Annotated in this window: 28 protein-coding genes and 2 pseudogenes; 17 read left to right on the plus strand and 13 right to left on the minus strand. The window is 69.7% G+C overall.

Annotated elements, in window-relative coordinates:
• The first annotated feature begins 126 nt into the window (after nt 1–126).
• Entirely contained in the window at nt 127–1,251 is a 1,125-nt protein-coding gene (locus tag ADL01_RS33850) for a lytic polysaccharide monooxygenase auxiliary activity family 9 protein (protein ID WP_234354884.1), read from the plus strand.
• A 387-nt stretch (nt 1,252–1,638) separates the two neighbouring features.
• A pseudogene (locus ADL01_RS33855) lies at nt 1,639–4,104 on the plus strand (GH92 family glycosyl hydrolase); the annotation flags it as partial.
• A gap of 62 nt (nt 4,105–4,166) precedes the next feature.
• Here ADL01_RS33855 and ADL01_RS42970 read toward each other — a convergent pair.
• Entirely contained in the window at nt 4,167–5,792 is a 1,626-nt protein-coding gene (locus tag ADL01_RS42970) for a PucR family transcriptional regulator (RefSeq protein ID WP_078960910.1), read from the minus strand.
• Between the two features lie 251 nt (nt 5,793–6,043).
• Between ADL01_RS42970 and ADL01_RS33865 the strand changes: the two genes are divergently transcribed.
• The 3 genes from ADL01_RS33865 (at nt 6,044) to ADL01_RS46855 (ending at nt 10,730) form a co-directional block, all read left to right on the plus strand.
• Nucleotides 6,044–7,312, plus strand: a complete 1,269-nt coding sequence (locus ADL01_RS33865) for an aspartate aminotransferase family protein (RefSeq protein WP_053745874.1) — start codon at nt 6,044–6,046, stop codon at nt 7,310–7,312.
• Entirely contained in the window at nt 7,309–10,224 is a 2,916-nt protein-coding gene (locus tag ADL01_RS33870) for an FAD-binding and (Fe-S)-binding domain-containing protein (protein WP_053745875.1), read from the plus strand. The genes ADL01_RS33865 and ADL01_RS33870 overlap by 4 nt, the downstream gene beginning before the upstream one ends.
• Before the next feature lie 230 nt (nt 10,225–10,454).
• Nucleotides 10,455–10,730, plus strand: coding sequence for a hypothetical protein (locus ADL01_RS46855; protein ID WP_234354885.1), 276 nt, complete (start codon nt 10,455–10,457; stop codon nt 10,728–10,730).
• A gap of 32 nt (nt 10,731–10,762) precedes the next feature.
• Here ADL01_RS46855 and ADL01_RS33875 read toward each other — a convergent pair whose 3' ends face one another.
• The 9 genes from ADL01_RS33875 to solA form a co-directional block, all read right to left on the minus strand.
• Nucleotides 10,763–11,746 carry a D-2-hydroxyacid dehydrogenase gene (locus ADL01_RS33875; protein WP_053745876.1) on the minus strand — a complete coding sequence of 328 codons (984 nt, stop codon included), beginning with the start codon at nt 11,744–11,746 and terminating at the stop codon, nt 10,763–10,765.
• Between the two features lies 1 nt (nt 11,747).
• Nucleotides 11,748–13,199, minus strand: coding sequence for an NAD-dependent succinate-semialdehyde dehydrogenase (locus ADL01_RS33880; RefSeq protein ID WP_053745877.1), 1,452 nt, complete (start codon nt 13,197–13,199; stop codon nt 11,748–11,750).
• Nucleotides 13,200–13,241: 42 nt separating this feature from the next.
• On the minus strand, nt 13,242–14,522 hold the full coding sequence (locus ADL01_RS33885) for an NAD(P)/FAD-dependent oxidoreductase (RefSeq protein WP_053745878.1): 1,281 nt from the start codon (nt 14,520–14,522) through the stop codon (nt 13,242–13,244).
• Between the two features lie 46 nt (nt 14,523–14,568).
• On the minus strand, nt 14,569–15,411 hold the full coding sequence (locus ADL01_RS33890) for an ABC transporter permease (RefSeq protein WP_053745879.1): 843 nt from the start codon (nt 15,409–15,411) through the stop codon (nt 14,569–14,571).
• Nucleotides 15,408–16,310, minus strand: a complete 903-nt coding sequence (locus tag ADL01_RS33895; protein WP_053745880.1) for an ABC transporter permease — start codon at nt 16,308–16,310, stop codon at nt 15,408–15,410. The genes ADL01_RS33890 and ADL01_RS33895 overlap by 4 nt, the downstream gene beginning before the upstream one ends.
• Nucleotides 16,311–16,313: 3 nt before the next feature.
• Nucleotides 16,314–17,480, minus strand: a complete 1,167-nt coding sequence (locus tag ADL01_RS33900; RefSeq protein WP_234354886.1) for an ABC transporter ATP-binding protein — start codon at nt 17,478–17,480, stop codon at nt 16,314–16,316.
• Nucleotides 17,473–18,567 (minus strand): ABC transporter substrate-binding protein, encoded by a 1,095-nt coding sequence (locus ADL01_RS33905; RefSeq protein ID WP_053745881.1) that lies wholly within the window; start codon nt 18,565–18,567, stop codon nt 17,473–17,475. Before ADL01_RS33905 ends, ADL01_RS33900 begins: the two co-directional genes overlap by 8 nt.
• Nucleotides 18,568–18,685: 118 nt before the next feature.
• Entirely contained in the window at nt 18,686–19,366 is a 681-nt protein-coding gene (locus tag ADL01_RS33910) for a haloacid dehalogenase type II (protein WP_053745882.1), read from the minus strand.
• Between the two features lie 118 nt (nt 19,367–19,484).
• Nucleotides 19,485–20,621, minus strand: a complete 1,137-nt coding sequence (solA, locus tag ADL01_RS33915) for an N-methyl-L-tryptophan oxidase (RefSeq protein WP_053745883.1) — start codon at nt 20,619–20,621, stop codon at nt 19,485–19,487.
• A 277-nt stretch (nt 20,622–20,898) separates the two neighbouring features.
• On the opposite strand from solA, the gene ADL01_RS33920 reads away from it, so the two are divergent.
• On the plus strand, nt 20,899–22,527 hold the full coding sequence (locus tag ADL01_RS33920) for a PucR family transcriptional regulator (protein ID WP_053745884.1): 1,629 nt from the start codon (nt 20,899–20,901) through the stop codon (nt 22,525–22,527).
• 40 nt (nt 22,528–22,567) lie between these two features.
• On the opposite strand, the pseudogene ADL01_RS46860 reads toward ADL01_RS33920, so the two are convergent.
• Nucleotides 22,568–22,806: pseudogene (locus ADL01_RS46860) on the minus strand (LysR family transcriptional regulator); the annotation flags it as partial.
• A 130-nt stretch (nt 22,807–22,936) separates the two neighbouring features.
• On the opposite strand from ADL01_RS46860, the gene trpC reads away from it, so the two are divergent.
• Nucleotides 22,937–23,722, plus strand: a complete 786-nt coding sequence (gene trpC, locus ADL01_RS33925; RefSeq protein WP_053745885.1) for an indole-3-glycerol phosphate synthase TrpC — start codon at nt 22,937–22,939, stop codon at nt 23,720–23,722.
• 61 nt (nt 23,723–23,783) lie between these two features.
• Here trpC and ADL01_RS33930 read toward each other — a convergent pair whose 3' ends face one another.
• On the minus strand, nt 23,784–27,605 hold the full coding sequence (locus tag ADL01_RS33930) for a GH92 family glycosyl hydrolase (protein ID WP_053745886.1): 3,822 nt from the start codon (nt 27,603–27,605) through the stop codon (nt 23,784–23,786).
• 474 nt (nt 27,606–28,079) lie between these two features.
• Here ADL01_RS33930 and ngcE point away from each other — a divergent pair, with 474 nt between their 5' ends.
• The 9 genes from ngcE to ADL01_RS33975 all read left to right on the plus strand — a co-directional run bounded on the left by ngcE (nt 28,080) and on the right by ADL01_RS33975 (nt 40,480).
• Nucleotides 28,080–29,570, plus strand: coding sequence for an N-acetylglucosamine/diacetylchitobiose ABC transporter substrate-binding protein (gene ngcE, locus ADL01_RS33935; RefSeq protein WP_053745887.1), 1,491 nt, complete (start codon nt 28,080–28,082; stop codon nt 29,568–29,570).
• A 60-nt stretch (nt 29,571–29,630) separates the two neighbouring features.
• Nucleotides 29,631–30,557: a carbohydrate ABC transporter permease gene (locus ADL01_RS33940; protein WP_053745888.1), complete on the plus strand. Its 927-nt coding sequence runs from the start codon at nt 29,631–29,633 to the stop codon at nt 30,555–30,557.
• A 5-nt stretch (nt 30,558–30,562) separates the two neighbouring features.
• Entirely contained in the window at nt 30,563–31,489 is a 927-nt protein-coding gene (locus ADL01_RS33945; RefSeq protein WP_053745889.1) for a carbohydrate ABC transporter permease, read from the plus strand.
• Between the two features lie 194 nt (nt 31,490–31,683).
• Nucleotides 31,684–32,883 carry an ROK family transcriptional regulator gene (locus ADL01_RS33950; protein ID WP_053745890.1) on the plus strand — a complete coding sequence of 400 codons (1,200 nt, stop codon included), beginning with the start codon at nt 31,684–31,686 and terminating at the stop codon, nt 32,881–32,883.
• A 122-nt stretch (nt 32,884–33,005) separates the two neighbouring features.
• Nucleotides 33,006–34,112, plus strand: coding sequence for a sugar ABC transporter substrate-binding protein (locus tag ADL01_RS33955; protein WP_420719767.1), 1,107 nt, complete (start codon nt 33,006–33,008; stop codon nt 34,110–34,112).
• Between the two features lie 260 nt (nt 34,113–34,372).
• On the plus strand, nt 34,373–35,164 hold the full coding sequence (locus ADL01_RS33960; protein ID WP_078960912.1) for an ATP-binding cassette domain-containing protein: 792 nt from the start codon (nt 34,373–34,375) through the stop codon (nt 35,162–35,164).
• A complete protein-coding gene (locus ADL01_RS33965) occupies nt 35,161–36,483 on the plus strand; it encodes a sugar ABC transporter permease (RefSeq protein WP_053745892.1) in 1,323 nt (440 codons plus the stop codon). The genes ADL01_RS33960 and ADL01_RS33965 overlap by 4 nt, the downstream gene beginning before the upstream one ends.
• Nucleotides 36,484–36,793: 310 nt before the next feature.
• Nucleotides 36,794–38,716 carry a 1-deoxy-D-xylulose-5-phosphate synthase gene (gene dxs / locus ADL01_RS33970; protein WP_053745893.1) on the plus strand — a complete coding sequence of 641 codons (1,923 nt, stop codon included), beginning with the start codon at nt 36,794–36,796 and terminating at the stop codon, nt 38,714–38,716.
• A 240-nt stretch (nt 38,717–38,956) separates the two neighbouring features.
• Entirely contained in the window at nt 38,957–40,480 is a 1,524-nt protein-coding gene (locus tag ADL01_RS33975) for an amino acid permease (protein WP_053745894.1), read from the plus strand.
• Between the two features lie 26 nt (nt 40,481–40,506).
• Here ADL01_RS33975 and ADL01_RS33980 read toward each other — a convergent pair whose 3' ends face one another.
• Nucleotides 40,507–40,884 carry an NTP pyrophosphohydrolase gene (locus ADL01_RS33980; protein WP_053745895.1) on the minus strand — a complete coding sequence of 126 codons (378 nt, stop codon included), beginning with the start codon at nt 40,882–40,884 and terminating at the stop codon, nt 40,507–40,509.
• 93 nt (nt 40,885–40,977) lie between these two features.
• On the opposite strand from ADL01_RS33980, the gene ADL01_RS33985 reads away from it, so the two are divergent.
• Nucleotides 40,978–42,048 (plus strand): hypothetical protein, encoded by a 1,071-nt coding sequence (locus ADL01_RS33985; protein ID WP_078960913.1) that lies wholly within the window; start codon nt 40,978–40,980, stop codon nt 42,046–42,048.
• Nucleotides 42,049–42,137 lie beyond the last annotated feature (89 nt).

Genomic DNA, 42,137 nt, shown 5'->3' on the forward strand with positions numbered 1-42,137 from the left:
CCACGCTCCACACCGCACACCTCGCACATCACGCGCACCCCCAGCCGGGTGCGCCCCTTCACCCGCGTGTTCCGTACGTACCGCACGACGTACGGCGCGGCGCGTACGACTGAAGGAGATCATGACATGGCCCTGACATCACCGTCTCCACCCTCATCCTCACCCTCGTCCCCGCCCTCCTCCCGTCCCCCACGCCGGTTACCCCTCCCCACTCGAGGCAGAGCCCTTCTCCTCGTCCTCCTGGCCCTGCTCACCGTGATCCCGGCCCTCGGCCTGGTCGTCACGGCGGGCGGTGACGCGGAGGCCCACGGCACGCCGATGAAACCCGGCAGCCGTACCTTCCTGTGCTGGCAGGACGCCCTCACCAGCAGTGGTGAGATCAAGCCGATCAACCCGGCCTGCAAGGCGGCGCAACAGGTCAGCGGAACCACGCCGTTCTACAACTGGTTCTCGGTGCTGCGCTCGGACGGCGCCGGCCGCACCCGGGGCTTCGTCCCCGACGGCCAGCTGTGCAGCGGCGGCAACCCGAACTTCACCGGGTTCAACACCCCCAGCGCCGACTGGCCGTTGACCCACCTCACCTCGGGCGCCAACATCGACTTCGCGTACAACGCGTGGGCGGCGCACCCGGGTTGGTTCTACGTCTACATCACCAAGGACGGCTTCGACCCGACCAAGACACTGACCTGGGACGCGCTCGAGTCCCAGCCGTTCCTGAGCGTCGACCACCCACCGCGCACGGGCTCCCCGGGCACGGTCGACACCAAGTACTCCTGGAACGGCAGGCTTCCGGCGAACAAGTCCGGGCGGCACCTGATCTACATGGTGTGGCAGCGTTCCGACAGCTCGGAGACGTTCTACTCCTGCTCCGACGTCGTCTTCGACGGCGGCAACGGCGAGGTGACCGGCATCAAGGACCCCGGCAACCCGCCCACCGAGCCCCCGCCCGGCGTGTGCACGGCCACCCGCAGTACGACGGGCACCTGGGCCGGCGGCTACCAGTCCGAGGTGACCGTCACCAACTCCGGGAACGTGCCGATGCTCGGCTGGATGGTCGACTGGTCGCTTCCGGCGGGCCAGGCGGTCGACAGTGTCTGGAACGGCGACGCGACCTACAACGGCCAGGCGGTGATGGTCCACAACGCCAACTGGAACGGCTCGCTCGATCCGGGCAAGAGTGCGACGTTCGGGTACGTCGTCCGGGGTTCGGGCGGTGAGACGGCGACTACCTTGCCCTGCCGGGTCGGTTAGATCGGCGGGGCCGCACGTCTCGGATGAGAGCTCTGTGAGAGCTCCTCGGATGTGAGAGCTCAGGGCGGACCCGGTGGCTTCGGCCACCGGGTCCGCGAGCCGGGCCGGACGGGGGATTGGGCCCGGGGAGGTATGACTTCGGGGTGTGACGACTGGTCAAGACAACGTTGTCCAGTGGTCTGGACATCACTCTATCGCTCCAACGGACAACATCGTCAAGCCGGTTGCGCCTCCGCAGGAGTGCACCCGGTACCCCGCACGCGTGACGCGAGGGCGCGTCTTTTCGAAGGCGCGCCCTCTGTCGTGGTACCGCTGGCGCACGTCACTGTCCCCGCGGCTTGTGCGACCTGTGGTGCGCGACCCGTCCGAAGGAGGAGGGGCCGCGTCATGCGTGTCCGCCTTACGTCCCTGCTGCTGGCCGCCGCCCTGGCGCTCGCCGCGCCCGTCCCGACGCCCGCGAGGGCAGCGCCGCCAATCCCCCTGGTCCAGGATCCGACGCCGTACGTCGATCCGCTCATCGGCACCAGAAACGGCGGCGACGTGTTCCCGGGCGCGGTCGTCCCGTTCGGCATGCTCTCCTGGAGCCCGGAGAACACCCGGGGCGACGCCACCCGAACGGCGGCCCCCGGCGGCTACCACTACGACACCACCCGTATCCGAGGCTTCAGCCTCACCCACATGTCCGGCACGGGCTGCGCGGGCGGCAGCGGCGACATCCCGTTCTTCCCGTACGCGGGTGAGGTCACGTCCTCCCCGGCGAGCGACACCCAGGACGCGGTGTACGCGGCCGACTTCAGCCACGCCGACGAAAGTGCGGAGCCGGGCCACTACCGGGTGAGCATGGCGTCCGGGGTCACCGCCGACCTCACCGCGACCACCCGCACCGGCTCCGCCCGCTTCGCCTACCCGCCCGACCGACCGGCGTCGATGCTGATCCGCACCGCCAACTCCGAGGTGGGCTCGACGGCTTCGACGGTCACGATCGACCCCGCCGCCCGCACGGTCTCCGGGTCCGTCACCTCCGGCAATTTCTGCGGCCACGTCGACCCGGAAGCCCGGCGCCCTTACTACACGCTCCACTTCACGGCCCGCTTCGACCGCGCTTTCAAGGCGTCGGGCACCTGGCAGGACGACCGGCTGACCCCGGACGCCACCTCCGCGTCCGGCGGGACCGGCGGCTTCACCGCCAACAGCGGACGTCCCGTGCCGGGCAAAGGGGCGGGCGGATATGCGGAGTTCGAGCCCGGGACCGGCCCGGTGGGCGTCAAGGTCGGTATCTCGTACGTCAGTCGGGCGGGCGCCGAGGCCAACCTCGCGGCTGAGAACCCGCCGGCCCGCTCCTTCACGTCGGTCCAGCAGGCGGCCCGACGGGCCTGGCGGGACAGGCTCGACGCCATCAAGGTCGGCGGCGACACGGAAGCCGAACGCACCACCTTCTACACCGCCCTCTACCACTCCCTCCTCCACCCGAACGTCATCAGCGACGCCGACCGCCGCTACCGGGGCGGCGACGACCGGGTCCACCTGGTCCGGGCGGGCCACGACCGCCAGTACGGCACCTTCTCGGGCTGGGACGTCTACCGCTCCCAGGTCCAGCTGCTCACCCTCCTCGACCCCGACACCGGCTCGGACATCGCCCAGTCCCTCTACGAACTCAGCTGCCAGAACGGCGGGTTGTGGGACCGCTGGCTGCACGGCGCGAGCGGCACCCACGTCATGAACGGCGACCCGTCGCCCGCCGCCCTCGCCGGCATCCGTGCCTTCGGCGGTACCCGCTTCGACCTGCGCGGGGCGCTGGACTCCCTGGTGCGGGCGGCGACGACACCGACGGAACGGGACCTGTCACCGGCGGGCAGGCCGGTCCTGTCGGTCGGGCAACGCCCTTCCCTGGACAAGTACTTGGCCCTTCACTACATGCCGTCCGTGTCCAACGCGTGGGGCGGCGCGGCGGAGACCCTGGAGATGTCGGGCGCCGACTTCGCCCTCGCCGAACTGGCCCGCGCGGCCGGACGGACGGAGATCGCGGACAGCTTCCTGAAGCGCGCCCAGTGGTGGCAGAACAACTTCGACATCGCGGCCCATGCGAGCGGCGGCTACATCACCGACCGCAAGGCGGACGGCAGTTGGGTACCCGGTTTCACCCCGGCCACCGGCAACGGCTTCGTCGAGGGTACGGCGGCCCAGTACACCTGGATGGTCCCGCACAACCCGGCGGGCCTGTTCACGGCAATGGGCGGCGCCGCCAAGGCGATTGACCGCCTGGACGCCTTCTTCCACCACACCGACGGCAGCTGGGCGCTCACCGGCAGCGGCGGCGAGAAGTCCGAGCTGGACAACGAACCGTCCGTCAACGTCCCCTACCTGTACGCCTACGCGGGCGCACCGCACAAAACCCAGCAGACGGTGCGCGCGGCGCTGACGAGGCTCTGGTCGACGCGCCCCGGCGGCATCCCCGGCAACGACGACCTGGGCGCGATGTCCTCCTGGTACGTCTTCGCCGCGCTCGGGATGTACCCACAGGTGCCGTCCCGAGCCGAACTGGTCCTGGCCTCACCCCTGTTCCCGAGGATCGAGATCAACCGCCCCTACGGCAACGACATCTCGATCCACGCGCAGGGAGCGGCGGCGGACGCCCCGTACGTCCAGTCCCTCGCGGTCAACGGTCTGGCGAGCGAACGCCCCTGGCTCCCGGCGTCCTTCGTCCGGGACGGCGGCACCCTGGACTACACCCTCGCCGCCACCCCGAACCCCACCTGGGGCACCGCTCCGTCCGACGCCCCGCCGTCCTTCCGGGCCGGCGAGCAGCCGTACCAGATCAGCGTCGGCCCGAAGAGTGCGACGCTCGCACCGGGCAGGGTGTCGGACAGGGCGGCCGTGGTCAGGCTGCCCCTGCCGAGGCCGCCGCTCCGTCCGCGTCAGTGGGCTCGAAGCGCGTCGAGTGCGGTGAGAGCCACGTGCAGTTCGGTGCGCTGTGCGCCGGACTCCAGATCGCGGTCGAGGACCCGCTCGATGGTCCGCAGGCGCTGGTACATGGTTTCGCGGGAGAGGGCGCCCCGGCGTGCGGCGGTGGTCTTGTTGCCGGCCGCTTCGAGGTAGTGACGCAGGGTCGCCAGCAGGTCCGTGCCGTGCTGGGCGTCGTGATCGATGAGTCGCCCGAGTCGCTGTTCGGTGTACTCCTGGATCCGGGTGTCCTCGCGGAGGGCGTACAGCAGGCGGGGCAGGCCGATGTCGGACAGCTCGTGGAAGGAACGGTCCGGGGGGAGGGGCTGGCCGGGTGGCGTGGCCTCGGCGACGCGGGCCGCCTCGCGGAACGAGCGGGCGGTGTCGGAGAGGTCCGTGATCTCCGAGCCGACGCTCACCACTGCCCGCGGGGCCGAACTCAGCACGGTGCCGCACAGGCGTTCAAGGATGGGGCGCCAGGGCTGGGAGGGTCGCAGCGCCAGCAGGATGCCGAGCCGGTCGGGGGCCAACTCGCCGACCAGGGCCGGGACACCTGCCGTCCGCAGCTCCTGGAACAGGCGGGTCTCGGATGCGGTGCCCCCTCCGTCGGCGCGGAACGCCACCAGGGCCGCGACGAACCGGCTTCGGTCGGTCGGCAGGCCCAGGGCCGCGCAGCGGGCGTGGGCGTCCTCGGCGGAGTGGTGGCGCTGGTCGACCAGGTCGCGAAGGGCGTTTCGGTGTGCCGTGCGTTCCCACGGGGTGGAATGGACGAGTCGGGCGACGGTCAGGGCCATCGCGGTCCTCTCCAGCACGGTGATGTCCTCCGGCCCGAAGGCGGGGCCGTCCGGGCGGGCCGGAAGCATGATCACACGGCCCCAGCGCTCGCCCTGGTACTCGACGGGTGCGGTGAGCCAGCCCGCCGGGCCGCATGTCGCCGTGGGGTCGGCGGCCCCGGTGGCTCGGGAACGCCGTTCCCAACCGGTGAGCGCCTCCGCCACCGTGCCGCCGGACGGTTCGCAGATCAGTGCCTGGTGCGTCAGGTTCTCCAGGACCACCGTGCGGCCGCACATCTCCGCCGCCGCACGCACCACGTCCTCCGGACCGGCACCACGCAGGGTCAGGGCGGTGAACGCCTCGTGGATGCGCTGGGTACGGCGCATCGCGTCCGCCTGGTTGCCGAGCAGGAGCGCGTGCACGACCTGGGTGACCTCAAGGAAGTTGACGTCCTGGGCGAGCGTGACGAGGGGAAGGCCACGCAGGCGGCAGGCGTCGACGAGTGCGTCCGGCGGGCGGTGATAGCGGCGTACGAGCTCGATGACCAGCGCCGCGGCCCCGACGTCGGCGAGTTCGTCGACGTACCGGCGCACGCCGGGCGCATCCTCCGGGAGCGGCATTCCGGTGGTCAGGACGAGTTCGCCGCCCTTGAGGAAGGACGCGGGGTCGGTCAGTTCGGTGATGTGGACCCACCCGACCGGCCGGTCCAGGTGGAGTGCGCCGGTGACGACCTGGGGCAGTCCGGCGGCCAGGACGGGGAGGGCCAGGACGTCGGCGAGGGTGACCGCGCGGGCGGGCCCGTGGCCGGCCGGGTGGTTGTCGTTCACGGTGTCTCCAGGGGATCCCCTGCTCGGGCCCGGCGCCGCGCGCGGGAGTGCCCGGCCACTGTGACAAGCGTCGCTGACCTGCGCAAGAGCCGTCCGTGAACGATCGGCGCCCGGCACCGACCCCGATGGGACTGACACATCGTCCGGATGTCGCGCCCCCGCCGGACAGATCGCACGTTGGCGCACCCCTGGTCCGCGGAGATGCTCGGGGACACCGCAGCAGAGTCGAACACCGAGGCCGGGAGACGAACATGACCGCACTGTCGCCGCACCTTCGCCAGGCCACGCCCGTGGTGGCGGCCCGGGGCGAGGGCGTCCACCTCTTCGACCAGGACGGCCGCCGCTATCTCGACTTCACCGCCGGCATCGGCGTCACCAGCACCGGGCACTGCCACCCCAAGGTCGTGGCGGCGGCGCGGGAGCAGGTGGGCACGCTGATCCACGGCCAGTACACGACGGTCATGCACCGGCCCCTGCGCCGCCTCGTCGACAAGCTCGGCGAGGTGCTGCCGGCCGGCCTGGACAGCCTGTTCTTCACCAACTCCGGCAGCGAGGCCGTCGAGTCCGCGCTGCGCCTGGCCCGCCAGGCCACCGGCCGGCCGAACGTCATCGTGTGTCACGGCGGCTTCCACGGCCGTACGGTCGCCGCCGCAGCCATGACCACCTCGGGCACCCGCTTCCGCTCCGGTTTCTCGCCGCTGATGAGCGGGGTGGTCGTCACTCCCTTCCCGTCCGCCTACCGCTACGGCTGGGACGAGGAGACCGCCACCCGCTTCGCCCTGAAGGAGCTCGACTACACGCTCCAGACGATCTCCGCGCCCGCCGACACGGCGGCGATCATCGTCGAGCCGGTCCTCGGCGAGGGCGGCTATGTGCCCGCGACCCGGGCGTTCCTGGAGGGGCTGCGGGAGCGCGCCGACCGCCATGGATTCCTGCTGATTCTCGACGAGGTACAGACGGGCGTCGGCCGCACCGGACGCTTCTGGGGCCACGACCACTTCGGTGTCATCCCGGACATCCTCGTCACCGCCAAGGGGCTGGCCAGCGGCTTCCCGCTGTCCGGCATCGCCGCCTCAGAGGAGCTGATGGCCAAGGCCTGGCCCGGCTCGCAGGGCGGTACGTACGGCGCCAACGCCGTCGCGTGCGCCGCGGCCTGCGCCACGCTCGACGTCGTACGGGACGAGAAACTCGTCGAGAACGCCGAGGCGATGGGCAAGCGGCTGCGCCACGGGCTGGAGGCGGTGGCCGACCGGACGCCGGGTATCGGCGACGTGCGGGGCCTCGGGCTGATGCTGGCCACCGAGTTCGTCACCGAGGACGGCAGCCCCGACGCCGAGACCGCCGCCCGTGTGCAGCGCGCCGCCGTCGACGAGGGCCTGCTTCTGCTGCTGTGCGGGGCCTGGAACCAGGTCGTACGGATGATTCCGGCGCTCGTCATCGACGAGACGGCGGTGGACGAGGGCCTCCGGGCGTGGGCGACCGCGGTCGAGGCCGGAACATCGGGAGCGGCAGGGCGATGACGGACCCCACCACGGCCCTGGAGCCGCTGGTCGCGCGGCTCGCCGAGACCGCTCCCGGCCTGCGGGTGGAGACCGGAGCGGGCTCCACCGGCCTCTACGCCTACGACGCTTCCAACTACCGCGTTCCGCCGCGGGCCGTGGTGTTCCCCCGTGACGCCGACGACGTGGTCGCGGTGGTGCGCGCCTGTCGCGGGACGGGCGTTCCGGTCACCGCGCGCGGTGGCGGCACCAGCCTGTCCGGCAACGCGGTCGGTCCGGGCGTCGTCCTGGACTTCTCCCGGTACATGAACCGGATCCTGGACATCGATCCGGTCACGCGCACCGCCCGCGTCGAGGCGGGAGTGATCCTCGACGCGCTGTGCGGCGCGACCGCCCCGCACGGGCTCACCTTCGGACCCGACCCCTCCTCGCACAGCCGCTGCACCCTCGGCGGCATGATCGGCAACGACGCGTGCGGCAACCGGTCGGTGCGGCACGGGCGTACCAGCTCTCACATCGAGGCGCTGGAGATCGTGACGGCCGACGGCGTGCGGGCCGTCGCCGACCGCACCGGCCTGCGCGCGGCCGACCCGGACGACACGGACGCCGTACAGCGTGTCGCCCGCCTCGAAGCGGAGGTGCGCCGCCTCGTCAACGCCAACCTGGCGCCGATCCGCACCGAGCAGGGCCGTCTTCCGCGCCAGGTCTCCGGCTACCAACTGCACCACCTGCTGCCCGAGCACGGCTTCGACATGGCACGTGCCCTGGTGGGCACCGAGGGCTCCTGCGCGGTCGTCACCGCGGCGACGGTCCGCCTGGTGGCGACCGCACAGGCTTCCGCCCTGCTGACGCTCGGCTACGACGACGTGGTCGACGCGGCCGAGGACGTGCCGGAGATCCTGCGCTGGAATCCCACCGCCGTGGAGGGCATGGACGAGGCGATCGTCGCCACCATGCGCGCCCGGCGCGGTCCCGACTCCGTGACCGGACTGCCCGACGGGCGGGCCTGGCTGTACGTCGAACTCGACGGCGACGACCAGGACGCGGTCGACGCCCGCGCCGTCGAACTGCTGGACGTGCTCAGGACCCGGGGTCGCACGACCGGCGGGCGCGTCGTGCGGAGCGCGGCCGAACGGCGTGCGCTGTGGCGGGTCCGTGAGGACGGTGCCGGGCTCGCCGCCCGCCTGGTGGACGGCGGGGAGTCATGGCCCGGCTGGGAGGACGCGGCGGTCGCGCCCGAGAACCTGGCCGCCTACCTGCGCGACTTCCGCAAGCTGCTGGTCGACCACGGACTGACCGGCGTGCTCTACGGGCACTTCGGCGCGGGCTGCGTCCATGTGCGCATCGACTTCGACTTCGCCACCGCCGACGGACGCGGGTCCGCCCGCCGCTTCCTGAGCGAGGCGGCCGCCCTGGTCGTCGGCCACGGCGGCACCCTGTCGGGTGAACACGGCGACGGGCGGGCCCGCAGCGAGCTCCTGGAGGTCATGTACAGCCACGGGCTGATCCGCGCGTTCGCCGCCTTCAAGGAGATCTTCGACCCCGAGAACCTGCTCAACCCGGGCATCATCGTGGCACCGGCCCGGCTCGACGCCGATCTGGCCCTGCACACGCCGGCCGACGTGCTGCTGCCCGTCGAGACCCTCTTCTCCTTCCCGCACGACGAGGACGGCTTCGCGGGCGCGATACGCCGCTGCGTCGGTGTCGGCCGCTGCCGCAGCGACGCGGGCGGTGTGATGTGTCCCAGCTACCGGGCCACGGGCGAGGAGAACGACTCCACGCGGGGCCGGTCCCGCCTGCTCCAGGAGATGGTGCGCGGCGAGCTGGTGGAGGACGGCTGGCGCTCGACCGAAGTGCGCGACGCCCTCGACCTGTGCCTGTCCTGCAAGGCGTGTTCCAGCGACTGCCCGGTCGGCGTGGACATGGCCACGTACAAGGCGGAGTTCCTGCACCACCACTACAAGGGAAGGCTCCGGCCCCGCTCCCACTACTCCCTCGGCTGGCTGCCCCTGACTTCCGCCCTCGCCGGATACGTCGCCCGCCCGGTCAACGCGCTGCTGCGCGGACCCGTCGGCAAGCTGCTCGCCCGCCTCGGCGGGGTGACCACGAAGCGCCGGATCCCGGCCTTCGCCTCCCGGCGCGCGCTGCGCCGGGCCCTGCGTTCGGCGAGGACCGGTGAACCGGCGAAGGCCCTGCTCTTCGTCGACAGTTTCACCCGCGCCTTCCGCCCCGAGGTGGCGGGAGCGGCGAGCCGGGTACTCGCCGACGCCGGCCTCCCCTGCACGACCCAGGACGGCCTGTGCTGCGGCCTGACCTGGGTCAGCACCGGCCAACTGTCCGTCGCCCGCCGCGTGATGGCCCGTACCGTCGCCCGGCTGGACGGCGACGACCGGCCCATCGTCGTGGCCGAACCCAGCTGCGCCGCCGCCCTCAAGCGTGACGTGCCCGAACTGCTCGGCACCGACGCCGCCCAGCGCGTCGCGGCTCGCGTCCACACCCTGACCGGTGCCCTGAGCGACCTCGCCGCGCCCGGCTGGACGCCTCCCGAACTGCCGGAACACATAGTCCTGCAGACCCACTGTCACGAGTACGCCACCTTCAAGGGCCGCCACCCACGCGACCTGCTCAGCCGCCTCGGCGTGACGAAGGTCGACGAGGCCGAGGGCTGCTGCGGACTCGCCGGCAACTTCGGCTTCGAGGCACAGCACTACGACACCTCGATGGCCGTCGCCGAACTGGCCCTGAAGCCACGCCTCGACGGCCTCGACCACGAGGCACCGGTAGTCGTCGTGGCGGACGGCTTCAGCTGCGCCACCCAGATCGACCACCTGGCCGGCGACCAGGGCATCCGCGCCCTGCACCTGGCCGAACTGCTCGACACCGCCGCCGACCGATCAGCATCTATGTCGGCCCCTCATAAACCAGCCCTATAAGGCACATCGGGATTGTGTCTTGGACGCGCTGCCCGGTCCGCTGCTGCAATCGGCCGTATGACGAACCAGGACCTCCCTGCCCAGACGCGGCCCGTCCCTGAAGCAGCAGTGCTGGAAGGGCTGCCTCCCGTCTGCGAGGTGAGGGCCGCGGAAGTGGCCGCCCGCGTATCCGGCGGCCCCGTCTCGTCGTCCTCGACGACGATCCGACCGGCACCCAGACGGTCGCCGACGTGCCCGTCCTGAGGTCCTGGACGGTGGACGACCTGCGCTGGGCCCTGCGCCAGGACAGCGCCGTCTTCTTCGCCCTCACCAACACCCGCAGCCTGTCCCCCGAGGACGCCGCCGGCCGCAACCGCGAGGTGGTCCGCGCGCGACCTCTACCACTGCCAGATCGTCGAGGGCGACCTCACCACGACCCTGCGCCGCGACCTGCCGACGGGCCGGGTCGGTCATCCGCAGATCGCGGGCGTGCACGAAAGGCGAGTGGCGCGCGCCCCGGCCGGTAACACCTACCGGCCGGGGCGCGCGCCACTCGCCTTCAGACGGGGCGCGTCTCGTCGATCACGTATCCGCGCTGCTTGTCCACCACGTTGCGCAGCGGCCGGCCCTCGATGCGTCGGGTGAGGTTGTCGAGGAACACCTCGACGAGTGCCTCCCGCTCCCTGGTGGTCTCGCCCGCCGTGTGCGGGGAGATCATCACGCCGGGCATGTCCCACAGCGCCGATTCGGCGGGCAGCGGTTCCTGGGCGAACACGTCCAGGGCCGCGCCGGCGAGCCGGCCGGCGGCGAGGTGGTCGACCAGCGCCTCCTCGTCGACGAGTCCGCCCCGGCCTACGTTGATCAGCCGCGCCCCCGGCTTCATGGCGGCGAGCACGGGGGCGTCGACCATGCCCCGGGTGTCCTGGGTGAGGGGTGCGGCCAGGACGACGTAGTCCGCTTCCGCCAGGGCGGAGCGCAGGGTCGGCGCACCGTGGACCGTGCCGAAGTCGGGGTCGTCCGTGCGGGCCTTGCGGCCCGCGCCGCACACCCGCATCCCGACGGCGCGCAGCAGCCGGGCGATGGCCCGGCCGATCGGCCCCGTCCCCCAGACCAGCACGGTGCGGCCGGTGATGCCGTCACTCGGGCGCGGACGCCACTCACGGCGCTGCTGGTGCTCCCAGGTGCCGGGGAAGTCCTTGGCCAGGGCGAGGATCAGGCCGAGGACGTACTCGGCGGTCGGCTGGTCGTAGACGCCCCGGGCGTTGGTCAGGACAACGCCCGGATCGTCCACCAGGGCGGGGAACAGGAAGGAGTCCACGCCCGCGGAAGACGCGTGCACCCAGCGCGGTGCCTTCCGCGGGTCGTCGGGCCAGGCCTCGCGGATGGCCGGGGTGGTGGTCACCCAGGCCAGGAGGGCGTCGGCGCCGGGGAGGAGGTAGGGGAGTTCCTCCTCCGTGGCGTAGACGGTGTTCGTGAGGCGTTCGATGACGCCGGTGGCCGGTGGCCGGTTGCCCCGGTAGAGGACCACGAGTCGGTCGGGCATGTCAGGCCCCGACGGGGACGGCGATGTACTTGTACTCGAGGAACTCGTCGATGCCGACGCGTCCGCCTTCGCGGCCCAGGCCGGACTGCTTGACGCCGCCGAAGGGGGCGGCCGGGTTGGAGACCAGGCCGGTGTTGAGGCCGATCATGCCGCTTTCGAGGCGTTCGGCGACGCGCAGGGCGCGGTCGAGGTTCTGGGTGAACAGGTAGGCGGCCAGGCCGAATTCGGTGTCGTTGGCGGCGGCGACGGCCTCGTCCTCGGTGTCGAAGGTACGGATCGCGGCGACCGGGCCGAAGATCTCCGTGTCGATGATCGCGGAGTCGGGGGCGATGCCCGTCAGGACGGTGGGCGGGTAGAAGCAGCCGGGGCCCTCGGGAAGTTCGCCGCCGGTGAGGACCTTGGCGCCGCGCTTGACGGCGTCCCGCACGAGGTCGTGGGCCTTGCTGCGGCCGGCGGCGTCGATGAGGGGTCCGACGTCGGTGCCGGGTTCGGTGCCGGGGCCGACCTTCAGGGCGGCCATGCGGGCGGTGAGGCGGGTGGCGAACTCGTCGGCGACGGAGGTGTGGACGTAGATGCGGTTGGCGGCGCAGCAGGACTCGCCCATGTTGCGCATCTTGGCGACCATGGTGCCTTCGACGGCCACATCGAGGTCGGCGTCGTCGAAGACGACGAGGGGGGCGTTGCCGCCGAGTTCCATGGAGGCGCGGATGACCGTGTCGGCGCACTGGGCCAGCAGGATCCGGCCGACCTGGGTGGAGCCGGTGAAGGAGAGCTTGCGGATCTTCCCGCCGCGCAGGAGAGGTTCGACGACGGCGGCCGCGTCGGTGGTGGTGACGATGTTCAGCACACCGGCCGGCAGCCCCGCTTCGGTGAGGATGCCGGCCAGAGCGAGGCTGGCCAGGGGGGTCTGGGGGGCGGGTTTGAGAACGATGGTGCAGCCGGCGGCGAGGGCGGGGCCGATCTTGCGGGTGCCCATCGCCAGGGGGAAGTTCCAGGGGGTGATGAGCAGGCAGGGGCCGACGGGTTGACGGGTGACCAGCAGGCGGTTTTTGCCGTCGGGGGCGGTGGTCATGCCGCCGTCGATACGGACGGCTTCCTCGGAGAACCAGCGGAAGAACTCCGCCGCGTAGGCGACTTCGGCACGCGCCTCGGCCAGGGGCTTGCCCATCTCCAGGGTCATCAGCAGCGCGAGGTCCTCGGTGCGCGCGATGATGATGTCGTAGGCGCGGCGCAGGATCTCGCTGCGCACCCGGGGCGCGGTGGCGGCCCAGGAAGCCTGCGCGGCGACCGCGGCCTCGACGGCACGCCGGCCGTCGGCGGGTGAGGCGTCGGCGACCTGGCACAGTTCCTCGCCGGTGGCCGGGTTGTCGACGGGCAGGGTCCGGCCGGACTGGGCGTCCTGCCAGGTGCCGCCGATGAACAGCTGCTTGGGAACATCACGGACGACAGTCATCGTAAGTATCTCCTTGGACGTGTGGTGAGGGCTGCCGACCGGTCAGCGGATGCGGTCCAGCGTCTTGTAGTAGGCGCCCGCGAAGGGCAGGAACCAGGCGGTGCCGTTGTAGAGGGGGATCCGGGGCGGGGCCAGATCGCGCATGGGGTTGACCTCGGGGTGGCCGTCCAGCACCTCGGCCATGACCTGCCCCATGTGCGTGGCCATCTGCACGCCGTGGCCGGCGTACCCCATGGAGTAGTGGACGCCGTCCTCGGTCTGCCCGGCGTGCACGACGCGGTCCATCGCGAAACCGACGGAGCCGCCCCACACGTACTCGATCCTGGTCCGGGCGAGCTGGGGGAAGATCTCGCACATGTCACGGAACAGGACGGCTGCGCTCTTCTTGTCCGAGGTGGGGTCGGACGGTGCGAAGCGGGCGCGGCCGCCGAACAGCAGCCGGTTGTCCGGGGTGAGCCGGAAGTAGTGGCAGACCTTGTTGGAGTCCACGATGAGGCGGGCCTTGGGGATGATGTCCCGGGCGAGTTCCTCGCCGAGCGGCTCGGTGACGATGATGAAGCTGCCCACGCAGACCTGTTGGCGGCGCAGCCACGGGAAGTTCTTGTCGGTGTAGGCGTCGGTGGCCATCATGACCTGCCCGGCACGGATGACACCGCGCTCGGTGCTGACCTCGAACCGGCCGGCGGCGGTACGCCGCACGCCGATGGCCGCGTTGCGCTCGTGGATCTCGACACCGGTGCGCTCGCACGCCTCGGCCATGCCGCGCACGAAGCGGCCGACGTGCAGTGCGGCGCTGAACGGGTCGAGCAGGCCGCCGTGGTAGGCGTCGGAGCCGATCTCCGAACGCAGCTCGGACCTGCCGACCAGAGTGGTCTCGTGTCCGAAGTACTTGGCCAGGTCGCGCTGTTGGGCCTTCTTGCCTTCGAAGTGGGCGGGGCGGGATGCGACGACCAGGCGCCCGACGCGACGGAACTGGCAGTCGATGGACTCCTCGTTCACGAGCCGCTCGACGGTGTCCACGGCCTTGCCGTAGGAGTTGTAGATCTCGCGGGCCCGTTCGAGTCCGTAGCGGCGGACGGCCTGGCGTACGCCGATGGTGAAGCCCAGGTTGGCCATGCCTCCGTTGCGCGCGGAGGCACCGGAGCCGATCTGGCCCTTCTCGACAAGGGTGACGCGGGCGCCCTTGCGGGCGGAGTGGAGGGCGGTGGACAGGCCCGTCAGGCCGGCGCCGACGACCACCAGGTCGGTGTCCTCGGTCAGCGGCTTGCCGGACCGGTCGGGAAACACCCCAGCGGTTTCGATCCAGTAGGGAATCGTCTTCATCTCAGGGGTCCTTTGCGGGAAGTTTCGAAGTGGGGCGCGGCCGGGCTCAGGTGAGGGGTTCCGTCGGCAGGAGGCCGCCTTGCTGGTTGCGGTGGCCGCCGAGTCTGCGGACGAGGGCGACCAGGGCGAGGGCGAGGACGGCCAGGGCGATGAGGACGGCGCTGACCGCGGTGACGGTGGGGTCGACGTCGAACTGGAGAGCGTTGAAGACGAGGACCGGCAGGGTTCGGGTGTCGGGTGTCGACATGAACTGGGCGATGAAGAACTCGTCGAAGCTGGTGATGAAGGCGAACACGGCGGCGGCGATCAGGCCGGGGGTGGCCAGGGGGAAGGTGATGCGCCGGGCGATGGTCATCCGGCCGGCGCCCATGCTGGCCGCCGCGTCCTCCAGCCGCTCGTCGATGCCCCTCAGGGTGGAGATCATGATGAGGATGGCGATGGGTGCGGCGAGCACGGTGTGGCCGAGGGCGATGGCCAGCGGGCTGCCGAGCATGCCGGCCGGTTCGAAGAACAGGAACAGGCCGAGCGCGATGACCACCTGCGGGATGAGCAGGGGAGCCAGGACCAGCCCGTAGACCGCCGTGTGCAGGGGCAGTCGGCCACGGGCCAGGGCGGTGGCGGCGGTGGCTCCCAGGATGAGGGAGAACACCGTGGTGAGGGCGGCGATGAGGCTGGACAGGGCGATGGAGGTGGCCCAGTTGCCGCCGGGCGCGGCCATCTGCTCGTACCAGTGGGTGCTGTACTCCTTGGGCGGGAAGGTGCCGATGCCGTCGGCGCCGAAGGAGGTGACCAGGATGATGACGATGGGCATCGCCAGGAACAGCAGGATCGCGATGGCGCTCAGAGCGCGGCCGATGTGTCCGGCCCGGGTGGGCGGCAGTTCCATCATGAGCTGCTCCTTCGTGCGTGGGCCTTCTTGCGGCGGAGCTTGGCCAGGCCGAGCACGCCGAGGCCGGCGAAGGTGAGCAGGAGCAGGATGACGCCGAAGGCGGCGGCCGAGTTCCATTGGTCCTGCTTCATCACCTGCTGGTCGATGAGCGCGGCGACGACGGTCTGCTGGTTGCCACCCATCAGGGCGGGGGTGATGTAGTAGCCCAGGCAGAGGATGAAACTGAGGAGCCCCGCGGTGCCGATCCCGGGCGCGACCAGCGGCAGGTAGATCCTGCGGAAGATGGTCAGCCGGCTCGCGCCGAAGCCTGCCGCCGCGGCCAGGAGCCGGCCGTCGACGCCCCGCATCACGCCCTGCAGCACGAGGACGGTGTAGGGGAGCATCACCGAGGTGGTGCCGATGACGACACCGGTCTCGTTGTAGAGCAGGGAGTAGGGGGCGCCGGGGGCGTGTACGGAGGTGGCCAGGGTGTTGATGAGGCCGTGTTCACCGAGCATGATGATCCAGCCGTAGGTGCGGACCAGGGCGCTGATGAAGTGCGGTACGACCACGATGAGCATGGCCAGTGCGGCGAAGACGGGCCGCATCCGGGCGATGGCGTGTGCCAGGACGAAACCGACCAGCAGGCTCAGGGCCGCGGTCTCGGCGGAGATCCGCAGGGTGGACAGCAGCACGGTGAGATTCACGCCGCTGACGGCGTCGGCGTACCAGTGCAGGGTGAATCCGCCGCTGTCGCCCTTGAGGCTGAGGGAGAGCACTCCGATGATCGGGTACACGAACAGCACCAGCAGGAACACCGTGACGGGGACGGCGTTGACCAGGGCGATCCGGGAGCGGTGCCCGGGCATCGCGGACGTTTTCCCACGCGCCTTGGCGGGTGCGAGAGCGGTGCCGGCCACGGCTCACCCCCCGTCCGTGGCGTCGAAGACGCTGACGTCGTCCCGGTCGGCGGTGACACACACCCGCTCGCCCTTGCGCGGCGGTACAGCGGTGGTCTCGATCCGCAGCGGCGGCGTTCCCGGAGCGGCACCGTCCAGGCGAACGGTGATCCGGGTGAGTGAGCCGACGTAGACGGCCGTCTCGACGGTGCCGGTACAGCAGCCCTCCTCGGCACTGACCAGGCGCAGCTTGCCCGGCCGTACCGCGGCGCGCACGCTCTGTCCGGGCACGCAGGGGTGGGCGCGGGCCGTGAGCACACCGCCGGTGTCCAGCCGTACCTGGGTGCGGTCGTCCGCTCCACCGTCCTCGACCTTGCCGGTGAGGAAGTTGGCGGCGCCCAGGAAGTCGGCCACGAACGGGGTGCGGGGGCGTTCGAACAGGCCGCGGGGGGTGTCGAACTGCTCGATACGGCCGTCCTTCATGATGGCGATCCGGTCCGACAGGACGAGTGCTTCCTCCTGGTCGTGGGTGACGTAGACGACGGTCAGGCCGAGTTCGCGCTGGATGGACTTGATCTCGGTCTGCATCTGGTCGCGGAGCCGCTTGTCCAGCGCACCGAGCGGTTCGTCCATCAGGACGATCGGCGGGCGGTAGACCAGGACCCGGCACAGGGCGACCCGCTGCTGCTGCCCGCCGGAGAGTTCACGGGGTTTGCGGCCGGCGAACTTCGACAGGCCCGCCGCCTCCAGCGTCTCCCCGACCCGGCGGCGGATCTCCGCCTTGTCCACCCCTCGTAGTTGCAGGGGGAAGGCGACGTTCTCGGTGACGGTCATGTGCGGGAAGAGCAGGTACTGCTGGAAGACGAAGCCGAAGTCACGCTTGGCCGGATTGAGACCGGTGACGTCATGGCCGTCCACCGCGACGGAGCCGGAGTCGGGCTCGGTGAACCCGGCCAGCATCATCAGCGTGGTCGTCTTGCCGGAACCGGACGAGCCGAGGAAGGTGACGAACTCACCGGCCGCGATCTCCATGTCCACGCCGTCGACCACCGTCGTCCCGGCGTAGGACTTGCGCAGTCCCGTCACCGACAGTGACTTGCCCGTCGGTGAGGAGGAGTGCGGGGCCAGGGCAGCGGCGAGGTCGTCGGCGGACAGCTTCGCGGCGGTCGGAGTCTGGGTGCGCTCAGGCATCGGCCCACTCCTGCCAGCGCTTGGTGACGGCGTCACGGTTCTTGTCCCACCAGACGGCGTCCGCGTCGAACCCGACCTTGAGGTTCTGCGGCGAGGTCGGCAGCGTGGCCAGGACATCCTCCGCGAGCAGTTTGATGGCGCCGGGGACGACCGGACCGTGCGGGAAGAGCTTGGCGAACGCCGCCTGCACCTCAGGACGCAGCGAGAAGTCGATCAGTTTGTAGGCCGCGTCCGTGTTGTCCGCGCCCTTCGGGATGCCCCAGCCGTTGGTCATCCTGCGGGCGCCGTTCCACTGGTAGGCGACCGGCATCCCCTGCTTGATCAGATCGTCGGCGCGACCGCCCCACAGGCTGGTCGCGACGACCTCCTTGCGGCCGAGCAGGACGGCCGGCAGGGCGCCGGTGTTCCAGAACTTCTTCACCCCGCCGCGGATCCGCGACATCGACGCGAAGGCCCGGTCCACGTCCAGGGGATACAGCCTGTCCAGCGGAACCCCGTCGGCCAGCAGCGCGAACTCCAGCTCCGGCAGGTCCACCTCCGCGCTCTGCAGCGAGCGGGGGCCGCTGAAGGCGTCCGTGTTCCAGAAGTCGGCCCAGTTCTTCGGGATCCGCTTGAGGCTGTCCGTGCGGTAGGCCATCAAGCTGCACCACACGTTCTTGCCGACCGCGTGCTCCGGCAGGTTGTGCTCCGCGATCCCGGCGCCCTTGACGTTCTTCAGCCGGTCGTGGTCCACCGGCTCCAGACACTCCAGCCTCGTCATCTTCTGGAAGTTCAGCAGCGTGTTGTCCAGCAGGTCCACCTGCGGACGGCCCTGCTTGACCTGGGCGATGATCTGCGCCGACTGGTAGTTGACCGTCGTGACCGTGATGCCGGTCTCCTTGGTGAACGGCTCGTAGATCGCCTTCGTCAAGGCGTCGTTGTAGGTGCCGCCGCTGTTGCTGACGACGAGCCTCTTCTTGCCGCCGCCCGACGAACCGCGGCTGTCGCCGGTGCCCATGAGGGTGCCGCAGCCGGTCACCGCGGTGGCGGCGGCCAGCGCGCCTGCGGTGCGGAGTACGGTTCTGCGGCCTATCCGGTTGTCTTCCATCGGGCGCCTCCTGGCGGTGGTGGTGAATGCGGGGGAACGGAAATCGCTGAGGTGGGGGGTGGGGGGTCCTTCGGTGCTGTCCGTGCGGGACGAGGGGCGTCGTGAGGTGCGTCGTGAGTCAGATGCCGAGCATGGTGTTGAGGTCGTCGAGCGACTTCACGGTCACGTAGTCGTAGCCGTGGGTCACCGGGTCGCAGCCGCGGTCCAGGAGGATGAGGTTGCGGAAGCCCATGTCGTGCATCGGCATCAGGTCGTAGCGGGTGTGCGAGGAGACGTGCACGAAGTCCTCGGGGGACGCGTCGAGCTGGTCGAGCATGTACTCGAACGCGGCGTACCGGGGCTTGTAGTAGCCGGCCTGCTCCGCGGTGAAGACCGCGTGGAAGTCCGCCCCGAGCCGGGGCACGGTCTCCTCCAGGAAGTCGTCTCCGGCGTTGGACAGGATCACCAGCTTGTAGTTCTCGCCCATCTTCTTCAGCGGTTCCGGCACGTCGGCGTGCGGGCCCCAGCTGCGGACGCCGTCGGCGAACCGCTTGCCCGCGTCCGGGGCGGCCTTGACGCCCCACTTGCGGCAGACCCCCTCGAAGGCGTCCTGCAGCGTCTGCTCGTAGGGGTAGTACTCGCCGCAGACCGAGTCGTAGCGGTAGCCGCGGAACTCCTTCACGAACTGGTCCCAGTGCTCAGCGGGGATCTGGTCGCCGACGAGCTCACGCGTGATGGGGGTCATCGGCCACTCGATCAACGTGCCGTAGCAGTCGAACGACACGTACTTCGGGCGGAACTGAAGCGAGGGAATGGGCATGAGGATGCTCCTGTCTTCTGCTGGAAGGAACTGATGACGGCCCGGTGCGCGCGCTTTCGGGCATGCTCATGACAGAGACGTCGAGTTGGGGTGGCGGTGCCGTCGACATCGCCGGGGGTCAGGTGGCGCCGACTCCTGCCGGAGCGAGGAAGTCGACGGGGTGCTCCGTGGTGCCGTCGAGAGCCAGGTCGGCGGCGATCTCTCCCATCGCGGGCGAGAACTTGAAGCCGCTGCCGGAGAATCCGGCCAGGACGATGATGTCGTCCTCGCCGGGGAGATGACCGACGAGCGGGTTTCCGGAGTCGGTGTAGCCCTCCATGTAGGCCGACATCCTGATGGGGTCGGGGTTCAGGTCGGGCATGAGTTCACCGATGAGCTCGCGAAAGGTGCCGAGTTCTTCGGGGCGGACCGTACGGTCGAGCCGTTCGGGCTCGGGCACCGGCGCATGGTATTTGACCGAGAGACCGAGCTTGACGGAGATGCCGTCGGGCGACGGGATGCCGAAGCAGTCGTGGGGTGTGGCGCGTACGAAGGGAGGGGCCCCGTCCGCGAACCAGTCGTGGCGCGTGGGCAGGTGCCAGGAGCAGACCACCCGGCGGACATCGACGGTCCGGGGGAGGCCCGGGAGCAGGGTGTTGATCCAGGGGCCCACGGTCACCACGGCGGCGTCCACGTGGTCCGTGCCCTGGTCGGTGACGATCCGCACGCCGCCGCCCGCCGCCGGGACGACCTCGCGCACCGTGGTGTAGCGGTGCAGCCGGGCACCCAGTTGCCCGGCACGGGCGGCGGCGGCCTGGATCGACGCCTCCGGCCTGATGACGGCGCCCAACCGGTCGTGGACGGCGGTGTGTCCGTCCGGGAGCCGGTGCTGCGGGTAGCGGCGGGCGAGTTCCTCCCGGTCCAGCACCTCGTGATCCAGCCCATGGGCGGCGCTGGTGGAGAGGAGGAGGCGTGCGGACGGTGAGGCGGCCTCGCCCATCACGAGGCAGCCGCTACGGCGTCGCAGCGACCGGCCGGTCTCCGCCTGGAGCTGCTCCCACAGCCCGTCCGCGAGCCGCAGCAGCGGAATGTACCCGGGTTCGCCGAGGTGGGCGGCCCGGAAGATGCGGCTCTCGCCCCCGGCCGCGCCGCGGTCGTGACCCGGCGCGTACCGGTCGTAGCCGATGACCTCGGCTCCGCGGGCCGCCAGCCGCCACATGGCCTGGCTGCCCATGCTGCCGGCACCGATCACGGCGACGCGCTTCGGACTGCGCATGAGGTCGCTCCTTTCGATGGTGTGGCCTGGTGGCAGTGGAGCCCCAGTACGGTGCGGACACCGTGCGGACCCTTCCGGTTCGGGTTCCGTTGGGGATGGCGTTCACTTTCGTCCTGGGGGAACGTGCAGGTCAACCCACACTGTGTTCCACCTTGGGCCCTTCTTGAGACGGTCTGTCACTGCGGACCGCCGGGCCGCACGAAATGCCGGCACCCCCTTGTCAGGCTGAGTGGCCGGTGCGAGGGTGAGCCGATCCCCTCGGCTGAAAGCACCCCCTATGCCGCCCAGACATCCCGCAACCGGGCACTTCCCCACCATCGCGGAGGTACTGCGCCTGCCCGTGCTCGCCGAAGGGATGCCGCGCGTGCTGGCCGGGGAGACACAGCTGGGCAGGGCGGTGCGCTGGGTACATGTCACCGAGCTGCTCAACCCCGCCGACTTCCTGGAGGGCGGCGAGCTGGTGCTGACGACCGGCATGCCGTATCCCGAGGACGCCTCCGAGCTGCGCGGCTACGTCGACCAGCTCGCCGACGTCGGCGCGGCCGGTCTGATCGTGGAGCTCGGCTACCGGTACCGGAAGGTGCCCCACGAGCTGGTGGCGGCGTGCCGGGCCCGTGAAGTACCGCTGGTCGAGCTGGCCCGTGGCGTCCGGTTCATCGACGTCACGCAGACGGTGCACGCGCTCATCCTCGACGCCCAGGGAGCCCTGCTGCGTCGCGGGAGGGACATCCAGGACATTTTCACCGCCCTGACGCTGCGGGGCGCGGACCCCGAGGAGCTGGTGCACACCACCGCGGAACTCACCGGAGCCCCCGTGGTGCTGGAGGACCTCAACCACCGGGTCCTGATGTGCGAGCTGCTCGGCCGCCCGTACGAGCCGGTGGTGTCGGCCTGGTCGCGGCGTTCGCGGGCCGCCCCGACGCCGGAGAGGATCACACCGAGCGGCCCGGAGGGGTGGCTGATCGCGCCGGTGCAGGACCACCACGGACTGTGGGGGCGGCTGGTCCTGCTGGAGGGCCGGCTGAACGCCGAGCCCGACCCGGAACACGTCCTGGTGCTGGAGCGCGCGGTGGTCGCGCTGACCATGGCACGCCTGGCCGGACCGGCCTGGTGGGAGCGCCGGGCCCACCGCTCCGTACTGCGGGACCTGTACGAACGGCGCTTCCGTTCCCCCGCGGACGCGCGCGCCCGCGCCGAGGCACTGGGGCTTCCGGCCTTCGGGCACCGGCTCTTCGCCGTGGTCATCCGCCATACGTACACCGGCGCCGAGGGTGAGCACCTCGACGAACGGATCGCGAAGGCGCTGGCGCCCACCAACGTCCGCGCCCTGATCGGCGAGACGGCGCCGGGCAGGATCGGCGTACTTCTGGCACTGGCACAGGCGAGCGCCTGGCAGCCGGTCGCCGAGCGGATCGGCCGCCTGACCCGGGAGGAGCTGGGACCGGAGGCCGTCGTCGCCGTCGGCCCCGGGGTGACCGACCTCTCCGGGATCGCCCGGTCGTGGCAGGAGGCCGAGCAGACGGCCGAGGCCATCACACCGGCCTCCCCGGAGCGGTGGTTCTACGTCCCCGCCGACGTCCGGCTGCCCGAGTTGCTGGGCGTCCTGCGGGCGGACACCCGCCTGCAGCGGTACGCGGAACGGCAACTGACCCGCCTCATCGAGCACGACGACCGCAACAACGGCGATCTGCTCCCGGCACTGCGCGCCTATCTGGCGGCGGCCGGGAACAAGTCGGTCGCGGCGAAACGCGCCGGCATGTCCCGGCAGGCGTACTACCAGCGACTCCACACCATCGAACGCCTCCTCGGCTGCGACCTGGAATCAGGCCTGCAACGCACCTCCCTGCACGTCGCGGTGCTGGTCCTGGACGCAGAAGAAGCAACTGCTCCCGGCGCGGCTTCCTGAGATCGCGCCCGGGTGGACCACGCCACCCAGGTCCAAGCGACGTCGACCGCGTGCTCGTGACGAACGCGGCGGCTGCGGGCGACAGGCTGCCGCGGCGGCTGACGAGGGCGATGTCCAAGGTGGTTTCCGGCTCGATGTACAGGACGCGGGCGCCCAGTCGCCGGGCGACGTCCTGCCAGACATCCGTGACCACCGCGTGCCCGACCCCGGCCAGTACCAGGGCATGAGCGACACGCGGTGCCCGGTCTCGGCGGCCACGGTGAACTCGATGCCTGCTCGCGCGTTCATACGCGCCCTCTGCCCCTCAAGAAATCAACCGACGACTCGATTGGTGCCATGATCGATCAGGATGCCCGCGTTCCGAGGTCGTCTTGGACATGGGTGCAGGTGATTCGACAGGGAGAGTTCAGTGACCGTTCTCGATGGGATCCTCGCGGGAGTTCGCGAGGACCTGGAACAACGCAAGAGTGCGACGCCGTTGGCGGAACTGCGCGCCAGGGCAGCGGACGCGGCACCCGCGCTCGACCCCCTGCCCGCCTTCCGCGCGCCCGGGGTGTCCATCATCGCCGAGGTGAAGCGAAAGAGCCCCAGCAAGGGCGCACTGGCGGACATCCCCGACCCCGCGTCGCTCGCGGCCCAGTACGCCGCCGGCGGTGCCGCCGCGATCAGCGTGCTCACCGAGGGCAGGCGTTTCGGCGGTTCCCTCGCAGATCTGGACGCCGTACGTGCCCGGGTCGATGTTCCCGTCCTGCGCAAGGACTTCATCGTCGACCCCTATCAGCTGTGGGAAGCTCGCGCACACGGCGCCGATCTCGCGCTTCTCATGGTCGTGTCGCTGGATGACGCCCAGCTCAAGGACTTGATGGGGCTCTGCGCGGAGTTGGGTCTCACGCCGCTCGTGGAGGCGCATACGGCCGACGAGGTACGGCGCGCCGCCGCCGCCGGCGCTGAGCTTCTCGGCATCAACGCTCGGGACCTGACAACGCTGGACGTCAACCGCGCCGTGTTCGCCGACCTCGTGGCAGGCATCCCCGAAGGCACGGTCCGGGTCGCGGAATCAGGAGTGACGGGCCCCGAGGACGTCGCGGAGTACCGCGGCTGGGGAGCCGACGTGGTACTGGTCGGCGAGGCGCTGGTCCGCTCGGGCGACCCGAGCACCGCCGTACGCGAGTTCATCGGCGCGGCCGGGGCGTGATCACCCCGCGCGAGATCCGAGAGCCCGGCGACGGCCCGCCGGGCTCTCGGAGGGAAGGCGGTCAGGCCAGCAACTCCACCTCCGCCAGTGTTGACTCCTCGTCGAGGACCAGTCGGTAGCGCGTGTACGAGCCCGCGGACGTCACCGAGAACGCCCGGGTCTGCCTGTCCCACCTGAACGAGTCACCTGAACGCCGGTCCAGGGTCCGCCAGTTGGTGCCGTCCGAGGACCCCTGCAGAGCCCAGCCCGTCGGGGCCTCGGTCCGGTCCGAGGACGTCAGTGTGTACTGGACGGCCTTCGTGGCACCGGCGACCGGCAGCTCCACGGACCTCACCGTCGCGTCCGTCGCCGACGTGTTGTCGAACAGCGCGCCCCCGCCCGTCCCCACGTCCGTCCGTGGCGTCGGCACCTCGTCGTCCTGGGTGATCGAGACCGGGGCCGCGTTCCTGGACGCTCCCCAGGTGGAGGGCTCGGGGCCCATGTCGAACTCCAGGGTTCCGCCCTGGGAGACGACCGAGTGGGGGAGTGAAGTCGACGTCCACGCGACGCCGTTGACCTTCAGGCCCTGTACGTACACGTTCCGGGCGTTGTTGTCCGGGGCCTTGATCACCAGGTCCCGGCCGTTCTCCAGATGCAGCGTCGCCTTGGTGAACAGCGGGGAGCCGACGGCGTATTCGCCGCTGCCCATGACCAGCGGATAGAAGCCGAGCGCCGAGAACAGGTACCAGGCCGACTGCTCGCCGTTGTCCTCGTCACCGTGGTAGCCCTGCCCGATCTCGCTGCCCGTGTAGAGACGGGACAGGACCTCGCGGACGTTCTGCTGGCTCTTCCAGGGCCGGCCCGCCGCGTCGTACATGTAGGTCACATGGTGGGCCACCTGGTTGGAGTGGCCGTACATGCCCATCCGGACGTCCCGCGCCTCCGTCATCTCGTGGATGACCCCGCCGTACGAGCCCACGAACTCCGGTCCGGCCGTCTCCGGGGTCTCGAAGTAGTCGTCGAGCTTGTCCGCGAGGCCCGCCCGGCCGCCGTACAGGTTGGCCAGGCCCCGGCTGTCCTGCGGGGCGGTGAAGGCGTACCCCCAGCCGTTCGTCTCCGTGTAGTCGTGGCCCCAGACGCGCGGGTCGTACGCCGACGACTCCACCCGCCACTCGCCCCGCGCGTCGCGCCCCTGGAAGAAGCCGGCCTTCTTGTCGAACAACCGCACATAGTCCTGGGCGCGGTTGAGGAAGTAGTCGGACTCCTCGTCGTACCGTCGCTCGCCCGTCCGCCGGTACAGCTCCTGGCCCATCCGGGCGATGCCGTAGTCGTTGAGGTAGCCCTCCAGCGCCCACGACAGGCCCTCACGCGTTTCGGTGCTCGTGTAGCCGAGGAAGGGTGAGGTCGCCATGCCCTTGCGGCCCACGCCCGACATCGGGGGTACGACGGTGGCGTTCTTCACAGCCGCGTCGTACGCCGACGTCGCGTCGAAAGCGACGCCCTTCACATAGGCGTCGGCGAACGCCACGTCCGACGAGGTGCCCGTCATCAGGTCGGCGTATCCGGGGGAGGACCAGCGTGAGGTCCAGCCGCCGTCCTTGTACTGCTGCACGAAACCGTCGGTCATCTCCCCTGCCTGACGGGGCGTCAGGAGCGAGTAGGCGGGCCAGGTCGTCCGATAGGTGTCCCAGAAGCCGTTGTTGACGTACACCTTGCCGTCCACGATCTTCGCCCCGGTGTGCGTGGGGGTGTCGGGACCCGGCATCGGGGAGAACGGAGACGCGTACTGGAACTTCGAACCGACCGTCTCGAAGCCGGAGTTGGGGTACAGGTACAGCCGGTACAGGCTGGAGTACAGCGTCGTCAGCTGATCCGGCGTCGCCCCCTCCACCTCGACCTTCCCGAGCAGCCCGTCCCACTGCCGCTGCGCAGCGGCCCGTACCGCCTCGAAGGTCGTACCGTCCGGAATCTCCTGCCGCAGGTTGGCCCTGGCCTGCTCGACGCTGATGAGCGAGGTGGCCAGCCGCAGCGTCACCACTCCGGTCGGCGCACTGAACCGGAGGTAGCCCCTGACTCCGCTCGACGCCCCCTCCGTCACCACCGCGTCGTCGTCGAACACCCCGTACACGAACAGCCGGGTCGCCCCCGTCGACAGCCCCGACTTCACGTCCGAGTAGCCGGTGAAGGTGCCGTTCTGCGGGTCGAGGGTCAGGCCCGCCTGGTCGGTGACGTTGTCGAAGAGGACGCTCGCGTCGTCGCCGGGGTAGGTGAAGCGCAGGACCGCCGCGTGGTCGGTCGGCGTCATCTCGGCCTTGACACCGTTCTCGAAACGCACCCCGTAGTAGTCCGGCCGCGCGGTCTCGTTCTCGTGCCGGAAGGCCAGGGCCCGTGCCGCACGGCCGGTGTCGGGGGTGCCTTCGGCGGCCGACGGCATCACCTGGAAGGTCTGGCGGTCGCCCATCCAGGGGCTCGGCTCATGGCTCGCGCTGAACGCCTGGATCGTCGGCAGGTTGTCGGCGTTGTTGGCCCGCGCGTAGTCGTACAGCCAGCTCAGCGAGCCCGCGTTGGTCACCGGCGTCCAGAAGTTGAAGCCGTGCGGCACCGCCGTCGCCGGGAAGTTGTTGCCCCGCGAGAAGCCGCCGCTGGAGTTGGTGCCCCGAGTCGTCACCGCATAGTCGGACAGGTGTTCCCGAGGCGGCTCGGGGGCGACGGGCCGCAGCCGCACGTCGTCGAGCCAGCCCCGGAACTTCGCGGGACCGGCCGGCGAGTCATAGGCGAGCAGCACCCGGTCGACGGTCTTCCCCCGCGCCACCGCCCCGATCCGCGAGGCGACATGGTTCCACTGGTTGACGTACAGCACCTTGGCCGCGCCCTGCCCGCGCGGCGTCAGCGCGAAGCCGTGCTGGTCGACCGCCGACAGCTCACTCAGCAGGGTGCCGTCCGTGAAGGCCAGGTCCACCGACACGTTCGTGGCGTCGTAGTCGAGGTCGCCGTCCGCCATCGACGGGAACACCCGGTACGACAGCTCGGTGTCGGCCTCGACGGCCACATCCACGTCGAACACCTTGTTGTACGAGTACGCCCGTCCGGCCGCCCGGTGCGTACCCGCGAACCGCAACGCCCGTTTGCCCGTGAAACCGGCGCGTGCCTTCGCGGTCGGCGAGCCGCTCGGGCCGGGGTCGACCAGCGACAGCATGTCCCGGGGCACGGGGGTGGCGACGTCGCCCGTCGAGAACTGGACATCTGCGAGCTGTGTGATGGCGCCCCCGTTGTTGCGTCCGATGTCGAGCCGGAAGTGCCGGTACTCGGCGGGCGACGACAGGTCGTACGACCTGGTCTGGAAGCGCTCGGTGAAGGACTCGCCGCTGCGCCTGTCGAGGGTCTGCCAGCCCGCCGTGCCGTCCACCGAGCCCTGGAGCGTCCAGTCGGCGGGGTCGCGCTCGGCGTGGTCGTCGGCCGAGGTCAGTGCGTAGTCGACGACGCTGACCGGCTCGTCCAGGTCGAACTCCACCCAGCCCGCCGACGCGAACGTCAGCCACTTGGTCCCCGGCGCACCGTCGACGAGGTTCTCCTTCACCTCGCCCCCGCCGGTGTTCTCGCCGCTCGCCCGTACGTCCGTCACCTGGTCGGTCACATCGCCCGGGATACCGCTGCTGTAGCCGCCGTCGACACCTGACGCCCGCTTCGTGCCGTCCGGTCCGACATCGACGGTGTTCAGCCAGTCGGGCGCCGGCTCGCCCGCCTCGAACGAGGAGGCGAACTCCCGGTCGACGGCCGGTGCGGCGGCGGGCAGGGCGGTCGCCGCGCCCTGCCCGCCGATCACCAGTGCGAACACCGCGGTAATGGCCGGAATTAATCCGAACTCCCGTCCGTGCCGACCTCTGTATCGAACTCCCTGCCGCATACGAGAGCACCCTCCCTGCCGCCTGGACAACGTTGTCTCCTTGGCTGCGCAGGAACCAGTAGGGAGTCAAGTGGTCAGTGGTGTCAAGGGCGTTGGGTGTGGCATTCGGGCCCAATATCGCGAATTTCCCGAGCAAAGGGATCAGTGCGGATCCGTGCGGGATCCGCGACGTCCGCATATTTCCGCGAGGTCTCAACTCGGAAAAGACCCGCGGTCAACCCTGCATTCGATCTTGCCCATTTGACGGGAAGTGGACTATACCTGTCGGCGTCTGTCACTGTTCGACCGGTCAACGGCCAGGTGGGGGAGCCGGAAGGGTGGTTTGACGTGCTGAACGCACGGCCCACCGGGTATTCCCTCTGATCAGGGCACATCACGCACTAAGCACTTCCTGCACGACCCAGTTCGACCCGATCGCGGTGCCGGGAGGATCCGGTTCACCGCCTGAGTCCTGGAGAAGGCGAGGACTTGAGCATGGGATCCACCTCCGACGAGAGCCGCACCCCCGACCGCACCACCCCCGCCACCGCCACCCGCACCACGACCACCGGCCTCGGCCGCCGCGACCTGATCAAGCGGTCAGCGGCGCTCGGCCTGATCTCCGTCCCCACCATGGGCTTCCTGTCCGCGTGTGCGAGCAGTGGCGGAGGTGACGAGGACAAGGCCAAGGCGGGCAAGAAGACCGCGAAGAACCCCCTGGCGGTCAACGACACGGCCCAGATGGAGTTCGTGCTGTTCGACGGCGGTTTCGGCAAGGAGTACGCCGAGGACGCGGTCAAGATCTACGAGACGAACTTCCCGAAGGCGAAGGTCAAGTTCTCCGCCACCCAGAAGATCCAGTCCACGCTCCAGCCCCGCTTCAACCAGGGCACCCCGCCGGATCTGATCGACAACTCCGGCGCCGAGCAGATGGACATGGGCGTCCTGGTCGGCAAGAGCCAGCTCGCGGACCTCACCCCGCTGCTCGACGCCCCGTCCTACGACGACCCGAACAAGAAGGTCCGCGACACGCTGCGGCCGGGCATCGTCGAGATGGGCCAGTTCGACGGCGACCCGGTGTGGATCATGTACTACGCCTACACGGTGTACGGCGTCTGGTACTCGCAGAAGGCCCTGGAGTCGCTCGACGCCACCTATCCCCAGACGTGGGACGAGATGCTCGCCGTGTGCGAGAAGGCCAAGAAAAAGGGCATCGCCGGCTGGACCTACGCGGGCAAGTACCCGTACTACCTGCCCTTCTCGCTCTACCCGATGATCGGCAAGGTCGGCGGCGTCGAGGTCCTCGACGCGATCGACAACCTGGAGCCGAACGCCTGGAAGCACCCGGCTGTCAAGGCCTGTTTCGAGGCGTACTACGAGCTCTACAAGAAGGGTTACGTCCTCAAGGGCACCCCCGGTCTCGACCACATCCAGTCACAGACCGCGTGGGCCAAGGGCAAGGCGCTGTTCATCCCGAACGGCTCCTGGGTGGAGAACGAGTCGGCGAACGTCATCCCCGCCGACTTCGACCTCGCCGTCTCCGCGCCGACCGGCATCGACAGCTCCGACAAGCTGCCGTTCGGCACGATCTGGGCCTCCGGCGGCGAGCCGTTCATCGTCCCGGCGAAGGCGAGGAACACGGCGGGCGGCATGGAGCAGTTGCGCGTCATGCTCAGCGAGGCGTCCTCGAAGAACTTCACCAGCAAGGTGAAGTCGCTGACCGCGTTCAACGGCGGTACCGAGGGAATCACCCTCACCCCCGGCCTCAAGTCAGGTGTGGCGGCACTGGAGAAGGCCGGGCAGAACGTGGTGAACCCGCGCTTGCAGGACTGGTACGTGCAGCTCCAGAAGGAGAAGATCGGCGTGTCCGGGCTCGGCGAGATGATGGCGGGACGGCTCACCCCGGCCGAGGCCATCAAGAAGATCCAGGGCTACGCCGACGAGACCGCCAAGGACACGTCGATCAAGCACTACAAACACCAGTGACCAGAAGCCGATGATCTGTCACCAGCGGCGGCACCCGCGTACGGAACGGGGTCTGTGGTAATGCAGCACGGCAAGTACCGCTTCATCGTGGGATTTCTCGTGGTCCCTCTGGGGCTGTACGCACTTTTCGTCATCTGGCCGTTCATCCAGTCCATCTATTACTCGTTCACGGACTGGACCGGGCTGAGCCCGGAATTCAGGATGGTCGGCCTGGACAACTACAAGAGGATGTTCGACGACGACATCTTCTGGAAGTCGTTGCAGCACAGCCTCCTGTTCGCGTTGGTGCTGCCGCTGGTGACGATCAGTCTGGCGCTGTTCTTCGCCTTCATGATCAATGTGGGCGGGAAGCGCCGTCGCGGCGGACCGGTGATTTCAGGGGTTCGCGGTTCCTCGTTCTACAAAATCGTCTACTTCTTCCCGCAGGTGCTGTCGATCGCGATCGTCGCGCTGCTGTTCGCCTTCGCGTACAACCCGGACAGCGGCGCGATCAACGCGCTGTTGCGCGGCATCGGACTCGACAGCGTCCAGCCGCTCTGGCTGGGCGATCCGGACCTCGCCCTGTGGTGTGTGATGGCCGTGCTGGTCTGGTCGACGGTCGGCTTCTTCGTGGTGCTGTTCTCCGCGGGCATGGCCTCCATTCCGGCGGACCTGTACGAGGCCGCGCTGCTCGACGGCGCGGGCCGGGCGACCACGTTCTTCCGGATCACCCTGCCGCTGCTGTGGGACACCGTGCAGTCCGGCTGGGTCTACATGGGCATCCTCGCGCTGGGCGCCGAGTCGTTCGCGGTCGTCCAGATCATGACGACCGGGCCCGGCGGCCCGGACTACTCGACGACCGTCATGGTCCTGTACGTGTACCAGAAGGCCTTCCGCGACGGTCAGGCCGCCTACGCAACCACCATCGGGGTCGCCCTGCTGGTCGTCACGCTGGCCTTCGCGGCCCTGGTGATGCGGCTGGGCCGGCGCGAGCGGCTGGAGTACTGACACATATGAAGACGACTGAGAGCACACCGGCGGGGACGGTTCCCCAGCACTCCGCCGGGCCCGTGCGCAAGGAGAACAGGACCGGCGGCCGGCCGGCGGAGAAGAAGGAGGGCAGGGCGCTCAACGTCTTCTCGCACGGCATGCTCGTCCTGTGGGCGTTCATGGTCGTGATGCCGCTTCTGTGGGCGGTGATGACGTCGTTCAAGGACGACAACGCGATCTTCAGTTCGCCGTGGTCCCTGCCGGACAAGCTGCACTTCGACAACTGGGCGCGGGCCTGGACCGACGCCAACATGAGCGACTACTTCCTCAACACCATTCTGGTGGTGGGCGGTTCGCTCATCGGCACCCTGGTGCTGGGCTCGATGGCGGCCTACGTCCTGGCGCGCTTCGACTTCCCGGGCAACCGGTTCATCTACTTCCTGTTCATCGGCGGCATGAGCTTCCCGATCATGCTGGCGCTGGTCCCGCTGTTCTACGTCGTGAACAACATGGGTCTGCTGAACACGATCCACGGGCTGATCCTGGTCTACATCGCCTACTCGCTGCCGTTCACGGTCTTCTTCCTGACCGCGTTCTTCCGGACCCTGCCGACCTCGGTGGCGGAGGCGGCCTTCGTCGACGGCGCCTCGCACACCAGGACCTTCTTCCAGATCATGCTGCCGATGGCCAAGCCCGGGCTGATCAGCGTGGGCATCTTCAACTTCCTCGGCCAGTGGAACCAGTACATGCTGCCGACGGTGCTCAACACCGACCCCGACAAGCGGGTCCTCACCCAGGGCCTGGTGCAGCTGGCCGCCAGTCAGGGCTACAAGGGTGACTGGTCGGGTCTCTTCGCCGGCCTGGTGATGGCGATGCTCCCGGTACTGGCCGCGTACATCGTCTTCCAGCGCCAGGTGGTGGCGGGACTGACGGCGGGCGCCCTGAAGTAACCGGAACCTTGCGTTCAGTCGCCGTACGCGCGCGCGTGTGCCACAAAACGGCGCACGCGCGCCGCTATGTGTACAAGACCTCGGATGCGGTTCAACCTCTTGACGGGAGGTGACCCGAACAGCTCAGCTTAGAGTTCACTAGTTGGACATAGACGGGGCCCCATCGAAGCGGTCCCGGCGCGCAGGAGGTCGTCGTGGAGACTCCGGGGTCGCAGTCGTCACTGCACCGAGCCAACCTGGAACGGGTCGTACGGGCCGTGCGCCTCGCCGGGTCGCTCACCCAGGCCGAGATCGCCAGGACCACCGGTCTGTCCGCGGCCACGGTGTCCAACATCGTGCGTGAGCTGAAGGACGGCGGAACGGTAGAGGTCACGCCCACCTCGGCGGGTGGCCGCAGAGCCCGTGCCGTCTCGCTGAGCGGGGACGCCGGCATTGTGATCGGCATCGATTTCGGCCATACGCACCTACGGGTCGCGCTCGGCAACCTCGCCCACCAGGTGCTCGCCGAGGAGTCCGAGCCGCTGGACGTCGACGCCTCCGCCGCGCAGGGTTTCGACCGGGCCGAAGAGCTGGTCAATCGCCTGATCGCAGCAACGGGGGTCGACCGGACAAAGATCGCCGGTGTGGGCCTGGGCGTACCGGGTCCGATCGACGGGGAGTCGGGCACGCTGGGCTCCAGCGCGATCCTGCCCGGCTGGATCGGCACCAGGCCCGGCGAGGAGATGCGCGGGCGCCTGGGCGTGCCGGTGCACGTGGACAACGACGCCAACCTCGGCGCCCTCGGTGAGCTGGTCTGGGGCAGTGGCCGGGGGGTGCGCGACCTGGCGTACATCAAGGTCGCCAGCGGGGTCGGCGCCGGGCTGGTGATCAGCGGCAAGATCTACCGGGGCCCGGGTGGCACAGCGGGAGAAATCGGGCATATTACTCTTGATGAATCCGGCCCCGTCTGCCGTTGCGGAAACCGGGGCTGCCTGGAGACCTTCGCGGCCGCGCGTTATGTGCTGCCGCTCCTCCAGTCCAGCCACGGGACCGACCTGACCATGGAAGGAGTCGTACGGCTGGCGAGGGACGGCGACCCGGGCTGTCGTCGCGTGATCGCCGACGTCGGCCGTCACATCGGCAGTGGAGTCGCCAATCTTTGCAATCTGCTGAACCCGAGCCGGGTGGTCCTCGGCGGTGATCTCGCCGAGGCCGGTGAGCTGGTGCTCGGTCCCATAAGAGAGTCTGTCGGCCGCTATGCGATCCCCAGTGCGGCACGTCAACTGTCCGTTCTTCCAGGGGCACTTGGAGGTCGTGCGGAGGTGCTCGGAGCGCTCGCCCTCGCGTTGAGCGAAATGGGTGATTCGACCCTTTTGGACGGCACGCTGACCACAGCGACTCCTGTCTTCACCTAGAGAACGAACAAAGCCGTTGCCAACCCGTTAAGGATTTACTTCTTGACGTCGCACGTGTGGCCGAGTTGACTTCCAGCCACCTCGGTCGCAGCGTTGCGGCCCTGTCAGGGAGGCACCACCAAATGAACGCCATGATGCGTAGAGTCGTGATCGGTACCACAGCGATTTCCATGGCCCTTGCCGTGGCCGCCTGTGGCAAGGCAGGCGACAACAAGGACAACGGCGGCGGCAGCAGTAGTCCGGCTGGCGGCGACAAGACCATCGGTCTGTTGCTCCCCGACAGCGTGACCGCGCGCTACGAGAAGTTCGACAAGCCGTTCTTCGTGTCGAAGGTCAACGAGCTGTGCTCCGACTGCAAGGTCGAGTACGCGAACGCCGCCGGTGACACCTCCAAGCAGGCCCAGCAGGTCAGCAGCATGATCACCAAGGGCGTCAAGGTGATCGTGATCAGCGCCCAGGACTCCGCGGCCATCAAGTCGTCCCTCAAGACGGCGGTCGACAAGGGCATCAAGGTCGTCGCGTACGACCGTCTGGCCCAGGGCCCGGTCTCCGCGTACGTCTCCTTCGACAACGTCAAGGTCGGTCAGCTCCAGGGTGAGGCCCTGATCGCCGCCCTCGGCGCCAAGGCGACCCCGAAGTCCAAGATCGTCATGATCAACGGTGACGACGCCGACCCGAACGCCGGTCAGTTCAAGCAGGGCGCGCACAAGGCCCTCGACGGCAAGGTCGACATCGCCTACGAGCAGTCCGGCCTGTGGAAGGACACCGTCGCCGCGCAGAAGATGTCGGCCGCCATCACGCAGCTCGGCGCCAAGAACATCGCGGGCGTCTACGCCGCCAACGACGGCATGGCCGGTGGTATCGCCAACACCCTGAAGGGCGCGGGCATCAGCGGTATCCCGCTGACCGGCCAGGACGCGGAGCTCGCGGGCATCCAGCGCATCGTCGCCGGTACCCAGTCCAGCACCGTCTACAAGGCCTTCAAGCCGGAGGCCGACGCCGCCGCCCAGATCGCCGTCAACCTGCTCGAGGGCAAGAGCATCGACTCCCTCGCCACGCAGACGCTGACCAGCGGCTCCGGCGACAAGGTTCCCTCGCAGCTGCTCGTCCCGGTGTCGGTCACCAAGGCCAACATCAAGGACACGGTCGTGAAGGACAAGCTCTACACCGTCGCCGAGATCTGCGCCGGCGAGTTCGCCGCCGCCTGCAAGACCGCCGGTCTTCAGTAGTCGCTCGGCACACCAGGTCCGCCGGCACACCGGGTGGGCGTCCAATGGGCGCCCACCCGGACCCGACCGCCAGGCGGTCCCGCCATACCTGTCCGACGCCCGGCCCGGCCTTCATACCCCGCTGCCGGTCCGGGCGTCGGACGGAACCGTTGCCATCGGCAGCGGATGCGCGCATGTTCGTTCTGTAAACCAGTGCCTCGCGCACACCCCTCCGCGCCTACCCCAAGCGCGGCATCCCCGCCGGTCAGGCGGCGAAGGAGATGGTTCACGTGTCCGCTACGCCCGTGTTGGCGTTGCGCGGAGTCTCCAAGCGATTCGGTGCGGTCCAGGCCCTCACCGACGTTGAGCTGGAGGTTCACCCCGGAGAAGTGGTCGCCCTGGTGGGCGACAACGGCGCAGGAAAGTCGACCCTGGTCAAGACGATCGCGGGCGTTCACCCCATCGATGAGGGCGTCATCGAGTGGGAGGGCAACCCGGTCAGCATCAACAGGCCCCACGACGCCCAGGGACTCGGCGTCGCGACCGTCTATCAGGACCTCGCCCTGTGCGACAACCTCGATGTCGTCGGCAACCTCTACCTCGGGCGTGAACTGCTGCACCGCGGCGTCATCGACGAGGTGTCGATGGAGAAGAACGCCCGGGAACTGCTGAGCACGCTCTCCATCCGCATCCCGAGCGTGCGCATCCCGATCGCCAGCCTCTCCGGCGGTCAGCGCCAGGTCGTCGCCATCGCGCGCGCCCTGATCGGAGACCCCAAGGTCGTCATCCTCGACGAGCCCACCGCCGCCCTCGGCGTCGAGCAGACCGCCCAGGTCCTCGACCTGGTCGAACGGCTGCGCGAGCGCAACCTCGGTGTCATCCTCATCAGCCACAACATGGCCGACGTCAAGGCCGTCGCGGACACCGTCCACGTCCTGCGCCTCGGCAAGAACAACGGCTCCTTCCCCGTGAAGACCACGAGCCACGAAGAGATCATCGCCGCGATCACCGGAGCCACGGACAACGCCGTGACCCGTCGTGCGGGGCGTCGCGACGCGGAGGCGGCAAAGTGAGTGACACGTCCAAGACCGTGAAGCCGGACCCGGGGGCGGAGCACCAGAACACGGTGGCACCCGCCGACGACCCGACCGCCGCGCCGGTGTCCGTCGTCGACCCGCGTCTGCTGATCCGTGACGAGGGCCTCAAGGGCTACGTCACCGAGTTCAAGCGCAAGATCAAGGGCGGCGAGCTGGGCTCCCTGCCGGTGGTCATCGGCCTGATCGTCATCTGGACGATCTTCCAGTTCCAGAACGACCGCTTCCTCAGCGCCGACAACCTCTCCAACATCAGCTACTACATGTCGGCCACCGGCATGCTCGCCATCGGCCTGGTGTTCGTGCTGCTGCTCGGCGAGATCGACCTCTCCGTCGGCTCGGTCAGCGGTCTCGCGTCCACGATCTTCGCCGTCTTCGTGGTCACCCACGGGATGAACGGCTGGCTGGCGCTGGTCCTGGCCGTCCTGACCGGCATCGGCATCGGCGCCCTGCAGGGCTGGTTCTTCGCCAGGATCGGCGTGCCCGCGTTCGTGGTGACGCTGGCCGGCTTCCTCGGCTGGAACGGCCTGATGCTGTGGCTGCTGGGCTCCAGCGGCACGATCAACATCCCGGCCGACGAGGGCCCGGTCAAGCTGCTCGGCCAGAGCTCCTTCTTCATGGACCAGGCCATCATCGGCGCCTACCTGCTGGCCGGCCTCGGTGTCCTGTCGATGCTCGTCGGCTCCGTCGGCGAACAGCGCCGGCGTAAGGCCGCCGGGGTGCCCTTCCGGCCCACCAGCGAGATCGCGCTGCGGGTCGGCGCGCTCGCCGTGGCGTCCTTCGCCGCCGCGGCCGTGCTGAACAACGCGTCCGGTGTGTCCAACGCCCTGGTGATCTTCCTCGCGGCGCTGGTGATCGTGGACTTCGTGCTGCGCCGTACGACGTACGGCCGCAAGGTCTTCGCGGTCGGCGGCGGCATCGAGGCGGCCCGCAGGGCCGGTATCAACGTGCCGATGGTCCGTATCACCGTCTTCGCCATCTCCGGCGGGTTCGCGGCGATCGGCGGTATGTTCTTCGCCGGTCAGACGGCGAGCGCGACACTGAACGCGGGTGGCGGCAACACGCTGATGCTCGCCATCGCGGCGGCGGTCATCGGTGGTACCAGCCTCTTCGGTGGGCGGGGCAACGTGTGGTCGGCGCTGCTGGGTATGTTGGTGATCCAGTCGATCCAGACGGGTCTGGACCTGCTCAACATGAACACGTCGATCCAGTACATGATCACCGGTGCGGTGCTGTTGGGCGCGGTTGTTATCGACTCTGTGTCCCGGCGGAGCCAGAAGGCTGCGGGGCGCGCGTGACGCGGTAGCGCCGTTGGGGTGCGGTGAGTTTGCGACTGACGGTCCGCTGTGGCTGGTCGCGCAGTTCCCCGCGCCCCTGAAAGGCGCCTGCGGCGGCCTTTCAGGAAGGCGTCTGCGGGGGCCTTTCAGACAAATGTGCCCGGTACCGTCTCGCGGTGCCGGGCGCAGGTGTGTCTTGGGGGGTGTGTTTGTTGGGTACGGCCGATGGCGTGAGGAATGACGTGGAGGCCGGGCGTGGGGCGCGGAGGCGGAACACTAGACTCGTCCCACCCGGCGAAAGCTCGATCAGCTCTACTGCAAGGAGGCACGGGTGCCGCTGCTGACCCGCATCAAGGGACCGCGCGATCTTGACCGGCTCAGCCTGGAGCAGCTGGACCAGCTGGCCGAGGAGATCCGGACCTTCCTCGTCGACGCGGTCTCCAAGACCGGCGGCCACCTCGGCCCCAACCTCGGAGTCGTCGAGCTCACCATCGCGCTGCACCGGGTCTTCGAATCGCCCAAGGACAAGGTGCTGTGGGACACGGGCCACCAGTCCTACGTCCACAAGCTGCTCACCGGCCGTCAGGACTTCTCCCGGCTGAAGATGAAGGGCGGCCTGTCCGGCTACCCCTCGCAGGCCGAGTCCGAGCACGACGTCATCGAGAACTCGCACGCCTCGACGGTCCTGGGCTGGGCCGACGGCCTCGCGAAGTCCAACCAGGTACTGAACCGCGACGACCACCACGTGGTCGCCGTCATCGGTGACGGCGCGCTCACCGGCGGGATGGCCTGGGAGGCGCTGAACAACATCGCCGACGCCAAGGACCGCCCCCTGGTCATCGTCGTCAACGACAACGAGCGTTCGTACGCGCCCACCATCGGCGGCCTCGCCAACCACCTGGCCACCCTGCGCACGACGGACGGCTACGAGCGGTTCCTCGCCAAGGGCAAGGACCTGCTGGAGCGGACCCCGGTCGTCGGCAGACCGCTGTACGAGACCCTGCACGGCGCGAAGAAGGGGCTCAAGGACTTCATCGCCCCGCAGGGCATGTTCGAGGACCTGGGCCTCAAGTACGTCGGCCCCATCGACGGCCACGACATCGAGGCACTGGAGTCCGCGCTGGCCCGTGCCAAGCGCTTCGGCGGCCCGGTCATCGTGCACTGCCTCACGGAGAAGGGCCGCGGCTACCAGCCCGCCCTCCAGGACGAGGCCGACCGTTTCCACGGCATCGGCCCCATCCACCCCGACACCGGTCTGCCCATCAAGGCCTCCGGCGCCGACTGGACCTCCGTCTTCGGCGACGAGATGGTCAAGCTGGGCCACGAGCGCGAGGACATCGTCGCCATCACGGCCGCGATGCTCCAGCCCGTCGGCCTGAAGAAGTTCGCGGACGCCTTCCCGGACCGCATCTACGACGTCGGCATCGCCGAGCAGCACGGCGCCGTCTCGGCGGCCGGGCTCGCCACCGGGGGAGTGCACCCCGTCTTCGCGGTGTACGCCACCTTCCTGAACCGGGCCTTCGACCAGGTCCTGATGGACGTGGCGCTGCACAAGTGCGGCGTGACGTTCGTGCTCGACCGGGCCGGCGTCACCGGCACCGACGGCGCGTCCCACAACGGAATGTGGGACATGTCGATCCTCCAGGTCGTCCCCGGCCTCCGGCTCGCCGCCCCCCGCGACGCCGACCAGGTCCGCGCCCAGCTCCGTGAGGCCGTCGAGGTCGAGGACGCGCCGACCGTCGTCCGCTTCTCCAAGGGCGCCGTCGGCCCCGCCGTACCCGCGGTGGGACGCGTCGGCGGCATGGACGTGCTGCGCGAGCCCGGCACCGACACCCCCGACGTACTCCTCGTCTCCGTGGGCGCGCTGGCGCCCATGTGCCTCGAGATCGCCGGGCTGCTCGACCAGCAGGGCATCTCCACCACCGTCGTCGACCCGCGCTGGGTCAAGCCGGTCGACGAGGCCATGGTGCCGCTCGCCGAGCGGCACCGGGTGGTCGTCACCGTCGAGGACAACTCCCGTGTGGGCGGCGTCGGTTCGGCCGTCGCGCAGGCCCTGCGGGACGCGGGGGTCGACGTACCGCTGCGTGACTTCGGTATCCCGCCGCGCTTCCTCGACCACGCCTCCCGGGCCGAGGTCATGGCGGAGATCGGCCTGACGGCACCGGACATCGCCCGCCAGGTCACCGGGCTGGTCTCCAGGATCGACGGACGGTTCGAGCAGGCCGAGGTCGACTCGGAGCCCGTACGGGACTGACCCGCTCAGCAGCCCCGATGGGCCGGTTCCCCACTCTTCACGGTGGTGGGACCGGCCCATCAGCGTACTGCGCTCACTACTGCGCTCACCCGGGGGGCAACCCCCGGACCCCCCGGCCGGTCCCCGGAGCGACCCCGGGTGAATGTGCCCCCTATTGGAGTGAACCTCCGCGCGCCGGGGCAGGCGCACCACGCCCTCTCCCGATCATGGCCGGGACAACACAGCGTGGGAGGTACACCCGTGAGCAGCACCCTCTTCAGAACGAAGAAGGTCGAACAGTCCATCCGTGACACCGAGGAACCGGAGCACGCGCTCAAGAAATCCCTGTCCGCGCTGGACCTGACGGTCTTCGGCGTCGGCGTCATCATCGGCACCGGCATCTTCGTGCTCACCGGCACGGTCGCCAAGAACAACGCGGGCCCGGCCGTCGCCCTGGCCTTCGTGGTCGCCGGGGTCGTCTGCGCCCTCGCGGCGCTCTGCTACGCCGAGTTCGCCTCCACGGTCCCGGTCGCCGGATCCGCGTACACCTTCGCGTACGCCTCCCTCGGCGAAATGCCCGCCTGGATCATCGGCTGGGACCTGGTACTGGAGTTCGCCCTCGGTACGGCGGTGGTGGCCGTCGGCTGGTCCGGCTACATCGCCTCGCTCCTCGACAACGCGGGCTGGCATCTGCCGGAGGCGCTCAGCGGCCGGGACGGGGCCCACGGCTTCGGCTTCGACATCCTCGCCGCCGCGCTGGTCCTGGTGCTGACCGGCATCCTCGTGCTCGGCACGAAGCTCTCCGCGCGCGTCACCTCGATCGTCGTCGCCATCAAGGTGACGGTCGTCCTCGTCGTGATCATCGCGGGCGCCTTCTTCATCAACGGGGACAACTACGACCCGTTCATCCCGAAGGCGCAGGACGTGCCGGCCGGCAACAGCCTCCAGTCGCCGCTCATCCAGCTGATGTTCGGCTGGGCGCCGTCCAACTTCGGGGTGATGGGCATCTTCACCGCGGCCTCCGTCGTGTTCTTCGCCTTCATCGGCTTCGACGTGGTGGCCACCGCCGCCGAGGAGACCAGGAACCCGCAGCGGGACATGCCCCGGGGCATCCTCGGCTCCCTCGTCATCTGCACCACCCTCTATGTCGCGGTGTCCATCGTGGTGACCGGTATGCAGCACTACACCGACCTGTCGGTGACCGCGCCCCTCGCCGACGCCTTCAAGGCCACCGGGCACCCGTGGTTCGCGGGCTTCATCAGCTTCGGCGCCGCCGTCGGCCTGACGACGGTCTGCATGATCCTGCTCCTTGGCCAGACCCGCGTCTTCTTCGCGATGAGCCGCGACGGCCTGCTGCCCCGCTTCTTCTCCCACGTCCACCCGCGGTTCAGGACCCCGCACCGGCCGACGATCCTGCTGGGCGTGATCATCGCGATCGTCGCCGGCTTCACCCCGCTGAGCGAACTCGCCGAACTGGTCAACATCGGGACGCTGTTCGCCTTCGTGGTCGTCGCGATCGGCGTGATCCTTCTGCGCAGGTCCCGCCCCGACCTGCCGCGTGCCTTCCGCACCCCGTGGGTGCCGTTCATCCCGATCCTGTCGGTGCTCGCCTCGCTCTGGCTGATGCTGAACCTGCCCGCCGAGACCTGGCTCCGGTTCGGCATCTGGATGGTGCTCGGCTTCCTCGTGTACTTCCTGTACGGCCGCTCCCACAGCCGGCTCGGACGCGAGCAGGAGGCGACGGCCGCCCAGGCGCCGAACAACCCTCCGACCGGCCCGAACTGACCACGGATTCCGTACGGTACGAGGTGCTAGTCGCTGCGTACCGTACGGGGCCCGGTGACCTCGGCGCCCAACTCCGCGACCCGGCGCCGCAGTTCACGATCAGCGGTGACGACAAGGACGTCCCGGTCCCCGGCCTCGGCGACCAGCTCGACCATCCGGTCGTCCCCGCTGCCGGGCGCCGACACAGCCCGTACGCCCGGCACGGAAGCCACTCCACGGGCGGCGCCCTCGACCACCAGGACGATCTCCAACGGTCCCGCGCGGCCCGGCAGTCCGCCCTCCGCGTACGCCACCAGCCGGTCCCGCAGGCGTTCGGCGGCCCCGCGCCGGTCCTGCCACCAGCCGTCGGGAACCGAGCCGACGACATTCGCGGCGTCGACGATCACAAGCAGGGGCGCGTCCATGGGGATCAGGGTCGCACGCGGCGCCGGAACCGGAGGTACCGGATGAGGGGGCTGGGGGGCGCGGCGAAGGTAAGAGCACACTAAAGTAGCCCAGTGCCCATTGTTCCTCCTTCCGCGACCGCGGCCGCGGGGCGTCCCGAGTCGGTCAACGGCGACTGGCTCATACGGGGTCGCGACGGCCGGCTGAGTACGTACGACGCCGTGGGAGACGGGATCGTCTGCCGCGCGGAGTCCCGGCCCGGCGGCTCCTGGCTCCCGCCCAGGCGCATCGGCGGCGACCTGCTCGTGCATCCCATGCTCGGCGTCGGCCAAGGCCCCGACGAGTACGCCCACTTGGCGACCTGGCGGCCCACCGTGCAGGGCGAGGCGGGCCTCGTCCACACCACCCACTTCCGGCCCGCCCTCGCAGCCCTCGACTGGACGCGCCTGGGCCACCCGAACGAGAAGGGCGACTGGACCGGCGTACCGGCGGTCGCCGTCGACGCGGAGGGCCGCGCCCATGTCTTCGTACGGAACGCCGTGGGCGGTGTCAGCATGCGCGGCCAGAAGGAGCGCGGCGGCTGGGGCCCCTGGCGTGACCTCAAGGGCGAGGACGTGGAGGAGCAGTTGACGGCCGTCACGCGTGCCTCCGGATGCGTCGAGCTGTACGGCAACTCGCCGCACGGCATCCTGCGTTGGACGCAGCGTGGTCCCGGCCACATCCCGGCACTCGACGAGACCCCGCTGAAGGTGACGGCCCGTCCGGGCAGCCTGCGGGCGCTCGTCACGTCGGAGGAGCACGTGAGCCTCTTCTACGTGGACCAGGCGGACACGGTCTGTGTGTGGCGTCCGGGCAGCGAACCGGCCGAGCTGCTCCCGGCCGCGGGCCCCGGCCCGGTCTCGGTGAGCCGCTGCACCCTGGACGAGGTCGACTGCACGCTGCTGGCCCAACGCTCGGCGAGCGGGCGGGTCGCCTTCGCCGCGTACCCCACCGAGCAGGAGTCGGCGGGGGCGTGGTGGACGGAATCGGGCCCCCAACTCCCCCTGAACGCACGGGTGTCACTGTCGGAGGACGCGGACGGCAGGGTGATCGCGGCAACGGCGGTCCCCGGCACCGGAGAACTGAGGGTGGCCCGACGCAAGCTGGAGCCGGGCCTGGCACTGGAGGCGTGGGAGACGGTGTAGGTCGGTTTCCGCCGGAGAGGGGGAGTAGTCCAGCCCGACCTTCTTTCCCACCCACCCGCCCCCACCGCTTCTACAGCCCAGGCCCAGGC

The sequence above is a fragment of the Streptomyces sp. NRRL WC-3618 genome (assembly GCF_001280005.1).
Lineage (GTDB): Bacteria > Actinomycetota > Actinomycetes > Streptomycetales > Streptomycetaceae > Streptomyces.

Excerpts from the sequence above, each read along its gene's own strand:
- ADL01_RS33850 (WP_234354884.1), top strand. The coding sequence starts at position 127 with ATGGCCCTGACATCACCGTCTCCACCCTCATCCTCACCCTCGTCCCCG.
- ADL01_RS33865 (WP_053745874.1), top strand. The coding sequence starts at position 6,044 with ATGACCGCACTGTCGCCGCACCTTCGCCAGGCCACGCCCGTGGTGGCG.
- ADL01_RS33870 (WP_053745875.1), top strand. The coding sequence starts at position 7,309 with ATGACGGACCCCACCACGGCCCTGGAGCCGCTGGTCGCGCGGCTCGCC.
- ADL01_RS33875 (WP_053745876.1), bottom strand. The coding sequence starts at position 11,746 with ATGCCCGACCGACTCGTGGTCCTCTACCGGGGCAACCGGCCACCGGCC.
- ADL01_RS33880 (WP_053745877.1), bottom strand. The coding sequence starts at position 13,199 with ATGACTGTCGTCCGTGATGTTCCCAAGCAGCTGTTCATCGGCGGCACC.
- ADL01_RS33885 (WP_053745878.1), bottom strand. The coding sequence starts at position 14,522 with ATGAAGACGATTCCCTACTGGATCGAAACCGCTGGGGTGTTTCCCGAC.
- ADL01_RS33890 (WP_053745879.1), bottom strand. The coding sequence starts at position 15,411 with ATGATGGAACTGCCGCCCACCCGGGCCGGACACATCGGCCGCGCTCTG.
- ADL01_RS33900 (WP_234354886.1), bottom strand. The coding sequence starts at position 17,480 with ATGCCTGAGCGCACCCAGACTCCGACCGCCGCGAAGCTGTCCGCCGAC.
- ADL01_RS33905 (WP_053745881.1), bottom strand. The coding sequence starts at position 18,567 with ATGGAAGACAACCGGATAGGCCGCAGAACCGTACTCCGCACCGCAGGC.
- ADL01_RS33910 (WP_053745882.1), bottom strand. The coding sequence starts at position 19,366 with ATGCCCATTCCCTCGCTTCAGTTCCGCCCGAAGTACGTGTCGTTCGAC.
- solA (WP_053745883.1), bottom strand. The coding sequence starts at position 20,621 with ATGCGCAGTCCGAAGCGCGTCGCCGTGATCGGTGCCGGCAGCATGGGC.
- ADL01_RS33920 (WP_053745884.1), top strand. The coding sequence starts at position 20,899 with ATGCCGCCCAGACATCCCGCAACCGGGCACTTCCCCACCATCGCGGAG.
- ADL01_RS33930 (WP_053745886.1), bottom strand. The coding sequence starts at position 27,605 with ATGCGGCAGGGAGTTCGATACAGAGGTCGGCACGGACGGGAGTTCGGA.
- ngcE (WP_053745887.1), top strand. The coding sequence starts at position 28,080 with ATGGGATCCACCTCCGACGAGAGCCGCACCCCCGACCGCACCACCCCC.
- ADL01_RS33940 (WP_053745888.1), top strand. The coding sequence starts at position 29,631 with ATGCAGCACGGCAAGTACCGCTTCATCGTGGGATTTCTCGTGGTCCCT.
- ADL01_RS33945 (WP_053745889.1), top strand. The coding sequence starts at position 30,563 with ATGAAGACGACTGAGAGCACACCGGCGGGGACGGTTCCCCAGCACTCC.
- ADL01_RS33955 (WP_420719767.1), top strand. The coding sequence starts at position 33,006 with ATGAACGCCATGATGCGTAGAGTCGTGATCGGTACCACAGCGATTTCC.
- ADL01_RS33960 (WP_078960912.1), top strand. The coding sequence starts at position 34,373 with ATGGTTCACGTGTCCGCTACGCCCGTGTTGGCGTTGCGCGGAGTCTCC.
- ADL01_RS33980 (WP_053745895.1), bottom strand. The coding sequence starts at position 40,884 with ATGGACGCGCCCCTGCTTGTGATCGTCGACGCCGCGAATGTCGTCGGC.